Raw genomic sequence first — 54840 nt, 5'->3', positions numbered from 1 at the left:
CCGGAAGGTCCACCAGCTGCAGCGGCGTCTGCACGCCGAACAGGTTGACCATCGGCCCGAACGGCACGATCGAGAAGGCCAGGAACGCCGGCACCACCATGATGATCGGCGCCAGCAGGTAGAGCACGCGGTCCACCGTGCGCGGGAAGAGGTCCTCCTTCAGCCCCATCTTGATCGCGTCGGCGACCGACTGCAGCAGACCGAACTTACCGGCCCGGTTGGGGCCGTAGCGGTTCTGCATCCTGGAGATCAGCTTCCGCTCGAACCAGACCCCGAAGACGACGCCCAGCATCAGAAAGAGGAACAGCATCACCGCTTTGACGATGTGGACCCACAGCGGATAGGCCTTGTCGAAGTCGGCAAGGGTGGGATCGGCCGCGAGAACGCCTGTCATGACGTGGTTGCCCCTTCCTCCCCCGGCACTCGTTCGGTCCGGGAGCGGAAGGTCACGTTAGCCGGTGAGCCGATCGGTGTATTGAACGAATGCGAACAGCTGCTTCGGTGTCATCTGCGCCATCGCCCGGATCTCGCGGGAGAGGTGCGGCTGGTCGGCGTAACCACAGGCGACGGCCTCGTCCAGCGTGGCCGAGGGCCGTCTCCACGTGTCCACGGTCCGCTGGAATCGGGCAATCCTGGCTACCGTCTTGGGTGACAAGCCCACCACCCGGCGGAATCCGAGCTCGACATAGCGACGGCTGACGCCCAGCTCATCGGCGAGGGCCGCGATGGTGGGCGGGCCGTCCGGCTCCTGCAGCCGCCACCAGGCGTGCGTGATCAGGTCGTTGGGGCCGGCGTCGGGACACAGCCACGCGGTCAGCCGCTCCTCCAGCAGCCTGAAGCGGTCCGCCCAGCTCCCCGACGCGATCAGCCGATCGGTCAGCTCCGCGGCGCGGGTGCCGAGGAGGTCTTCCAGCTGCACGGTCGTGCCGGCCACCTCACGTAGGGGCGTTCCCGTCAGCGCCGACATCCCGGCCGGGGTGAGCCCGACCGCCATCCCGTGACGCCACGGCGTGTGGGCCGAGAACGTCGCGGTGGCGCGGGGACCGGTGACGATCGGGCCCATGCCGGTGAAGTCGATGATCAGAGTGGCCGCGTTGAGCGGCAGCATCCGGCTAGGGTGGGCGGGCTCTCCCGCCCGGGTGCGAAAGCCGGCCCACCCCAGCACGTACGGACGCAGGTGCGGCGGTGACACACGGGTGATCATCTCGTACGGCTGCGCCTGTTGCTGCGTGGGCAGCGAATGCATCGCCATCACACCAGCAAGACTGCCCTAGTCTCACCTGGGCCGTGGAATCGACTCCCTCCCATGGAGGGATGCTGTGTCGTGTCAGCGGCCGCGTCAGGACGGCGACGGCCCGGTATCAGGGCGGTCGCCGATCGTTGACCCCATGAACGGATCAGCGATCGCGGCCTCGGGGCTGCGAAAGGCCTACAAAGACAAGACCGTCCTCGACGGCATCGACCTGAATGTCCGGGCCGGCACGATCTTCGCCCTGCTCGGGCCCAACGGCGCCGGGAAGACCACGACCGTGAACGTGCTGACCACGCTGCTGGCCCCCGACGCCGGCAAGGTGGTCGTCGCCGGGCACGACGTGGTCACCGAGACCAAGGCGGTGCGCGCGGCGATCGGCGTCACCGGGCAGTTCGCCTCGGTGGACGACCTGCTCACCGGCGAGGAGAACCTGCTGCTGATGGCGGATCTCCTGCACATGCCCAGGCCGCAGGGCAATCGAGTCGCCGGCCGGTTGCTCGACCGGTTCGACCTGGGTGAAGCGGCGAGCAAGCCGGCGGCGTCCTACTCCGGCGGCATGCGCCGCAAGCTGGATCTCGCCATGACGCTGGTCGGCGAGCCGCAGATCATCTTCCTGGACGAGCCCACGACAGGACTCGATCCGCGCAGCCGCCGCACCATGTGGGAGATCATCCGGGAACTGGTCGCCGACGGTACGACCATCTTCCTCACCACCCAGTACCTCGAGGAGGCCGACCAGCTCGCCGACCGCATCGCCGTACTCGATCAGGGACGGCTGGTCGCCGAGGGCACGGCCGACGAGCTCAAGCGCCGGGTTCCCGGCAGCCACGTCCGGCTGCGGTTCACCGACCGGCACGCGCTCGACGTCGCGGCACAGATCCTGCACGCCTCCACCAGGGACGACGAAGAGCTGACCTTGCGGGTGCCCGGCGACGGCGGGGTGCGGTCCCTGCGCGCGCTGCTCGATCGGCTCGACGCGCACGCCATCGACGCCGATGAACTGTCGGTGCACACGCCCGACCTTGACGACGTCTTCCTTGCCCTGACCGGCCACGCGAACAAGAAGGTCAACGCACGATGAACACCATCTCAGACTCCGCGACCATGCTGCGGCGCAACTTCCGCCACACGCTGCGAAACCCCCTGGCACTGTTCAACGGCATCATCATGCCGATCGTTCTGATGTTCCTGATGGTCTACGTGCTCGGCGACGCGTTCAGCGTCGGCGTCAACTATGCCGATTACGCGACGCCGGGGTTGATCCTGACGACCATCTGCTACGGCGTCGGCCCCACCGCGGTCGCGGTGAACTCCGATATGACGACCGGATTCATCAACCGGCTTCGCGTCATGGACGTGTCCCGGGCCGCGGTGCTGAACGCGCACGTGATCGCGACCATGCTACGGAGCCTGGTGGCCATCACCCTCATCATCGGGGTCTCGTTCCTGATGGGATTCCGGCCGTCGGCGAGTTTCTCGCAGTGGCTCGGCGTGATCGGCATCGTCGTGCTGGCGGTGCTGGCGGTGCTGGCGATCGGCTGGCTGACCGTCGCGTTCGGTCTCGCGGCGAAGACGGCGGAAAGCGCGGGCATGGCCGCCGTCCCGCTGATGCTCCTTCCGTTCCTGAGCAGCGCCTTCACACCGGCCGACAAGATGGGGCCCGGTGTGCGGCAGTTCGCCGAGTATCAGCCGTTCACCCCGATCATCGAAACCCTGCGCGGGCTGCTGACCGGCGCGCCGTCGACGGGCTCGGCCGTCACGGCGATCGCCTGGTGCGTCGGCCTGGCGCTGATCGGCTACCTATGGGCGAGCGCGTCGTTCAAGAAGCGAGCGTGATTTCGGCCAGCTCGCGCCAATCCCGGCGCCGACCTTCGCGAGTCGCCTCGGTGAACACGGTTTCACCGAGGCGATTACGCGTGTCCACGGTGATCCTGGAAACCTCCGGCAGCGAGTGATCCGGCGTGCCGCGCACGCCTTCGCTCGCCGCGAGCAGCCGCGCGGCCTGCTCGTACTGTCCCTGGCGCAGCGCGAGATCCGCGATCCCGACCAACACCGCGGCGATCAGCGGTGGATACGCCGTCTTCACGGCGGCGCTGAACGCCTCGCTCCGATAGGCACGCGCCTGCTCGAGGTCCTCAGTGAGGTAGCCATGGAGGTCGCTGGTCCTGGCGTGGGTCAAGTCGGTCAGTTCCTCGTTGCCCGGCATCGCCCGCACGGTGTCCAGGTGCCGGCGTGCCTCGTCCGGCTCGCCGCGCCAGCACGCCAGCTGCGCCTTCACCAGCGCCAGGTCGGCGAGCGCGTCCGGCCAGGTCAACCCGCCCGCGCATCGCTGTGCTTCGGCCATGGCGGACGTGCTGGATCGCTCATCGCCGAGCAGCCAGTAGAGCTGAGCCTGCCGCGCGCGCAGGCTGACCACTTCCTCGTCCACGCCCAGCTCGGTGAGCGCCGTGACCGCCTCTTCGTAGTGCTCACACGCGCGTGCGAACTCGCCGCGCATGCCGAGCCGATCGGCCAGGAAGGTCAGCGCCAGCGAGATCCCCATCCGCTCGCCCAGCGTACGGAACTCGGCGAGGGCGATTTCGGCGTCGCTGTCCACGTCGGTCTCGTCGCCGCCGAGCGTGAGCCGGAAACGGCCACGCGTGAGCCTGGCCTGCGCGCGCACCCAGGGATCATCGTCGACGATCAGCGGATCCAACGCCGGCAGGAACCCCGTCGGCTCCTGCAGTATTCGCTTCCACAGCTCGACGAACCGAAGCATGGGGTGGTGGCCAGACCCGGTGCGCTGGGTGACCCGGTGCGCCTGGAGGATCCACTCCTCCGCCTGATACTGGTCGCGGCCGACCCCGGAGGTCAGGAACATCGTCACGACCGTGTACGCCAGCGCCCGCACCTCATCGGGCACCTCTCCGGGCAGGGAGGCCGCCGCGACGCTCAACTCGGCGCCCTCGGCCCTGTGCCCGCTGAGGAACCAATACCAGCCCGCGGCCCCGACCAGCCGCATCGCCTCCTCGGCCCATCCCCCGGCGATCGCTGCGCGCAGGGCCGCGCTGATGTTGTCGTGCTCGGCCTCGAGCGTGGCCAACCACTTCAGCTGCTCGGCCTGGCGCAGGTGCGGGTCGGCCGTCTCGGCCAGCTCGGTGGCGTAGGCGAGGTGCGCCCGGCGCGCGAGTTCGGTCTCCCCGGCTTCGTCGAGCCGGTGCGCCGCGTACTCCCTGATGGTGCCGAGCATCCGGTAGCGCGGCGTGTCCTCGCCGTCGGCGACCAGTAGCGATTTCTCGATCAACGCGGTCAGCAGGTCGAGCACGTGTTCGCCGGCGAACGTCTCGCCCCCGCACACCCGTTCGGCCGCTTCCAGGCTCGCCCCACCGGAGAACACCGAGAGCCGCCGCAGCACCCCACGTTCTGCCTCGGTGAGCAGGTCCCAGCTCCAGTCCACGACCGCGCGCAGCGTCTTGTGATGGGGCAGCGCCGTACGGCTGCCGCCGGTCAACAGGCGGAAGCGGTCATCGAGCCGGCGTGCCAGCTGGTCGATGGACATGGTGCGCAGCCGGGCCGCGGCCAGTTCGATCGCCAGCGGGATACCGTCGAGCGCCCGGCAGATCCGCACCATGGCCGCCAAGGTATCGGCGTCGGAGCCGATGTCCTTGCGCACCAGCTCCGCGCGGTCCCGCAGCAGCCGTACGGCGGGCGAGGACTCGGCCTCGGACGGGTCGGCACCCTTCGCGGGCAGCGCGAGTGGCTCGACCTGCCACAGCACCTCCCCGGTGATGCCGAGCGGTTCCCTGCTCGTGGCCAGAATCCGCAGCCTGCGGCACTCTCCGAGAAGCCGGTCCGCGAACGCCGCGGCCTCCTCGATCACGTGCTCGCAGTTGTCCAGGATCAGTAAGATCGTGCGCTCCCGGAGCGCGGCGATGAGCCGATCCATCGGTTCCCCACCCCGCGCATCGCCGAGCAACGGCTGGTCACGCAGGCCGATCGCGGTGAGGGCGGCCTGCGCCAGCTCACTGCCCGCGCGTACGGAGGCCAGTTCGACCAGCCACGCCCCATCCGGCAACTCGGTGAGCATCGTCCGCGCGGTCTCCGTGGCCAGCCTGGTCTTGCCGGAGCCACCCGGCCCCGTCAAGGTGACCAGCCGGTAGTTGAGGGACAGGCCACCGACCGCGGCGATGTCAGCGTCCTTGCCGACGAAGCTCGTCAGCTCGGCACGCAGGTTGATCCTGCCACTGTCCGCCCGCTCGCCCAGCTCGCCCCGGAGCAACGCGGTGTGCAGCGCGGAGAGCTCGGCCGATGGATCGGCGCCCAACTCCTCGGCGAGCAGCTCGCGCGTCCGCTGGTAGAGGGTCAACGCCTCGTTCCCACGCCCCGATTCGGCGAGCGCTCGCATCAGGGCCGCCACGAACCCCTCACGCAGCGGATACGTGGCCACCAGCTCGGTCAGCTCGGAGACCAGCTCCGAGCCGCGGCCGAGGCGAATATCTGCTTCCACCCGATCCCCGAGCGCGGCGACGTGGAGCTCGTCCAGCCGCGCGACCGCGGCGTCGAACGCCTCGCTGTCCTGCAGTGCGAGGTCCGCCATGGCCTTACCGCGCCACAGCGCCAGGCCCTCACGCAGCAGATCTGCCCGCGCCGCCGGCTCGGCGGTCCGGGCCTGACCGACCAAGTGCTCGAACCGGCTCACGTCCACGGCATCAGGAGCCACGGCCAGCCGGTAGCCGCCGGAGTCCGCCTCGATCACACCGTCCGGCAACACCCTGCGCAGCCTGGACACCAACGCCTGCAAGGCATTCACTTCGTCCGCGGGCGGCCGTTGCCCCCAGATCCAGTCCACCAGCCTGGCACGCGTGACGATCCGGCCGGGTTCGAGGGCGAGTGCGGCCAGCAATGCGCGCAGTCGAATCCCAGGAACCTCCACCACGGCCCCATCACCGTTCCGGACCTCGAACGGCCCGAGCAATCCGACTCGCACATCAGCCATTGTGCCGAACCGTGGCGAAACCGACGAACCGACGCCGAGCGCAAGCCGCAAACACCGCCGACCTTCATCGGACCGTTATCATCGCGGGCGGGGTGCCGGGCTCGGCGAGCTCGATGATGTTGCCCAGGTTGTCGGTGATGAAGGCGATGCGCTGACCGATCGCGGGCACGTCCATGGGCCCGCCGATCAGCGGCACGTCGCGGTCGCGCAACTGGGACACGGTCGCGTCGAGATCCTCGACGGCGAGGCAGAAATGGTGCAGGCGCTCCGGGTCCATGCTCGTGAGAATGTCGCGGGTCGGCGCCTCGCGGCGGTTCGAGGCGCCCGCGAGCAGCTCGATCTTGACGTCTCCGTTGACGATGAAGACGAACGTCGTGCCGTGGGATTCAAACCGCTGGTCAAGGACGAAACCGAGCTTGCTCGCGTACCACTGGAGGGTGGTGTCGAGATCCTCGGGCGTCACGCTGATGCCGACATGGTCGTGGGAGAAGGTCATGCTCATGTGAACGAGATTGGCTGTCGCCCGAGCCGGTAACCAGAGACGGTCCGGCGGGAGGACAGCTGATACCACCCTTGGAGGCCGCGTCGGAACGGGTGAAAATCCGGGGGCGGGGATCGAGGGTCGATCATGCCATCGTGTGATGAGCGTCGACATCGGGATACCCGAGGTGATCAGGATCAGCACGTAGCCCACGGGACTGTTCGTCAGGCCGAGTGAAATGAGCAGCTTGTACTGCGCGAGGAACATGGCGGGCGCAGGGATGATCATCACGGCGAGGATGACGAACGCGAACACGCCCTTGCCCGCGAAGTCGAGTCGCGCGAGCGCGTACCCGGCGAGGCTGGACACCAGCAGAATGTTCCCTGAGGCTCTGCAGCGATCCGGACAGCATCCACAGCAGGGGGAACAGCGCGATCAGTGCGGCGACGCTCAGCAGTCCGTACAGAGCGCACTTTACGTCTCGCGCACACTTGGCGGCCCGGCCCTCCCGTTCCCGCTCGGTGAGCAGGCATGCTGCACCGGCGGACAAGCCGAGCTGAACCGCGGCAGCCTCCGGGTCGACGGCGCGGCGGTCAGCGGTGTGGCAGTTTCCGCACCGCAGCGCCGGTTTGTCGGTGGGGCGATCTAGTGTCCCGGCCATGACTTCAGCGACGCAGGCGTACACGTACGCCGCGCCCTCCTCCCTTGTCGACGGTCGCCTCGGATTGGCGACCTCCGGCGGACGCGCCCTGTCCGGCCCGGCCGTGGCCCCCCGGTTCTTCAGCGGCGTGGTGACCCAGGCGGCACCCGCCGCAGCGGCCCTGCTCGGCGTCGCCGATGTGGCGCTGGCCCGCTACCACCAGCCGCAGGCGCGGCCCGGCTGGGTGCGCGACCCCGTGGTGACGTGCAACGGAGACCGGCTGCGGTTCGAATCGTTCTCGGCCTGTGGCGGCGTGTACGCCCGGCTTGATCTGCTGAACGACTCGCTCGACGGCGAGGTGTTCGACCGGGGCACCACCAACGTCGACGTGAACGCGCCGCTCCGGGAGTCGCTGGCACGCATCGGCCCGCGTGACCCCTTGCACCTGGGGGTAGGCCTCGACGAGCTGGTCGTGACCACGATGGACGGCGCGGTGGTGGAGAAGAAGGTGCCGCTGCCCGAGCGCTGGTTGCGCGGATTCGCCGAGGTGCAGGTCATCGCCTCGGGCATGGACCAGCGCGGTGAGCTGACCGGCATGGCGGCGGTGCGGTTCTTGCGCGGGCTGCCCAAGAAGGGCACGGTGTGGGTGGCGCAGGCGGGGCGTGAGCTGAAGGTCTCCGCCCGTCAGGTTCCGGGCTCGGTCCAGCTCGCCGGCCCCAACCGGCTCGGCACCCTCCTGCCGCTGCTGCGCTTCGCGAAGTCCCTCCGGGTGTACGGCCCGGCCGACGCCGCCTCCAGCGCCTGGGAGCTGGAGCTTCCGGGCATGCGTTACACGCTCACTCTCTCGCCCGAGCGCTGGCGTGGCTTCTCCGGCGAGGGCGCGGTGCTCGACGACCTGGCCAGCGACGAGGCCGAGAACGACGCCGACGTCGTGGGCATGCTGCTCAACTTCGAGCCCGAGGTCGAGATCGGCCTGCTGGCCGACCGAGCGGGCATCCCCGCCGACCGGGTGCGGGCCGCGCTGACGCAGCTCGGCGTCGCCGGCCGGGTCGGCTACGACCTGTCGGAGGCCGCCCACTTCCACCGTGAGCTGCCCTATGACAAGGACAACGTGAGCCTGCTCAACCCGCGGCTGGCCAAGGCGCGCAAGCTCGTCGACGCGGGTGCCGTGCACCTCGAAGGCGAGCTGGCCACCGTCCACACCTCGGGCGGCACGCGCCGGGTCTCGCTGGCCGACGGCTCCTGCACCTGCGAGTGGTGGTGGGACCATCGCGGTTCCCGTGGGCCGTGCAAACACGTGCTGGCCGCCAGGATCGTCGCCCGCGCCGCCGTGGAGGTCTCCCGATGACCCTCTGGACGGAGATCTGTGACCTGGTCACTCGCCACCAGATCACCCTGCTGGCCGACCGGCTGGTCACGCTCACCGAGGAGGAGCGCGCCGAGCTGGGCGGGCGGTTGCCCGGCCTCGTCAAGGAGCTGCGCCGCGCCCGCACCGAGCAGGTGCGCGCCCAGCATCCCGACGACTTCGAGGAGATGGCCTCCTGGGAGGTCGGCGACCTGCTCGACGAACTGGCCGGCGCGCTGCTGCTGACCGGCGTCGGCGTCATCACCGGCCCGGCGGCCGCCGTGCGGGTCAGAGCCACAGCCACAGGGCGAGGCCCATGGTGACGATGATGATCGACGCGCCGATGAGGACCTTCCCGAAGGCGGACACCGGTTTCAGCCTTCGGGAGGTGGGATCGAATCTCTGGAAGCGCCTGCGATGTGACGTCTTCCGGCCGTTGCCGTCATCCACGGGGCCGGTCATCCGGTCGAGGCCGGCTTTGATGTGGCCGGCGACGGGCCTTCCGGTCAGGCCCAGGCTGCGCACGGTGCCGCCCGCGAGCGTGTGGAGCAGCGTCGAGGCCGTTCCGGGTGCGGCCTCGGCCACGATGGCGAGCAGGAACGTCTGGGGAGGGCGGTCCAGGTCCCCGAGGATCTCCTCTATGTCAGCCGAGGTGAGCTGCCCGCGGTAGCTCACCCAGAGCACACTCTGGTAGTAGATGACGCTCTCCTCGGCGGCGCAGATGGAGCTGATCGCCTCGATGAGGTAGCGGTGCCGGGTCAGCGCGTATTTGACGGCCTCCATGGCCCGCGGATCGGTGGGCACGGCGCGGTGCTCGGCCTCGGCTATGGCGATGTCCAGCACCCTGCGGTTGCGGGACTGGACGGCGACGCGGAGCAACTCGTCCTCCGACATGTCGTCGAGGATCCTGCGCAGGTGCTCGCGGCCCAGCAGGCTCGCGATGAGCAGCTTGCCCGAGGGGGCGCAGGCAGGCAGGATCCGGCGCATCGCGGCGAGCAGCGCGGGCGGAAGATCGGGCTCCTCCCGGAACGGTCCACCCAGGTCGACCAGCATCTCCTCGACGTCGGCCGCATGCATCGCCGACCCGTACAACAGCCGGAGCAGGATCTCAAAGAAATGCCGCATGACGGACGAATCGGCCAGCCTTTCAGGCGGGCGGATGGGGTTCGCTCTGATGAACACCCGGTAGGTCTTACGATCGTGGTCCGCCACACGACCGCGAGCCCGCTGCGCCAGCTGCGCGTTGAGGACGGCGAGCCGCTGCCCGTCGGCGTTCGCGATGCTCTCACGGCATTGGTGCAGCAGCTGCTCGACCGAGGGCAGGGCGGCGGCGGGCTGCTCGGCCTGCGCAGGAAGCCGGGGAGAGGTACGGCCGCGGAGCAGCCTGGACGCGGCGGCGCGGTGGGAGGCGTCGTCGAAGTCGCGTGGTTCGGCCGCGGTCGTGAGCCACCTCATCAGCTCACAAAGGTCATCGCCCTGATAGCCCTCCAGTTCCCGCTTGTAGAACAGTGCCTGGGGCGGGATCGATCCCGCGGGGTCGCCAGCCTCCCAGGGCAGCTCCCAGGCCCCGTGGGTGGGGGGCACCTCGGCGAAGGAGAGGCGGATCCGATGCCGGGACGCACTGTTGGTCCAGGTGGAGACCGCCAGCGTGTGGCGGAACCCGTACGGGAGCAGCGCCGCCACCGCGTCCAGGAAGTCCAGCCGCTGGTCCAGGGTGAGATGGCCGGCCCGTACCATGCAGACGGACTGTCCGGTGAGCAGCAGCGCCGCCGCCCGCCGTGCCGTGCCGTTGACCTGGCCGGCGAGATGACGCTCGTCGTACGCCGCGAGGGAGAGCTGGAACGGCGCGTCGCCGGAGAAGTTCTCCTTCAACAGCGCCTCGTACAGGGCCCGGTACGAGAGCCTGGTCGACTCGGAGGCGACCTCCGCCCAGCGTACGCAGACGTAGTACGTCATCGCGTACGGGCGTTGGAAGCCGTCCTGGGAGTCCGGTTCGGTCTGCAGGGACAGCCCCAGCCAGGGCTCGCCGTCACGGTCGGAGAAGTAGTTGGTCGCCACCCGCGGGAGGGCCTTGGGCTCCATGGTCCCGGAGGTGAACGCCTTGAGCCACATGCCGAACTCCGCGTTGGTGATCGCCCCCGTGCTGCAGTCGATCACGCTGTAGTCGTCCAGGCTCTCCGGTGTCTTGCCGAGGATCGCCCAGTGGGCGGTCAGCCGTCCCATCGTCTGCTCCTCATCGCGCCGGGCCGGAGCATGCGGCCGAGCCAGATCACGGGCTCCATGACGTTCATGGGGCGGATGGCCCCACGGATCGTCAGTCCACCGCTTGCGTTGTCGATGACGTTCAGGAAGTCGTCCGGGTCGAAGCTGCCGAGATCCTCGTCGATGAACAGGCCCACTGACGAGGTCACGAAGTATCTGATGCGGTCCTGGTGGAAGAAGGCCTCGAGCAGGTCGAGGATCATCTCCGTGTTGTGGTCCTGGGCGTCCCGGCACAGCAGCCGGAAGAAGTCGCGGACCCGCTCCTCGGGCACATGGGGGATGCGCAACTCGTCGATGGGATCCCGCTCGGTGAACCCCGCTTCGATCGCGGTTCTCAACACCTTCGGGTCGTCGAACTTGGTGATGCAGACGGCGACGTAATGCGGGAGCTTGCCGTCCTGGTACGCGTCGTCGACGAGCATCCGCCCGGCGACCTCGTGCAGAGCGGCGTCCAGGTGTTTGAAGGCGTCACCTACCCGGGCCTCCCGGTCCGGGTCGAACATGTAGATCAGGCCGCGGCTCTTGACCAGGCTGTCGACCAGGGCCTTTTTGTCGATGTTCGACTCGGACTCCGCGTACAGGTCACCGCGCAGGTCCAAGAAGTCGAGCTTGATCTTCGGAGCCTTCCCCTCACGCGTCTCCCACGGCCACCACCAGCGTCTGCGCGGCGCCCCCGCCGGGCCGATGATCAGCCAGCTGTAGTGGGTGAGGGCCTCGGTCGGGGCCGGGAACGTACGCGTCTGCAGCAGCGTCGTTCGCAACTTCGCCAGCTCCATCCGGGACACCGGGTTCTCCCCGATGAGCCTCCAGCCCGCGTCGGGGGCCTTGTTCAGCGCGATGCTCAGCGCCGCCAGGAAGGCGGTCTTGCCGCTGCCCGAAGCACCCCACATGGCGATGTCAGGCGCGCGATCGCGCTCGGGATCGCCGGGGGCGGAGTCAGTGTCGACCACCGAGGTCCTCATTCTGGGAGTCGGAATTCTGGGAGACGAAGGGAAGGGCGAGCACGGCGGCAGGCGGTGTCACCAGGCCGAGCCGGAGCGCGAGTTCTTCCGCGTTCACCGCGTCCACCTGGAACAGCGCGGCCGAGCCGAGCCGATGCCAGGCAGACGAGGCAGTGGCGGGCGGACTGTCGCAGATGACCGCGCTCCTCAGGTCGTGGCGCTGTTCCATTTCGCGCAGCAGCGCCAGCCAGTCGTACCGCGCAGGGCAGGGGGGCACGCGGTCGAGGCCGGCCCGAGGCGGATGCGGAGGCCGCGCCCCGATGGTGAGCAGCGCCGTCCGCGTGTTGACCGGCTGCGGGAGCAATCGGGCGCTCACCTCCGCGAGCACGTCCTCGAGTTGGGCGGCGTTCGGGTAGGCCGGCGCGGTGGGCTGCAGGGACTCCAGGGCGGTCCGTGCCTGCGCCGCGGACGCGGACCAGACGGCCATGACCGGCCGGGTACGGTCCGCGTGCCGGGTGCCGAACACGTGGGTGCCATATCCCACGACGGACACCTGGAGCTGCCGGGGGTCGAGACGGCGCTCGGCGAGCAGGTCGATGACGTAGCCGGCCCAGTGGCAGCGGGCCTCGAACTCCTTCGCGGTCCCCGCCGTCTCTATGGCGCACACCAGGTGCGCGGGCCGGGGCGCGTAGTGCAGCCGCGACGGCAGCGTGGCCACCACGTCCGCCCACGGCAGGGTGTCCGGCCGGAGGCCGGGGATCCCGGGAAAGCGGACGACGCCGGGCCGCTCCAACACCGCCCGCAGCACATGCCGTCCGGGCGAAAGCGGCGCGTGGTCGACCGACACCAGCTCCGAAGGCTGGAGCGGCCCCGCCCAGGCGGAGATCGCGAGCAACATGCCGCCGGCGTCGGTGCACGTGACGGCCACCTGGGCGTCCTCCCCCGGCTTCGCACCGGGACCGAAGAGCCGTTGTCCCACCAGTTCGAGTCTGCGGTCGTCCGCCCGCTCACGCGCCATGATCAAGTCGTACACCTGGCGCAGCGCCGCGCCGGCGACCAGCTCACGGAGCAGGTCCCCGACCTTGGCCCCGGACACCTCGGCGACCTGGGCCGATGGCCGCCACTGCCGCAGTGCGCGCACGGCGGCCTCCTGCTCCGGCCCGTCGGCGCACCGCACGACCACCACCGGGTCCCCCTCGTCGGCGGAGATCAGATCCTGGGAGACCCGGAGCACCGCGTCGTGGACGTCATCGCCGGCGGCGGCCAAAGTGGACCACTTGGCGGCGGCCCTGCGTGTGTAGTACGTCGTGCCGACCTCATCGACGCGGACCTCGAAGATCCGTGTTCCGGCGGTGTCGATCTCCACGACCGCCAGCCGTTCCCTGAACGAGGCGATCAGATCGGCGAGATCCCCCCGCAACCCACCCTCTGCGAAATGGCTCAAGAATTTCCCCCACCAGTTTCGGACCCTTGCCTGGTACGAATTAATGTCCTTGGTGGAGTAAGTGATAGTAAAGGGGGATAGTCAAGCCTTTGTCCGTTTTCTGGTAGTTTGTAATCCTTCGTGACAGCACCGCATGGCGGGCGGTCAGGCCCTCTTGTTATAAATCATGATTGCCGGTTGTTTATGGTAGTCAGTGGATTACTCACGGGGTAGGGCGTGGAGCGCCCTGGTCCCTTCCTCCCGGAGCCGCGCATGGTCGGTAGATGGTTGATCGTCTTGTCGGGTGCCCGTCCGGACGTGCTGGACAGGTGCAGGGGGGAGCGTGCCAGGTTCCACGGCCTGGGTGGCGCCATCCTGACCACAGCCTGCATCGCCGCCATCTCCATGACATTCGCGTTAGCCTCGGCGCTCAAGGTGTTCCCGCCCCTCGCCGTCCTGATCGGCCTCGTCTGGGGCGTGGCGATTCTGAGCCTGGACCGCTGGCTCGTCACCTCCCTGCCGGCCCGAGGCGGAGGACGCCTGTGGCTCGCCCTGCCCCGGGTGCTGCTCGCGTTGCTGCTGGGGGCCGTCATCTCCACGCCCCTGGTGCTGCAGATCTTCAAACCCGAGATCGATGCCGAGATCGTCGACATCCAACAGGAGAAGGCCGACGCGTTCACCCGCGCACAGCAGGGCGGCGAGACCGGCCGGCGGATAGCCGCTCTGGAGAAGTCCGCGGCGGCTCTGGAAGGCGTGATCGCCTCCCGCGGGGAAAGTGCGCTCGATCCGGCGGCCGACCCCCGGATCCAGGAATTGAGCAAGTCGCGCGAGCGGGCGGTGAAGCAGCGGGACGCGTTCTACCAGGAATGGCAGTGTCAGCTGTACGTCGGGCCGCCCAAATGCGCGAAGAAGGGCTCCGGGCCGCTGGCGAAGGCGGCGGAGGAGGCGTACAAGAGCGCCCGCGATCGGGTGAATGACATCGACCGGCAGATCGAGCAGCGCAGGAAACGGCTCAGCGACACTCAGGAGGCCGGAAAGGCGAGCAGGCTGGCCCAGGCGGAGCAGGACCTGCGCAGCGTACAGACGGAGCTGGACAAACTGACAGAAGGGCAGGCACGGCTCAGATCCGGTTTCGCGGCCGAGATCCAGGGATCCGACGGCCTGCTGCTGCGGCTGGAGGCGCTCAGCAGGGTGTCGCAGAACAATCCGACCCTCACCCTGGCGAGGATCTTGCTGTTCCTGTTCATCCTGCTCATCGAGTGCCTGCCGGTCATCGTCAAGCTGATGCAGCGGCCGGGCAGTTACGACACGATCGTGGCCGCGTTGGAGAAGCGTGAGGTCAATGCGGCCATCGACCAGATCTACGAGGCGGACAGGAGGCCACGGCGCGCCGCCTGGCGGGAGGGCACGACCCGGCCGTACACCGCGGATGAGCCGCGTACCGGAGTCTTCCACGCGACCGATACGCCGTCCCCGCCCTCGCAGGAGCGCCACGAGGGCAGGAGCTTCGAGGACGAGGCGCTCCGCGGCCTCCGAGACAACCGCGCCTCCCGGCCGGCCGGGACGGGCGACGGCCCGCAGGCCGAGTACGCCGGAATGAACGATGATTGGTGAGCACGTCGCGGGCCGGTTCGTCATCGAGGCGCAACTCGGCAGCGGCGGCATGGGGCGGGTCTGGCGCGGCCGGGACAGCAAGCTCGGCCGCGTGGTGGCGCTCAAACAGGTACGCGCGGACGTCGGCCGCCTGCCCGAGCTCAGGGCGCGGGCAGAACGCGAGGCGCGGGCGCTGGCCCGGATCGACCACCCGGGCATCGTCCGCGTCCACGACGTGCTCGACGCCCCGGACGGCCCATGGATCGTGATGGACTACGTGCAGGGCGCCTTGCTCGGCGAGTTGATCGAGCGGGGACCCTTGTCCGAGCCCGCCGTGGTGCGGATCGGTGCCCAGGCGCTCGACGCGCTCGCCGCCGCGCACGCGGTAGGGGTGCTCCACCGCGACGTGAAGCCGGACAACATTCTGATCACCGCTTCTGGTGGGGTCGTCCTGGTGGACTTCGGGATCGCCGCCATCGAGGGTCACGAGCGCATCACCATGCTCGGTCACGTGATCGGCACCCCCGACTTCATCGCCCCCGAGCGGCTGCGAGGCACCCCGGCAGGCGAGGCGGCCGATCTGTGGTCGCTCGGTGCCACGCTCTACACGGCTCTGGAGGGACGTCCGCCGTTCCGCAGGGGCACCGAGGAGGCCACCAGGTTCGCGATCCTCACCTTTCCCCCGGACCCCATGACCCGGGCGGGCAGGCTCAAGCCGACGATCAACCGGCTGTTGACCAAGAGCCCGGCCACCCGGATGACGGCCGTTGAACTGGCGCGCATGCTGGAGCAGGCTGCCGGGCGCTCTCCCGGGGTGGAGCCGCGCCGGACGTCGCAAGGCCCTGTCACGAAACCGCCTGCGCCTCCCCAGGCGAACGGGGCTGGAGGGAACCGCTCCTCCGCAGGGAGCGACGGCCGAGGCGGGAACGGCTCGGGAGCGGGTGGCGGCGTGGCGGCGCAACGAGTGCGTCGGACGCTCGCCGGCGCCGGCGCCGCAGAAAGAGGTTCGATGGTCCTCACGCTGCCCGCGGCCGATGCGGCGGTGCTCCTCGCCGAGCAGGGGCAGCTGTTCTCGACCGCCGCAGTGGAGGAGATGTGCCGCCAGGCGGCGACGTGCGCGAAGATCCTGCAGATGTTGCTCCCGCGCCACGTGGGCCGGCTGCTGGACCAGGTACGCGACCCCAGCCTCGTGGCCGGGGTCGTGCTGGCGATGGACCCCCACCACCGCGGACGCGTGCTCGGTCACATGCACGATCGGCATTCCGCTGCGGCCATCGAGGCGATGGCGGCCGTCGATAGCCGGCAGACCGGCCTCGCCCTCGCCGCGATGCCGGAGGACCCGGCCGGTCAGGCGCTCAGTCGCCTTCCATCCGCCACGATCGCCGGGGTGCTCGTGCATTGCCGGCCTTCCTGCCGCGACCGCCTGCTGCCCCTGCTACCGTCCGCGACCCGCGGCGACGTCGAGCGCAGACTCGCCGCCGAGGGATAGCCGCCTGATTCGTCCTCTCGCTGGTGGCGGTTCTGGTCTGCGTGCGCCGCGTGGATCTGCCAGACGTGAATGAAGGCCGGCAAGCGGCGTTGGTAGACGTCGGTCACCAGGGCGATCAGGATGACGGGACGGGGCCCGTCGAGTCGCGGACGCTGAGGGTCGTCGCCAGTTGGAGGTGCCGGGAGGCGGGCTGGACACCGTCCGCCATGCGCAGGACGGTCTCGACGGCCATCCGGCCCATGCCGACGAGAGGTTGCCGGACGGACGTGAGCCGGGGCGTGGTCCACTCGGTCTGCGGTGTGTCGTCGAACCCCGTGACCGACAGCTCGCTCGGGACGGTGATGTGAAGCTCCTTGGCCGCGGCGAGGACCCCGACGGCGATCTCGTCGTTGCCTGCGATGATCGCGGTCGGCCGCTCGTCGAGCGCGAGGAGGTCATGGCCGTGCCGGAGTCCCGCCTCGACGGAGAACGCCTCGTGGCGGATCATGGCGCGGTCCGGCGTGATGCCGGCCGAGTCAAGCGCGGCCTGGTAGCCGTGGAAGCGTTCGAGTGAGGGGGCAGAGCCCAGGGGGCCGCCGACCCAGGCGATCCTGCGGTGGCCGAGCTTGATGACGTGCTCGGTCGCCGAGCGACCGCCCGCCCAGTTGGTGGAGCCGATGCTGACGAGACGTGATTCGGACGTATCGATGGGGTCGATCGTCACGACGGGCACCTCGAGATTCTCCGCGGCGAGGAGCATCGGGTCGGGCACGGCGACGGCGAGCGCGATGATGCCGACGACACCGGCGGCCTTCTGCTCCTCCATCCAGGCGCGCGCCGCCGTACGGCTCGTGCTGATCGGCTCGTCGGGCGGCAGGCGAAGGAGGAGCTCGGCCTGCGCCGAGGTCGCGGCCGCGAGGATGCCCTGGAGCACCGTTCCGGCGTAACGGGACTCCACGATGTCGAGCACGGTGACGAGGGTGCGCTCTCGCGGATGCTGGTGTCGCGCCGCCGTCGGCTTGTAGCCGATCTCGGCCATGGCTCCGAGCACCAGGTCGCGTGTCTTCGCCCCTACATCGCCGCGCCCGTTGAGAACCTTCGAGGCGGTCGCCGGCGAGACGCCGGCCAGTCGGGCGACATCCGCCAAGGTGGCTCGCTCGGAACGACCTCGCCGTCGCATCAGGGCTCCCTTCAGGCTTCGAAATTATTTCGAAACCTACCACGAACCCTTCTGGCCGGGCTGCCACCCGTTGACACAGGACAGGCGCGACACTTAATGTCCTCGAGATCGCCGAACAAGTTGCGAAATATTTTCGGGACCGGTTCAGGAGGAGAGGAGAGGCCATGCGGCTGCCCATTCCCCTCCCCCGTGAACGATTTCGTGAAGAGAAGTGAGGCCATGAAGAGCAACCCCCGGTTCCTGATCAACGGCGAGCTGCCTGACGAGAGCGCGCTCCCGCACGTCTGGAGCAGGTGTATCGGCGCCGGGCGGGCGAACGAGGCGCTGCGCGCGGACTGGCGACAGCAGTTCGCCGAGGTCGTCGCCGCGGCGGGAATCGAGTACATCCGCTTTCACGGCGTCTTCCACGACGACATGTTCGTCTACCGGGAGAGTTACGGCGGCGGTTTCGGCCCGGACGCGCCCCTCCCCTCGCCCGTGTACACCTTCAGCTACGTCGACAAGGTCTTCGACTTCCTCCTGGACTGCGGCGTCCGGCCCTTCGTCGAGCTGGGCTTCATGCCGCGCGAGCTGGCGACGCAGACCGAGACCGTGTTCTGGTGGGGCGCTCACTGCAGCCCGCCCAAGGACATGGCGCGCTGGGTCGAGCTGGTCACGAGGTCGGTCGAGCACTGGATCGACCGGTACGGCCTCACCGAGGTGCGGGAGTGGCGCTTCGAGGTGTGGAACGAGCCGAACTTGGTCCCGCACTTCTGGACCGGCACGAAGACCGAGTACTTCGAGCTCTACGAGCAGACCGTGCGGGCGATCAAGAAGATCGATCCGGCTTTGAAGGTGGGCGGGCCCTCGACGAGCGTCTTCGTGCCCGACGACCGCTACAAGGGCGAGAGCGAGGATCGCTCCGCGGCGCTCGAGACGGCCGGCGCGGCCGACGTGGACGCGCTCGACTGGCGCCCGGTCTGGATCGAGGACTTCATTACCTGGTGCGCGGAGCGCGAGCTCCCGATCGACTTCATCTCGACCCACCTGTACCCCGCCGACTTCGCGTACGGCGCCGACGGCGAGGCCGTGCACATCACCCGGTACGCCGATGCCACATTCGACGACCTGACCCTGCTGCGCAAGCTCGTGCAGAACAGCGCGTATCCCGAGGCGGAGATCCACATCAGCGAGTGGTCGACGTCGCCGTCGGCCCGCGACTTCATCCACGACACGCTGCTCGCGGCGACCTACATCACGCGGGCGTACCTGAAATGCGCGACCCTCGCCGACTCCATCGCCTACTGGACCTTCACGGACGTGTTCGAGGAGGGAGGCGCCGGCATCGGACCGTTTCACGGCGGATTCGGCCTCGTGAACGAGGCGGGCATTCACAAGCCCACCTTCCACGCGTTCACCATGCTGGAACGGCTCGGCGACCGGCTGCTCCTCGCAACGTCCGACGGGGTCGTGACCCGTGACAGCCGGACGTCGGCCGTGTCGGCGGTGTTCTTCAACTATCCCGAGGACATGGCCATGAGGGGTCTCAGCTCGCAGAACGCGTACCCGGCGACACGCACGCTGGCCGAGATGGGGCCGAGCCGCAGGATCCACCACTCGATCGGCGGCCTGGAGCCTGGCACGACGTTCCTCGTCGAGGTCCTGGACTGGGAGCACGGGAACGTCGCCGAGGCCTGGTATCAGCTCGGGTCCCCTCTCAACCCGTCCCCGGCCGAGAGCGAGTACCTGAGCAAAGTCGCCGACTCGCTCGTCAGATTCACACTGACCGTGCCCGACAACGGTGTGCTGAACCTCGATGTCGAACTGACGCCCTGGGCGGTGATGTCGTTGAGTCAGTCGGCATGACCGCGCCACGGCCTTCAGGGGTGCAGGGCGCGCGCACGCCCACTCCCCCGACCGGCGCCTGCCAGGTAACCTACACACCCAGCACCTGGAACAACGGGTTCACCGCCGCCAACACCGGCACGGCCGCCGTCAACGGCTGGACGCTGACCTGGGCCTGGCCGGGCAACCAGCAGATCACCAACGCCTGGAACGCCACCGTCACCCAGCAAGGCGCCCAGGTGACCGCGCGCAACGCCCCTACAACGCCACCGTCGCCGCCGGAGCCGCCGTCACCTTCGGCTTCCAGGCCACCTACAGCGGCACGAACACGGCACCCGCGCAGTTCGCCCTCAACGGCACAGCCTGCTCCCCCGCCGCCTAAATGCCGCTGGAACCCCACACCCGGACCGTGGCCTTCACCGACGTGGTCCAGTCATGGCCGCCCGCCTTGCCGGTCAGGACCGCGGTACCCATGGGCTCGTCCGCGCCCGGGGTGACCGTGAACTCGGCAGTGCGTTCCGAGCCGGGGCTCAGGGGCCCCAGCACGACCTGGGCGGGCGTGACGCTCCACCCGTCCGGAGCCTCGACGGACACCGTGGACGAAGGGGCCAGCGGCATCTCGATCGCCCGGACGGTGACGGTGACCTTGGCCTCCTGACCCGGGATCACCTCGGCCGGTGCGCCGAGCCGGACCTTCTGCAAGCTGTACGCGCGATAGGTGTGGCCGGCCTTCCCGGTGAGCGCGATCAGGTCGGGGCCGACCTTCCTGGTGCGAGCCTGGCCGCCGCTGATGGCGTCGACCACCTTGAAGCGCCCGGTGAACATCTCGGCGCGTACTCTCACGGTGCCGTCGCGATCGGGCGTGACCAGGAACTCGTCGGCCTGCCCTTCGCTCCATGCCGCGCCGACGGTGTGACCGCCACGACCCCGAAGGCCCTTCACCCGTCCCTTCGGCCAGGCCGCCGGCAGCGCCGGCAGCAGGTGCAGCTCACTGTTGTGGCTGTGCAGCAGCATCTCGGCGATGCCGGACGTGGCGCCGAAGTTGCCGTCGATCTGGAACGGAGGGTGCAGGTCGAACATGTTCGGCGCGAGCCTGGCCGGTGTGACGAGGGCGCGGACCAGGTCGTGCGCCCGCGTACCCTCCTCCAGCCTGGCCCAGTAGTTGATCTTCCAGGCCAGCGACCAGCCCGTCCCGTCGTCGCCGCGCAACTCCAGCGTCCGGCGCGCGGCCTCGAACAGCTCGGGTGTGTCGCGCTTGGTGATCTGATGGCTGGGATGCAGGCCGTACAGGTGTGAGACGTGCCGGTGGTTGCGCTCGGTCTCCACCCAGTCGTAGAGCCATTCCTGGATGTTGCCGCGGGAGCCGATCTTCATCGGCGCCAGCCGCTCGCGGGCGGTCTCGACCTTGGCCCGGAAGTCCGCGTCCACGCCGAGCACCTTGCCGGCCTCGGCGCAGCCGTCGAACAGGTCACGCAGGATCTGCATGTCCATGGTGGGGCCGGCGGCCACGCTGGCATTCGGGTGGTGGCTGAGCTCGGGTGAGTTGGACGGGTTCGTGACCAGCCAGCCGAGTGACGGCTCCGGTATCAGGGTGTCGAGGAAGAACTGGGCGGCGCCCTTCATGGCCGGGTAGTTCGCGCGCAGGAAGCCGGCGTCGCCGGTGAACAGGTAGTGATCCCAGATCAAGCCGGCCAGCCAGGCGCCGCCGGTCTGCCACATGCCCCAGAACGCGGCGTCGACGACCGAGGTGGCCCGCCATGCGTCGGTGTTGTGATGGGTGACCCAGCCGCCCGCCCCGTACTGTGCCTCGGCGGTGCGGGCGCCGGTCACGGTGAGGTCCTTGATCATGTCGAACACCGGCGCGTAACACTCGGACAGGTTCGTCGAGTCGGCGGGCCAGTAGTTCATCGGGAGGTTGGCGTTGATGGTGTACTTCGAGTCCCACGGCGGGCGCATCTGGTCGTTCCAGATGCCCTGCAGGTTGGCCGGCTGGGTGCCGGGCCGTGAGGAGGAGATCAGCAGGTATCGGCCGAACTGGAACAGCAGCGCGGCGAACTGCGGGTCGTCGGTGTCCGCATGCTGCGCGATGCGGACGTCGGTCGGCTGGTCGGCCGCCGCGGTGCGGCCGAGGTCGAGCGTCGTGCGCCCGAACAGGCGCTGGTAGTCGGCCACATGCCGGCCGCGCAGCTTGTCGTAGGGCCGCTTGAGGGCGGCGTCGAGGTGCTTCCTCGCGATGCCCTGGTAGTCGCCGCCGACATCCTGGTAGTTCACGTAGCTGGAGCCGATGGAGATCAGCAGTGTCACACTGTCGGCGGCGGACACCTGCAGAGTGCCGCCGGAGCTGGTGACGCTGCCGCCTTCGGCGACGGCCCGGGCCAGTGCCAGGAACCGGACCGAGCCGGTCACCCCTTCCATGTCGCCCGAGACGCCGTCGAGTGCCACGGTGGTCGCGTCCGGGCTGGAGCGGGTCGTCCGCTGCGGGCTGTCGAACGTCGCCGAGAACGTGAGGGAGCCGGGCCGGTCGGCGGTCAGGCGGATGGCGATCACCTGGTCCGGCGCGCTCGCGAACACCTCGCGCCGGTACCGCACGCCGTTCAGGACGTAGGTCACGGACGTCGTGGCGGTGGTGAGATCCAGCTGGCGGTTGTACTCCGACGCCCCGGCGGCGCTGCCGAAGCCGAGCTGGAGATTGCCGACGGGCTGGTAGGCCAGCTGGCCTGCGGGCTTGCCGAGCATCGTCTGGTTGATCAGGTCCTGGGCCTGGATCCACTGGTTCTCGAAGACCAGCCGCCGGATCTCCGGCAGCGCCTGCGCGCCCTTCGGGTTGCTCTGGTCGTACGGTCCGCCGGCCCAGACGGTGTCCTCGTTGAGCTGCAGGCGCTCGGTGTCGACGTTGCCGAACACCATGGCGCCCAGACGGCCGTTGCCGATCGGCAGCGCGCGGAGCCAGTCGGTGCCGGCGGCTTCGTCGTACCAGAGGGCCAGGTCGTTGGCGGCGCGCACCTCTGGGGGCGGTGCCGAGGCGGCCCGGGCGACCGCCGTCCATTGCACCGGCAGCAGGAGCGCACCGGCTCCGGCTGTACCGAGCTTCATCAGCTGCCTTCGCGTCGGGTGGTTTCCGGGCATGGCTGTTCCCATCGTGAGGGGTGCTGGGACGGGCTATTCCTGGACCTTGCCGCCGGTCAGGCGGGACAGGACGAGGGCGACGATGATGATCGCGCCGTTGAGTGCCTGGATCCACTGGGCGGGCACGCCGGCCAGGGTGAGGACGTTCTGGATCATGTAGAGGAGGAGGATGCCGGTGAACGCGCCGAACATCGTGCCCTTGCCGCCGTTGAGGCCGACACCACCGATCACGGCCGCGGCGAACACGGTGAAGATGGCGCCGTCGCCCTGCGCGGCCGCCACGGAGGCGAGGTGCCCCGACATCAGCAGGCCGCCGAGCGCGGCCAGCACACTGGCGCCCACCAGGGCGGTCCACAACACCCGGTCGGTACGGATGCCGGCCGCCTTGGCCGCGTCCACGTTGCCGCCGATGGCGTACAGGGCGCGGCCGTACTTGGTGAAGCCCAGCAGCACGATTCCGGCGGCGAACAGCAGCAGGCAGAGCCAGATCGAGGCGGGCACGCCGAGCCACAGGGCCGAGCCGAGATAGAGCATCGACGCCGGCAGGTTGAAGAAGGTCTGGCCGCCGGAGATGCCGGTGAGCAGGCCGCGCAGCACGATGAGCATGCCGAGGGTGACGATGAAGCCGTTGAGCCCGAACCGTACGATCAGCAGCGCGTTGATCGCGCCGATGAGCACGCCGACGGCCAGGGTGACGGGGATCGACCAGAAGCCCGGCAGCAGGCCGAGCCCGGCGCCCGAACCGGCGGCCACGGTCAGCCACGCCGCCACGCCCGGCGCGAGACCGAACGTCGACTCCAGTGACAGGTCCATCTTTCCGGCGACCAGCACGATGGTCTGGGCCAGGACCAGCAGTGAGATCTCCGACATGGTCTGCAGGATGTTGATCAGGTTGTCGCCCTGCAGGAAGATCGGGTTGACGATCTGGCCGACGACGGCGATCGCGATGATCGCGGGAATCAGGGCGAAGTCGCGCAGCCGGGCCAGTCGTACCCGTGGCCGGTCCCGCTCGGGGGCGGCGTTCTCGGTGGCGGGCGTGAGAGTTTTCTCAGGCATCGAGCCGGACTCCTTCCATGGCCGCCACCACGTCGTGGTCGTGCCACCCGGCGGCCATCTCGGCGACGACACGGCCCTGGAACATCACCAGCAGCCGGTCGCACAGCCGCAGGTCGTCGAGTTCGTCGGAGGCGATCAGCACGCCGGTTCCTCTGGCGGCCGTTTCCTCCACCTTGCCGAGCAAGAACTCCTTGGACTTGACGTCCACCCCGGCGGTGGGGGTGATCAGCACGAGCAGCCGGGGATCGGAGGCCAGCGCCCTGGCCATGACGACCTTCTGCTGGTTGCCGCCGGACAGGCCCATCACGGGCAGGCCGGGACCGGGGGTCTTGATCGCCAGGTTGGCGATCAGGGTCCTGGCCAGCCGGTCGCGCCGCCGGCCGCTGATCAGGCCGGCCTCGCCGAGCTGGTCGGGGACGGTCATGGTGGCGTTGTCGGCGATCGACATCATCGGGACAAACCCCTGGTGGTGCCGGTCGCGGGGGACGAAGCCGACACCTGCGGCGAGCGCGTCGGGCACGCTGCCGGGACGGGGAGCGCGCCCGGCGACCTCGATCGCGCCCGAATCGGCCGCGCGCAACCCGACGACGGTCTCGGCCAGCTCGGTCCTGCCGCTGCCGGCCGCGCCGGCCAGGCCGACGATCTCGCCGGACCGGATCCGGAAGTCGATCTCCCGGTAGGCGTCGCCGTACGTCAGGCCGCGCACGCCGAGCACCACACCGGCGCCGCCGGGCACGGCCGTCCGGGAGGACGCCTCTACCAGGCCGGCGGCCTCTCCCGCCATCGCCGCCACCAGCTCCGCGTGCGGCAGATCGGCCACCGTGGTGGTCAGGATGTGCCGGGCGTCGCGGAAGACCGTGACCGTGTCGCAGATCTCGTAGATCTCCTGCAGGTGGTGGCTGATGAACAGGAAGGTCACTCCCTGTTCCTGCAGGGTGCGGATACGGGTGAACAGCCGGGCGATGGCGGCCGCGTCGAGCTGGGCGGTCGGCTCGTCGAGGATGATGAACCGGGCGCCGAACGACAGCGCACGGGCGATCTCCACGAACTGCCGCTGCTCGACGTCCAGTTCGCCGGCCGGCAGGCGCACGTCGACGTCCACCGACCAGGTGGCGAGCAACTCGGCCGCCTTGCGCCGCAGGGCGGCCCAGCGGACCAGCCCGAGCCGGTTCAGGTCGTGGCGGTGCAGGTAGAGGTTCTCCGCCACGGTCAGCTCGGGGATGATCGTGGACTTCTGGTAGACGCAGGCCACCCGTTGCCGCCAGGCATCACGGTCGGCCAGGCGCGGGGCAGGCTCGCCGCCGAAGCGCACCTCGCCCTCGTCGGGCGCCTGGAGCCCGGTGAGGATCGATACCAGGGTGGACTTCCCGGCTCCGTTGCGGCCGACGAGCGCGTGGGTCTGGCCGGGCATGATGCGGATTCCGGCGCGGTCCAGCGCGACGGTCTCCCCGTATCTCTTGGTGACACCCACCGCCTCGACGACAGGCGTGGCCGCCTGGTCACCCGCCAAGGTTGTTGCCCCACAGAGAGGAGTCGGCCGGCTTGACGCTCGCCACGCCTGCGTAGGTGCCGCCGTCGGCGGTGACCAGGGGCGCGGAGAGCTGGTCCTCCAGCAGGCCGGGGCGTACCTGGATGATGGTGCTGTCGTGGTCGGTCGGGCCGGGCTGGAACGTCTTGCCGTCGATGGCGGCCTTGGTGTACTGCAACGCGTACTTGGCGTATTGGTCGGCCGGCTGGGAGACGGTGGCGTCGATGTTGCCGGCGGCGATCTCCTTGAGCTCCTGAGGGATGCCGTCGTTGGAGATGACGAAGACGTGCTTGGGATCGTCCGGCGGAACCAGGAGGCCGCGCTGCTGGAGCACCTGGAGGGTGCCCGACAGGGCGAAGCTCGACTGCATGTAGACGCCCTTGATGTCGGGATTGGCGGTGAGCTGGGTCTGGAGCTTCTGCGAGGCGACCGCGCCGTCCCAGTTGGTGGCCTCGCCGAACACCGTGATGCCGGGGTAGCTCGCCTTCATGCAGGCGTTGAACGCCTCGGTGCGGTCGCGGCCGTTGATGGAGGCCAGGTCGCCCTGGAGCATCACGACCTTGCCCTTGCCGGACAGCTTCTCGCCGAGGAACTTGCACGCCTTCTCGCCGTACGCCCGGTTGTCGGCGCGTACCACCATGAAGGCGTCGCCCTGCTCGGGACGGGTGTCGACCATGACGACGGGGATCTTCTTGGTGTTGAGCTGCTGGAGGGTGGGGGCCACGGCGGCGGTGTCCTGCGGCGCCAGCACGACGCCCTTGACGCCCTGGCTGATGAAGCTCTGCACGTTGGCGGTGAGCTTGGAGATGTCGTTCTGCGAGTTGGAGGTCTTCAGCTCCAGGCCGTTCTCGGCACCGAACTGGGGGACGTACTTGATGAAGGAGTTCCAGAAGTCGGTGTCGGAGCGGGGATAGTCCACCCCGACGACCGGCTTGCCGCCTCCTGAGGCGGCCGTGCCGTCGCCTCCGCCGCCCCCGCAGGCGGTGGCCAGGCCGGCCGACAGAGCGACGGCCGTCCCTAAGGCGAGTCCTCTTCTCATGGGTGTTCCTTCCCTGTGCTGGGTGGGGGCTGGGGAGCGGGGCGCGTGGGCGTCCTCCATGGGATGTTTCGGGGAGGTGAAGCAGCCTTCACCACACCGACATGGGATGTCTTTGTAATCCTCACGAGGGCGGTGTGTCTAGACCTCCAGGGAAATACCTGTGATATCGCGGAAACCTCCCCCGGCAGCACACACTGCGATGAGTAGACAACCCATGTCTGCTCATCCATAAGTCCAAATCTTCCTCGGACATAGGATGTCTGTTATGTTTCCCAGCGTGACCCGCGTGTCGATCGAGCGACTCTGTGCCTGGAGGCCGCCCGCATGTCCCTGACCGACGAGGCGATCTCCCGCATCCGGGCCCTCATCCAGTCGGGCGAGCTGCCACCGGGAGCGCGCCTACCGCCGGAGCACCAGCTCGCCGCCCAGCTCGGCGTCTCCCGCAACCCGCTGCGCGAGGCGGTCAAGGCGCTGGTCGTGGCCCGGGTCCTTGACGTACGGCGGGGCGACGGCACCTTCGTGACCAGCCTGGAGCCGCGGCTGTTGCTGGAAGGGCTGGGACTGGCCGTCGAGCTGCTGCGCGACGACACCCTGCTGGAGATCGTCCAGGTACGGCGGATGCTCGAGCCCGCGGCGACCGCCCTCGCCGCGTCCCGGATCTCCGCCGAGCAACTCGACGAGATCGGCGAGCACCTGAACGCGATGCGCGCCGCCTGCGATGACGTGGAGAAGCTGAACCACCACGACGCCGCCTTCCACCGCGCCGTCGTGCGGGCGACCGGCAACGAAACGTTGTCCACCCTGCTCGACGGAATCTCCGGCCGCACGCTGCGGATGCGGGTGTGGCGCGGCACGGTGGAGGCCGGCAGCTCGCACAAGACCGTCGCCGAGCACGAGGCGATCTACCACGCCCTGGCCGCCGGCGACGCGACGCTCGCCCAGGCCGCGGCGCTCGTGCACATCGGCACGACCGAGACCTGGCTGCGCTCGGTGTTGGGAGACGTCGAGGACGCCCGGTGGTCACCCCCGTCCACCACGCTGCCGCTCACAACCAGGCGGGCGCCGTAGAGCCCGGCGGGCGCGCTAACGTTGCAGGCGCACGGGGGCGCTGGGTGCGTTGCGCCGGACGAGCCAGGCCTCGGTGATGTGCGTGAACATCGCTTCGCTGGCGCCATCGGGGTCATGGGCGGCGATGCGTTCATAGATGCGGCGATGGCCCTGGTTGGACGCCACGCACAGGACGCGTTCCGGCTTGCCCATGTATCGGGCGGTGTTGATCACCTGGCTCTCCAGCGCTCGCACCACGCCCCGGGCGATGCGGTTGCCGGACGCCAGCATGATCGTGTCGTGGAAGGCGCGGTCGTGATCGGCGTAGGTGACATGGTCGTCCACGAGCTCGTCCATCCGGTCCACCAGAGCACGCAGCCGCTCGATGCTCTCCTCGTCCGCCACCCGGGCGGCGAGGTAGGCCATGTCGGACTCGAGCAGGCGGCGGGTGACGACGAGGTCGTCGAGGATCCCCAGACTCTCGTCCATGTCGATGGTCGCCGCCAGAACGAGCTCGTCGAGCATGTCCCACATCGTGGGCGGGTTCACCATGGTGCCCGCGCCCTGGCGAACCTGGACGAGCCCCTTCTCCTGGAGGATCTTCACGGCCTCACGGACGACGGTCCGGCTCACCGAGAAGGTCTCGCACAGCACGGGTTCTGGGGGAAGGGGCGTGCCGGGCGGGTGCACGCCGCGGACGATGCGCTCCACGAGTTCCGCTGTCACCGCCTTGCCCAGGCTGGCCGGTCGTCGGACCCATGCGGGCGGCGGCACGGGGACGCTGCCGGGCGATTCCTGCGATGCCGTCATATCTTCCTCCGGTGACCTGCTAGGCCAGCGCCACCGCGGCAGTATATGTCATCCGTATTGACAGCATACGTCATACGAATTACGTTTCCGGGCAGACGGCCGAGGACACCGGCCGCGTTCTGGAGAGTGATCAGCCATGAGGCAGCGAACACTATGGTCGGTCGTCCTCGTCATGGGACTGGCCGTGACCGGCTGCGGAAGCGCCGCACCGACGCAGTCCTCCCCTGGGGAGTCCAAGGGCAGGATCGTGGTCTGGGACTGGAAATCCGGCGAACCGGCCGTGGCCTCCTACGTCGAGAAGGCCAAGGCCGACTTCGCCAAGAAACATCCGGATGTCACCGTCGAGTTCGTGGCCCAGCCGTTCGATCAGTACTACACGCTCTTGGGCGCGGCCACCCAGTCGGGAAAGGGCCCCGACGTCATGCTCTTCAACGGCGGCGGCCAGCTCCGCGACCGGGTGGACACGCTCCTGCCGCTGGACCAGTACGTTGCCGAGGACAAGCAGCGGCTGGCGGGCTGGGACGCCTTCAGCAAGGACGGCAAGATCTACGCCGCCCCGGTGACGCTGCAAGGCCACCCGATCTACTACAACAAGACGATCTATCAGAAGGCGGGCCTGGATCCGGCGAACCCGCCGAAGATGTGGAACGAGTTCGTCAGTGGCTGCGCCGCCATCAAGAAGACGGCCGGCGCCAGGTGCTTCGCCCTCGGCAACAAGGAAGGCTTCGGGATCCAGTTCTTCATGTCGGGACTCGGGCCGGGCATCCTGACGCCCAAGGAGTACGACGACTGGATCTCCGGGAAACGCGACTGGACCTCTCCCCACGTGAAGGAGATCTTCGCCCTGTGGAAGAAGGTCAACGACGACGGCCTGAACAACGACGGGGCCAACTCCACCGCGCTGTTCAACGACGCCTTCGCCGTCTTCAACACCGGTAAGTCCGCCCACATCATCGGGCTGATGTCGGATATCGGGCACTGGAAGGACTTCGGCGAATTCCTGGGCGCCGACCAGGTCGGCGTCATGACCGCCCCCGTGGTCACCGAGGGAGCCACGCCCGTGCTCCCCTACGACGGCGGCATCGGTTACGGGGTCGCCAAATCGACCAAGAATCCTCAGCTGGCCGCCGACCTGGTGCGATCGCTGACCTCGACCGGCGCGCTGACCGCCTTCTACACCGGCGCCGGCGCGATCACCTCAGACACCACGATTGACGTGTCGCAGGGCGCTCCCGCCGTGGCCGCGATCGTGCCCCAGATCAAGGGCGGCAAGCCCGCACTGCACGTCGCGCTGTCCAGCAAGACCCTGGACCTGATGGGCCGGCTGTCCCAGCAGCTCCTGAGCGGGTCGGCGAGCGTGGATGACGTGGTGAAGCAAATGGCCGCTTCGGACAAGGCGAGTTGATCGTGCCGCTCGGGGGTTCGTCACCGATGGTCCGCTCGGCGCAGGCGGAGCGGACCACCGGGGCAAAGTTCGAGCGGCCAGGACGCCACGGCGGCACCGGAAGGACCCCCCGTGGGGCGCGGGCCGAGCGTCTTGCGCCCTTCGTCCTGGTGGCTCCGGCCGTACTGATCATCGTGGCGCTGCGGTTGTGGCCGCTGCTGCTGGGCGTCAACTTCTCCTTCACCGGCGACGGCGAGCGCAACGGGACCTTCGTCGGCTTCGACAACTACGCGGAACTGCTGAACGATCCGTTGTTCCGCACCGCGCTGGGCAATGTCGGCTTGCTGGTGATCCTGCTTCCCGTCGCGGTGGCGATCCCCGGCCTGCTGGCGACGTTCATCTACCTGCGGGTGCCCGGGCATCGGCTCTTCCGCGGCGTCTACTTCTTCCCGGCCGTGCTCTCACCGGTGATCGTCGGTGCGATCTTCAATCTGATGCTCGGCTTCGACGGCCCGCTGAACGCCGCCCTGTCACACATCGGCCTCGGCCCCGTCGACTGGCTCGGCGACCCGGACATCGCCATGTTCACGGTCGTCGGCGTGCACATCTGGGCGACGTTCGGGATGGCCCTGGTGGTGTTCCTCGCCGGATTCTCCACGCTGGACGCCGCACTCCTGGACGCCGCCCGGATGGACGGCGCGTCACTGCCCCAGATCATCTGGCATGTCATCGTCCCGGGCCTGTCCCGCACCATCCAGTTCGTCTTCGTGACCACCATGATCGGAATGCTGACGTCCATGTTCGGCCTGCTGTACGTCATGACCAGCGGCGGCCCTGAAGGTTCGACGTACCTGCCGGAGTTCTACGTCTGGATCCAGCAGGGACGGATGAACCGCCCGGCACTCGCCTCGGCCGCATCGACGGTGCTGTTCCTCATCATGCTCGTGGTCGGAATCCTGCAGGTGATCGTGCTCCGCCGCGCAGGGAGGGAAGACTGATGCCCGGCAAGAGCTTGGGCAGGTGGGTGGCCGCCGTCCCGATGGCACTCCTCGCGATGGCGACCGTCTATCCCCTCCTGTTCACCACCAACGCCGCGATGAAGACCCGGCGGGAGTACATCCTCGACCGCTTCTCCCCTACGAGCTCGCTGCACCTGGAGAACGTCGCCGCGGCGTGGAACAGCGTCGGCATGGCGCGCTACTTCGCCAACTCGCTCATCGTGGTGACGGTAGCGGTGATCCTGCTGCTGCTCTTCGGGTCGATGGCCGGCTTCGCACTGGCTCAGTTGCGCTTCCGCGGCTCCTCGGCGCTGTTCCTCGGCTGCCTCGCGGCGTTGTTCGTCCCGTTCCAGGTGATCATGGTGCCGATGGCCCGGGTCATGGCGGACAGTGGCCTCATCGACACCTATCCCGGGCTGATCCTGGCCTACGTCGCGCAGTTCCTCCCCTTCACCATCTTCCTGATGACCAGCCACTACAGGACCATCCCGGTGGAGATCATCCACGCGGCAAGGATCGACGGGAACTCCACCTACGGAGTCTACCGGCGGATCATGATTCCGCTCGGCGCTCCGGCCCTGTTGTCGGTCGGCATCCTCGATGCCCTGTTCTGCTGGAACGACGTGCTCATCTCCCTGCTGATGATGCCCTCGCCAGAGCATCGCACCCTCATGGTCGGGGTCACCTCGCTGCGCGGGCAGTACTCGGACAACATCCCCCAGTTCGCCTCAGGAGTGCTGATCGCCGCGATCCCCGTCCTGTTGCTCTATCTCTTCCTTCAGCGTCAGATCGCCGACGGTGTCACCGCCGGCTCCACGAAGGGCTGACATGCGCATTTCGGGGTATCGCACATTGACAACGGTGCATGAATGGGGCCGCTCCGTCGGTGACGCCAACGGCGTCTACGCCGACGGGAACGTACCCGTGCCGATCATCATGGTGGACACCGACGAGGGGTTCACCGGCGTCGGCCTCGGGCCGCACGCACACCTCGACACCATCTTCGCCGCCATCGAAGGCGAGGATCCGCGCGGCGTGACGGCGCTCTACGACCGCATGCTGCGACAGACCTTCAAGGCCGGCCACGCGGGCGCCGTGTTCGGCACGATCGGCGCGCTCGACACCGCTCTGTGGGACATCAAGGCGCAGGCCGCCGGCGAACCGCTCTGGCGCCTGCTGGGCGGTCGCGACCGGCGGGTCCCCGCCTACGCCTCCGGCCTGGACATCGACCTGACAGATGAGGAACTCGTCTCCCTCTACCAGGTCTACGCCCGGCACGGGCTGCGGGCGGCCAAGCTCAAGGGCGGCCTCGACATCGACCGCGACCGGCACCGCCTGACACTGGTACGAGACGTCCTGACCGAGGCCGGGCACGGATCGCGACCGGGCCTGATGCTCGACGTGAACGAGGCCTGGGCCCGCAAGCAGGCGGTCCGGCACGTCCACGAGCTCGAACGCACCCTGGATCTCACGTGGATCGAAGAGCCGGTCCGGCGGTGGGACGCCGAAGGCCTGGCCGTCGTCGGCCGCGGGATCCGGGCCTCGGTCGCCACGGGCGAGAATCTCACCGGGCTCGAGCAGTATCGACCGCTGCTGGCCGCGGGAGCCGCCGACATCGTCCAGACGGCCGCCGTCTGGGGGATCACCCATTTCCTGCGCGTATCCGCGCTGGCACACGCCCATGACCTGCCGGTCAGTCCGATCGGCACCACCCCGATCGCCCTGCTGCACGCCGCGACGTCGGTACCGAACCACCTGATCAGCGAGCTGCAGGACCTGCGGCCACCTCTCGGGGTGTCTCTAGACCTGACCGTCGAGGACGGCGCGTTCATCCTCGGAGACTCCGCCGGCCTGGGCATATCGATCGACGAGGACGCGGTCACCTCGCTCGCCTGCCGCCCGGCCGTCGCGATGGCGGCCGCCGGCACCCCCAACGTCCGGCCCGAGCACGCCGGACGGCGACTGCTGGCGGTGGCCGATCAGGGCGCCGCATCGCAGCGCCTGCTCACCCCCTAGTCGTAGACCCTCACGACCGGACGGCGAGGTGGACTGGCACCGTTCGCCGCCTCCCGTCCTTGCCACCTAGGTGCCGGAAGAAAGGGAACACGCGTGCGTCCGTTACTCGTGCTGCACAGACGAACATCAGCTGCGGCGTCCGCCGCCTTACTGATCGCGGCCGGACTCCTCGTCGGCCCGGTCCCCGCCCGGGCGGAGACCACGGCCCCGGGAAACCAGACGATCGTGGTCGCGCCCCCCGGGACCACGAACGCCGACGACAAGGGCCCGGGCAGCGCCGGACGGCCGCTGGCGACCCTGGAGGAGGCACAACGGCGGGCGCGCCAGGCGGCCGCGGAGGGCAACCGCGACGTCACCGTCGAACTCCTCGACGGCACCTATCGGCTGACCGCGCCGCTGCGGTTCGGCGCCGCCGACTCCGGCCGGAACGGGCACACCGTGACCTGGAAGGCCAGGCGCGGCGCCAAGCCCGTGCTGAGCGGCGCCAAGCCTGTCACCGGCTGGGTGCTCGACGACGCCGCGACGGGCGTCTACAAGGCCCAGGTCGGCACCGGATCCGACAGCCGGCAGCTCTACGTCGACGGCGTCCTGGCGCAGCGGGCACGCACCAAGCTGGCCCGCGGCGACATCACGCTCAACGCGACCGGCTTCACCGTCAACAACCCGAGCCTCGCCTACCTGGCCACGCTGCCCGACCAGAAGCGCATCGACTTCCAGGCGATGCTGTCGTTCACCAACCGCTTCGCGCCCGTGCAGAGCATCTCCGGCTCCACGGTCGTCATGCAGCAACCGGCCTGGGACAACAACACCTACGGTTACGACACCATCCAGTCTCCGTTCCGCACGCCGGCCTTCTTCCTGCTGAACTCCAGGAGGTTCCTCGACGAGCCCGGCGAGTGGTACCTGGACCCGAGTGCCGGCACGCTCTACTACAAACCGCTCGCCGGGCAGGATCTCTCACGTACGCGCGTCGAGCTGCCGCGGCTGGAGTCGCTGCTGCAGGTCGGCGGGACGTACGACGAGCCCGCCCGCAACCTGCGGTTCGAGGGCCTGACCTTCACCGGCACCACATGGCTGCACCCCGGAACTGCCGACGGATACGCCAACCAGCAGACCGGCACGTTCATCAGCGGCGTTCAGCCGCACCGGCCGGCCGACGCGTTCACCTCGTGCGCGGTCGGCTGCAAGGGATTCGAAGGAGCGCGCAACGGCTGGGCTCAGGCACCCGGTGCGGTGCAGGTGTCAGCCGCGGAGAATGTCAGCTTCGTCGGCGACACCTTCGTGAACCTCGGTTCCGTCGGGCTCGGCATCGGCAACGACGCCAACGCTCATGCCAGCGGCGTGGGACTGGGCGCGCACCACGTGACGGTCACGGGAAGCACGTTCACCGCGAGTGCCGGCGGCGGCATCGTGGTCGGCGGCGTACGGCCCGACGCCCACCACCCCTCCGACCCGCGCATGATCAACAGCGACATCAAGCTCAGCGACAACCGGGTCTACGCGACCGCGCTCGAATACCAGGACCAGGACGCGATCTTCGCCAGCTACGTCACGCGGCTGACCATCGAGCACAACTACGTCTCGGACATGCCCTACTCCGGCATCGGCGTCGGTTTCGGCTGGGGCGCCAACGACCCGGGCGGCAGCCCCGAGTACATCAACCGCGGGCTCTACGACTTCCAGCCGATCTACGACACCCCGACGACCTCGAGCGATGTCCGCATCGTGGGTAACCACGTGCGCAACGTCATCCAGACGATGAACGACGCCGGCTGCATCTACACCCTCTCCGCGATGCCCCGCAGCACGATCGACGAGAACTACTGCGAGAACAGCGGGCAGCTCGGCCTGTACTTCGACGAGGGCTCGCGGTACCTGTCCGCGAACCGCAACGTGTTTGTCAACACCGCGGGGCAGTGGGCGCATGCCAACAACCAGAACGGCAACCACACCGGCAACCTCACCCTGACCGGGAACTTCGCGACCAACCCGGCCATCACCGGCATCGTCAACGGGCAGCGCGGCAACGTCACACGCGACAACACCGCCATCACCTCCGGCAACCTCCCGATCGCGGCCAGCGAAGTGATCCACAAGGCGGGACCGACCGGCCAGTACCGCGGCCCCGCCGACCCGCAGCGCCCGCCGGTCGGCGCCTACCTCGTGGCCGAACCGGTCAGCGTGAGCGCCGGTGGTACGAGCACGGTCACCGCCACGGTGGCGAACATCGGTGACAGCCCGGCTTCCGGCCTGCGTGCCCGGATCACCGTCCCCGAGAAGTGGCAGGCCGTGCCCATCGGCGAGCCGCTGAAGCCGGACCTCCCCGCGGGCGCCTCGGCCACCGTGTCGTGGAAGGTCACGGCGCCCGGGTCGGTCACGACCCCGGTCGACCGCGCGCCGGTCACGATGTCACTGACGTTCCAGGCAGGCAGGACCCAGTACGCGCTGAAGAGGTCGCTGACACTGACCGCGCTCAACCCGTTGACGTCCCTGAAGGGGTACGGCTCGGTGCCGAGCCGGTTCGCCGAAGCCGGATCCGCGTACGCCATCCTGACCTCCGGCACCGACATCTGGCAGGACGGCGGCGGGTCGTTCGACGAGTACGGCGCCATCTACCAGGACGACGCGGCCGGAGCCACTGCCACGGTGACGGCCCGGGTCACCGAGATGGACAACACCAACTCCTGGGCCAAGGCGGGTGTCGTCATCCGCAACGATCTCACCGCCGCCGCGTCGTCGCCCGGGTACGCCGTCATGGTCGTCACCCCCGGCAACGGGGTCGCCTTCCAGTGGGACTCCAACGGCAACGGTTACCTCGACTCGTTCGGCACAGCCTCTGGGATCAAGGCGCCGGCCTGGGTCCGCCTCGTCCGCTCCGGCAACGAGGTCAGCGGCTACTACTCCACGAACGGCACCGATTGGATCAAGGTCGGCCCGACCGCCACCCTGCCCGGCATCGCCGGTACGCAGGACGCGGGGTTGATCGCGACCTCTCACGCGGCCGGCGTGACAGGCCAGTTCAGCTTCAGCGACTTCTCCGTGAGCACGTAAGGAGTGCACCTGGTGGGTGGAGACACCTTTCGCCGGAAGCGGAGGGCCGCCTCCGGCGAAAGGTGTCTCTCGCCATGTTCCTCAGGTCCGGGTCCAGCGCTGGTTGACGCCGCCGTTGCAGGACCAGATGACCAGCTTGGTGCCGTTGGCGGTGGCGTTGTTCGGCACGTCCAGGCACAGACCCGACTGCACGCCGGTGATGGTGCCGTCGGTGTTGAGTCGCCACTGCTGGTTGGACTGTCCGTTGCAGTCCCAGATGATCACCTGGGTGCCGTTGGCAGTGCCCTGATTGTAGGCGTCCAGGCACTTGTTGCCGTAGACCCGTAGCTCACCGCTCGCGGTGGGCGTCCACTGCTGGTTGGCCTGGCCGTTGCAGTCCCAGATCTGCGCCTGCGCACCGTTGGTCTGCGAGGCGCCGGTGACGTCCAGGCACCGGCCTGAGCCGACCCCCTTGATCTCCCCCGTGGGTGTAGGGACGATGCCTCCTCCGGTCACGATGTACATGGCCGCCCCGTGCCCGGGCACCGACGCGCTGATCGCCCCGGAGGAGGAGGACGTCGTGTGCGCCCACAGGTCGCGCACCGAGTAGGAGGACGCCGAGCCCAGCCCCAGGGCGGAGGCGGTGGTGGAGACCGTCGAGGTCGAGGTGCCCCGGTTGAGCAGGACGACCGCGACCGAGCCGTTGGACATGGGCTTGCGCCAGACCTCCAGATTCCCGTTGTCGCTGATCTTGTGGCCCTGCCTGCCGCCCCAGTCCTGGTTGACCGCGATGACCTCGGTGTTCGTCAGGATGGACCGGGTCTCCGCGCTCATCGACCGGATGTCGTTGCCCGCGATGAGCGGCGCGTTCAGCAGCGACCACAGGCTGAAGTGCGCCCGTCCCTCCGTCGCCGTCAGCGCGCCGACGCCCACCTCCAGCATGTCGGGGTCGTTCCAGCCGCCCGGCCCCGAGTACGCCTCGAGCCCGACCTGCTGGTCCAGGATGCCCATGATGGAGTTCCAGTTCGACGCGATGTCGCCCGTCGTGCGCCAGGAGTTGCCCACCGGCATCCCCCAGGTCCACACGTTCTCCTGGCCCCAGTTGCACAGGCTGTAGAGGATCGGGCGTCCGGTGGCGGCCAGCGCGTCACGCATGGCGGTGTAGCGCTGCTGCCCGCTCCTGCCCTGGTGATCGCCGCAGTTGTCGTACTTCAGATAGTCGATCCCCCAGGACGCCCACAGGGCGGCGTCGCGCAGCTCGTAACCCAGGCTGGCCGGGTAGCCCGCGCACGTGGTCGTGCCCGCCGAGGAGTAGATGCCGAGCTTCAGCCCTTTGGCATGGACGTAGTCCGCCAGGGCCTTCATGCCGCTGGGGAACTTCTGCGGGTCAGGTACCAAGTTCCCGTTGGCGTCGCGGCTCTTGGTGGACCAGCAGTCGTCGATGTTGACGTACTCGTAGCCCGCCGCCGCCATGCCGCTGGAGACCATGATGTCCGCGGTCTGCCGGATGAGGCTCTCGTTGACGTTACAGAAGAAGGTGTTCCAGTCGTTCCATCCCATCTGCGGCGTACGGGCGAGCCCGTTGTCCAGCGCGATGGCCGGCGACGACGTACCGCCGATCGCGACCAGGGAGCCGGCGGCCAGTAACGCCGCCAGCATCCATCGAATGACCTTACGCATCTGACTCCTCTCAACACGGGATCGGTGAGCGCGCCCTCACCTGATCAGGAGGCGTCGCAGGTAAGGGTGGGTGTGGCCGCGGCGCCGTTGGCGGTGAAGCCGAACGTGGTGGTGCCGTCGGGGGCGATGGAGCCGTTGTAGGCCTCGTTGCGTACGGTCACGCCGGCTCCGGAGCCGGAGCGGACGCCGTTCCACAGGTTGCTGATCGTCTGCCCGCCCGGCCAGGTCCACTCGACCGTCCAGCCGTTGACGGCGCGGGCGCCGGCGCGGACGGTGACGGTGGACTGGAAGCCGCCGGACCAGGAGTTCACGGTCTGCATCGTGGCCGTGCATTCACCGGTTCCCGGGGTGGGGGTGATGGTGGGCGTCGGACTGGGCGACGGGGAGCTTCCGAACTGGGAGAAGAACTTCCACACCTCTCCCTTGGTCCAGGTCGTGACGCCACTCTCGGCGTAGGTCCCATCCACCGGACCGGGCATGTGACCGTTGTCGAACGCGGCCCAGACGACCGGATAACCGTCCCGGCACCCCGAGTAGGTGGTGACGATGTGGCTCCGGCTGCCCGAACTCGGCTCGGGCGGGTTCTGCGCGGTACAGCCGTTGTTGCGGACGAACCTGTCACGCAGCGACCGTCCCTGCGAGATGTTGAGCACCGTGTCCCCGATGCCGTGCAGCCCCATGTACGCGACGGGCTGAGTCCCGCCGCTGCACCCGCTGAGCTGCGCGCCGGAGAAGACCGCGACCGCCCGGAAGACCGTCGGCCGCGAGCACGCGAGTGAGAAGCTCATCCCGCCGCCGTAGCTGAAACCGGTGGCGAAGCGCTGCGAGGTGTCGACACAGAGATCCGCCTCGATGAGCCGGATCATGTCGTCGACGAAGGTGACGTCCTCACCGTTGGTGTTCGCCCAGCCGTTGTTGAAGCCCTGGGGCGCGACGAAGATCGCGCCGTTGTTGGACAGCTGCCTGAGCCCGTAGAAGGACCAGGGGTACCCGCTGGTTCCGCCCGAGTCGACGTCGGCGGCGGTGCCGCCCCGCCAGTGGAAGCCGAAGATCAACCGGTAGGGCGTGTTGTTCTGGTAGTTGTCGGGAAGCCGGAGGATGAAGGAGCGGTTCTTGCCGCTGGTCTGGATCGACTGCGTACCGCTCCTCAGCGTCGGGGTCTTGCCACATCCTGCGGTCGTCGCGAGGGCGCCGGCGGGCGCCGCGGCTGTGCCGGAGTCGCTGCTCATCGCCGCACCGCCCGTGGCCAGTACGAGAAGTGCCGCGACAGCGACCGCGATCGTGGTGAATAGGGAGCCGCGTCCTGACATCAGGTAACTCCGATCTTGGTGCGAATTCCGATGCGTCTGGATGGAGGGCCATTTGCTGCTCCCTTGTTCGGCGAGAGCATCGGCCGGCTGGGGACTACTGGAATGAGGCGTCGTCGATGGAGAAGCCGTCGGTGCCCGCCGCCTTCGCGCCGGGCGTGCCGCTCTGCGACCGCACCCAGACGCTCGTGGTGTAGCTCTTGCCGTTGGTGAGCTTGGTGGTCACGTCCTGGGTGGTGCCGTTCCATGACGCCGTGCGCCCGGTGATGGACTCGGCGGTGTAGATCGTCTGGACGATCGGGTTGTCCGCCCTGGCCGTGCCCGGAATCACCGTCACGGCGCAGAGCAGCGCCACGATCGCCAGCACGCCGAGCCTCGCCATGACGCCGAACTGAAGGGAGGATGCGACTTTCATGGTCACCTTCCGAAGTCGGGCGGGCATGGGTGCGAGCCGCGGTGTGTCAGGTCCAGGTCCAGCGCTGATTGGCGCCGCCGTGGCAGGAGTAGAGCTGGAGCCGGGTGCCGTTGGCGGTGCCCTGGCCCACGGCGTCCAGGCACAGCCCGGACTGCACCCCGGTGATGGTGCCGTCGGCGTTCAGGCGCCATTTCTGGTTGGCGCCGCCGTGGCAGGAGTAGATCTGGATGCCGGCGCCGTTGCCGGTGCCGGCCGCGTCGAGGCACTTGTTGCCATAGACCCTGAGCTCGCCGGCCGAGGTGGCGGCCCACTGCTGGTTGCCGCGCCCGTTGCAGTCCCACAACTGCACCGCGGTGCCGTCGGCGGTGGCGGCGCCGGGCACGTCCAGGCAACGCCCGGAGCCGACGCCCTTGATCTGCCCGGCGGGTGGCGGAGTCGGCGTCATGGTGGACGAGCCGCCGTCCAGGCCGAAGAAGCGGATGGCGTACGCGGCCATCCCCGGTCGCGGCAGGTCGTGGCCGGCTCCGGTGATGGTGTACGCCTCGACCTGCCCGGAGCCGAAGACCCGCCGGGTCCAGCCGGATTGCGGGCTGTCAGTGGAAGCGGGGGTCTGGCTCAGTCCGTGCGCGTTGGTCCACTGGTCGACCTCTTCCTGCAACATCGTGTACGGCAGCACCGAGTCGGCGGTGCCGTGCCAGGCCATCACGCGTGGGCGGGGCCCGGTGTAGCCGGGGTAGGCGTTCCTGACCAGGTCACCCCACTGCTGCGGCGTCTTGTCCCCGCACCCGGCGGGCCCGAGGCAACCGTAGGGAACACCCGCGAACGGCGCGCCGGCCTTGAACACGTCCGGATATGTGGCGAGCAGGTTGAGGGTCTCCATCGCGCCGGAGGAGAAGCCGGTGGCGAACACCCGCTCCGGGTCACCGTTGTAGCGTTGCAGCGCATAGGTCGCCATGGAGACGATCGACACCGGGTCACTGCCGCCACCGTGCCGCAGGGCCTCGTCCGACCACACGTCGAAGCAGTTCGACAAGCCGTTGGCGCTCTTGTTCGCCTGCGGGTAGATGACGATGAAACCGTGCCGGTCGGCTAATGAGGCGAACTCGGTGCCCTGGTGGAAGCCCGGGGCCCAGCCGTTGCAGCCGTGCATCGCCACCAGGACTCCTGGGCGGGATGCCACCGTGTCGGGGACGTAGAGGTACATCCGCAGACCGCCGGGGTTGGCGCCGAAGCTCGTCACTTCGGTCAGGACCGCCGCCGACGCTCCCGGCGCAACCGTGAGGAACACGGACAGAGCGGTGGCTAACGCCGTGATCAGAGCCGCCAGAGCGGCTCCGATGCCCGCGCACCTTCTCGTACGGGGTTCGCTTCGCTTCATGGGTTCGCCTCTCCGCTGTTAGCGCTAACAAGCCGCTGGCCTGGTCGGGCTCCCCTAGGGCCGATGGAGGTGGTGGCGGGACGGAGCAAACACGAGTCAGAAAGGTACTGTCAAGAGCGCCTTAACGTGCAGGGGCCGACGGTGGCAGCGCCCGAGCGCGCTCACCTCGAATTACCGAACCTGGTCGCGGTCGACCTGCGAGAGCGTCACCATGAAACTTTCATGCGAACCGCACCCGAAGAGCCCAGTCCGAAACTTTTAAGGGCAACCATTCCCCCTTGGCCAGCACAAGCAGCGCAGCCGGGGGCAGGCTACGCCGAAAACTTTCATGACATCCTTGACAATTTTCGGCGAGCTTCACACACTGAGTGCCCGAGGTGATCTCCCCTACCGGCTCGGTGGTGCTCAACAGGGACTGCCGTCCCCGACACCTGTGGTGTGCGTCCCTACCGGGGCGCGGCGTCGGTCCCGCGGGTGTGTCCCGCACGAACCCTTCCCCATGATTCGCATACGGAGGCTCAAGCATGCGTGTCAACGCCATGTCCCCACCTACCGCCCGACGGCCGCTCGGCGCGCGTCGGGTGCTGATTGCCGGCGCGCTCGGCGCTCTCGGCCTGATCACGGCACTGGCGACGGCGATCCCGGCCGATGCCGCGGAGAGCACGCTCGGCGCGGCCGCCGCGCAGAGCGGCCGCTACTTCGGCACCGCCATCGCCTCGGGCAGGCTCGGCGACTCCGCCTACACGACGATCGCCAATCGCGAGTTCAACATGGTGACGGCCGAGAACGAGATGAAGATCGACGCCACCGAGCCCAACCGGGGGCAGTTCAACTTCACCGCCGGGGACCGGGTCTACAACTGGGCCGTGCAGAACGGCAAGCGGGTGCGCGGGCACACCCTGGCCTGGCACTCCCAGCAGCCCGGCTGGATGCAGTCACTGTCCGGCAGCACCCTACGCCAGGCGATGATCAACCACATCAACGGCGTCATGGGCCACTACAAGGGCAAGATCTACGCCTGGGACGTGGTCAACGAGGCCTTCGCCGACGGCAACTCCGGCGGCCGGCGTGACTCCAACCTCCAGCGCACCGGCAACGACTGGATCGAGGTGGCCTTCCGCACCGCGCGCGCCGCCGACCCGGCTGCCAAGCTGTGCTACAACGACTACAACATCGACAACTGGAGCTGGGCCAAGACGCAGGGCGTCTACAACATGGTCAGGGACTTCAAGGCCCGCGGCGTGCCGATCGACTGCGTCGGCCTGCAGTCGCACTTCAACAGCAACAGCCCCTACAACAGCAACTACCGCACGACCATCCAGAGCTTCGCCGCGCTGGGGGTCGACGTGCAGATCACCGAGCTGGACATCCAGGGCGGCTCGGCCACCACGTACGCCAACGTCGTCAACGACTGCCTGGCGGTGCCGCGTTGTACCGGCATCACGGTCTGGGGGGTTCGCGACAGCGACTCCTGGCTCGGCGCCGGTGCTGCCCCGCTGCTCTTCGACGGCAACGGCAACAAGAAGCCCGCCTACACCGCGGTGCTCAACGCGCTCAACGGCGGCACCACGACGCCGACGCCGGGCCCGGGCGACGCCGGGCAGATCAAGAGCACAGCCTCAGGCCGCTGCGTGGACGTGCCCAACGCCAGCACCACCGACGGCACCGCGGTGCACCTGTGGGACTGCAACGGTCAGAGCAACCAGCAGTGGACGCAGACCTCAGCAGGGGAATTGAAGGTGTACGGCAACAAGTGCCTCGATGCCGGGGGCACGGGCAACGGCGCCAAGATCCAGATCTACTCCTGCTGGGGTGGCGACAACCAGAAATGGCGCGTCAACTCCGACGGCACGATCGTGGGCGTACAGTCCGGGCTGTGCCTTGACGCCGTCGGCGCCGGCACCGCCAACGGCACGGGCCTGCAGCTGTACAGCTGCTGGGGTGGCAGCAACCAGAAGTGGACCTACAACCCGAGCACCGCGTGAGCTCCACCTGCTGACCGCACCTCGGTGCGACCTTCCCTCGGCCCCGGTGAGGAGGCCGAGGGAAGGTGAGCCAGGCCCGTTCGGAGCGGGGACAGCAAGTTAACCCGCCTCGTGTCGCAAATTACCGTGTTGGCCAGCTCATAACTTCTGTGAAACTTTCACAGGCACGAGCGGTGCGGCGCGATCTCCTTCGCCGCAAAACTCCAGGCAGGAAGACGTTCCGGCGGCAACGCCCAAGTCGGCGAGGGTGCCCCTCGTTGACGCCGGCCGGACCGTCGGATGTACTCCGCGACAACGCGCTCAACAAAGCAGGCCACACAGCTCTAGGCAGGAAAATGTTAGCGCTAACAATGGCCCCGAGCCCAAGGAACAACCTCTGGAGGTTCTTGTGAGGCGCGTGCTCGCGGTTCTCTCATCACTGCTTCTCGTGGGCGTGTTCCTCATGCCCCAGGCGTCGGCCGCGACAGTCGACACCAACGCGTGGTACGTGCTGGTCAACCGCAACAGCGGCAAGGCGCTCGACGTCTACAACCTGTCCACCGCCGACGGCGGCCGGATCACCCAGTGGACCCGCAACAACGGCAACCAGCAGCAGTGGCAGTTCGTCGACTCCGGCGGCGGCTACTACCGGCTGAAGTCCCGGCACTCCGGCAAGGTCCTGGACGTTACCAACTTCTCCACCGCCAACGGCGCGAACATCGTCCAATGGGCCGACCACAACGGCGCCAACCAGCAATGGAGACTCGCCGACTCCGCCGGCGGCTACATCCGGTTGATCAACCGCAACAGCAGCAAGGCCCTGGAAGTCCAGGGCGCCTCCACCGCCGACGGCGCCAACATCGTCCAATACGACGACTGGGGCGGCAACAACCAGCAATGGCAACTCGTCCAGGTCGGCAGCAACCCTGATCCGGGCAGCACCTACACCAACCCGGTCGTCTGGCAGGACTTCGCCGACGGCGACATCATCCGGGTCGGCGACGCCTACTACTACTCGGCCTCGACGATGCACTACTCGCCGGGAGCGCCGATCCTGCGCTCCTACAACCTGGTCGACTGGGAGTACGCCGGGCATTCGGTCCCGAGGCTCGATTTCGACTCGGGCGCCTACGACCTCAACGGCGGCCGGGCGTACGTGAAGGGCATCTGGGCCTCGACCCTGAACTACCGGCCCAGCAACAGCACCTACTACTGGATCGGCTGCGTCGAGTTCAACCGGACCTACGTCTACACCGCCTCCGCCGTCGACGGCACGTGGACCAAACGCTCGCGGATCAACAACTGCTACTACGACGCCGGCCTCCTGATCGACACCAACGACACCATGTACGTCGCCTACGGCAACGGCACCATCAGCGTCGCCCAACTCTCGGCCGACGGGCTCAGCCAGGTGCGCGCCCAGCAGGTGTTCCAGACCCCGAGCAGCGTCGGCACCCTGGAGGGCGCCCGCTTCTACAAGCGCAACGGCTACTACTACATCTGGCTGACCCGCCCCGCCAACGGCCAGTACGTGCTCCGCTCCACCTCGCCATGGGGCCCGTACGAGATGCGCCAGGTCCTGCTCGACATGCCCGGCCCCATCTCCGGCGGCGGCGTCCCCCACCAGGGCGGGCTCGTCCAGACCCAGAACGGCGACTGGTACTACATGTCGTTCGTCGACGCCTACCCCGGCGGCCGGGTCCCGTCGCTCGCACCGATCACCTGGACCGGCGACTGGCCGACCGTGCAGACCGTCAACGGCGGCTGGGGCGTCAACTACCCCAAGCCGAACATCCAGACCAGCCGGACCGTGGCGTCCATGATCGGTCCCGACACCTTCTCCTCGGGCAGCCTCGGGCACCGCTGGGAATGGAACCACAACCCCGACACCAGCCGCTTCTCCACCGGCAACGGCCTGCGCCTGCAGACCGCGACCGTCACAGGCGACCTCTACAACGCCCGTAACACGCTGACCCACCGCATCCAGGGCCCGTCGTCGACGGCGACGATCGAGCTCAACTACTCGCAGATGGCGGGCGGCGACCGCGCCGGGCTGGCCATGCTGCGCGACCAGTCGGCCTGGATCGGCGTCAAGCGCGACAACGGCGTCAACCGGGTCGTGATGACCAACGGGCTGACCATGAACAGTTCGTGGCAGACCACCGGCACCGGCACCGAGGCGGCGAGCGCGAACATCTCGGGCGGCCGGATCTGGTTGCGGGTCAGCGCCGACATCCGGCCGGGTTCCGGCAGGCAGGCCCGCTTCTCCTACAGCACCGACGGCAGCGCCTTCGTGAGCCTCGGCCCGGCCTTCACCTTGAACAACGCCTGGCAGTTCTTCATGGGCTACCGCTTCGGAATCTTCAACTACGCCACCCAGTCCCTCGGCGGGGCAGTGACCGTGCGCCGCTTCGACCTCACCACCCCCTGACAGAAAGGTACAGACGTGAAAGTCAGATCCCTGGCCGTCCTCGCGACGCTGGCCACCTTACTGGCGAGCCTGTTCGTCGCCCTTCAGACTCAGACCGCCAGCGCGGCCACCGTCGACACCACCGCCTGGTACGTCCTGGTCAACCGCAACAGCGGCAAGGCCCTGGACGTCTATAACCTCGCCACCAACGACGGCGCCCGCATCACCCAATGGGCGCGCAACAACGGCAACCAGCAGCAATGGCAGTTCGTCGACTCCGGCGGCGGCTACTACCGCATCAAGTCCCGCCACTCCGGCAAGATGCTCGACGTCTATAACTGGTCCACCGCCAACGGCGGCGCGATCGTGCAATGGGCCGACACCAACGGCACCAACCAGCAGTGGCGGCTGGCCGACAGCTCGGACGGCCATGTGAGGTTCATCTCGCGTCACAGCAACAAGGCCCTGGAGGTCCAGGGCGCCTCCACCGCCGACGGCGCCAACATCGTCCAGTACGACGACTGGGGTGGCGCCAACCAGCAGTGGCAGCTCGTCAAGGTCGATGGCGGCGGCAACCCGGGTCAATGTGATCTTCCGTCGACGTACCGCTGGACCTCGACCGGCGCGTTGGCGCAGCCGAAGTCGGGCTGGGTCTCGCTCAAGGACTTCACCGTCGCCCCCTACAACGGCAGGCACCTCGTCTACGCCACGACGCACGACACGGGCACGAGGTGGGGCTCGATGAACTTCAGCCTCTTCACCAACTGGTCCGAGATGGCCTCGGCCAGCCAGAACACGATGAACTCCTCGACTGTCGCGCCCACACTCCTCTACTTCGCCCCCAAGAACATCTGGGTGCTCGCCTACCAGTGGGGCGGGACCGCCTTCTCGTACAGGACCTCCAGCGACCCCACCAACCCGAATGGCTGGTCAGCGCAGCAGGTGCTCTCCACCGCGAGCATCTCAGGCTCCGGAACCGGCCCCATCGACCAGACGCTCATCGGTGACAGCACGAACATGTACCTGTTCTTCGCCGGGGACAACGGCAAGATCTACCGGGCCAGCATGCCCATCGGGAACTTCCCGGGCAGTTTCGGCACCACAGCGACGGTGATCATGAGCGACACGACGAACAACCTGTTCGAAGCCGTCCAGGTCTACAAGCTCCAGGGCCAGAACAAGTACCTCATGATCGTCGAAGCGATCGGCTCCCAGGGCCGCTACTTCCGCTCGTTCACCGCCACCAGTCTGAACGGTTCGTGGACGCCCCAGGCCGCCACCGAGAGCAACCCCTTCGCCGGCAAGGCCAACAGCGGCGCCACCTGGACCAACGACATCAGCCACGGCGAACTGATCCGCACCAGCGCCGATCAGACCATGACCGTTGACCCCTGCAACCTGCAGCTGCTCTACCAGGGACGCAGCCCCAACTCCGGCGGCGACTACGGTCTCCTGCCGTACCGGCCGGGTCTGTTGACACTGCAGCGCTAATGGCGTGACAGGTCCGGCTGGAGCCGGCGTGGCGGGCTCGGTGCAAGGCCGAGCCCGCCCGCGTCATGCGGCACCGGCGGCAGCCCGCCTCCCCCACACTCCGTGACTAGACTGCCGCCATGACCTCGGAGTCGTCCCCTCTCACCATCGCTCAGCTCGCCGAGCTGGCCGGAGTCTCCACCGCGACGGTCTCCAAGGTCGTGAACGGCCGTTCCGAGGTGTCGTCAGAAACCCGCGCCGCCGTGGAGGAGCTCATCCGCCGGCACGGCTACCGGCGACAGCGCCGCCGTTCCACGCCGACGGCCCTGGTGGAGCTCGTCTTCCACGCGCTGGAGGGCGACTATCCCGTCGAGATCACCAAAGGGGTCGCGGAGGCCGCCCGTAAGCACGACCTCACGGTGGCGATATCGGACCTGCACGGTGACCACACCGCCGCAGACGCCTGGCTGGAGAGTGTGCTGCGGCGCCGCCCGAGCGGCGTGATCGCAGTGTTCTCGGGCCTGACCGAGACCCACCATGAACAGCTCGCCCGCCGCGAGATCCCGCTGGTCCTGCTGGATCCGGCCGACGCTCCCGCGCGGAACATCCCCTCGGTCGGCGCCGGCAACTGGAACGGCGGGCTCACGGCCACCCGCCACCTCCTGGAGCTCGGGCATCGCCGCATCGCCATCATCACCGGACCCGACTCCGCGCTGCCCAGCCGGGCCCGTCTCGACGGCTACCGAACCGCCCTCGACATGGCCGGCGTGCCCGTCGACCTTGAGCTGATCGGCCGGGGAGACTTCCTCATCGAGGGCGGTCTGGCCGAAGCGCACCGCATGTTGCGCCTGCCCGACCGGCCAACCGCGATCTTCGCCACGAACGACGGCCAGGCCATCGGCGTCTACCACGCGGCCCGTCAGCTCGGCCTGCGTATCCCGGACGATCTCAGCGTCATCGGCTTCGACGACATGCCGTCGGTGCGGTGGGCCATTCCACCGCTGACCACCATCCGCCAGCCCCTCGCCAAGATGGCCGCCGCGGCAACCTCGATGCTGCTGACGCTGGCCCGTGGCGAGCAACTGCCCCAGAGCCGCGTCGAGCTGGCCACCGAACTCGTCGTACGCGAGAGCACCGGGCCTCCCCTACTCCCAACCGCCTGAGCCGAAACGCGGCCGCCGGAGCCGGTCTGCACAGGGCAGGCCGGCTCCGGGGTTCGGGCGTCAGATGAAGATCAGACGCGGGTCCACTTCTGGTTGTTCTGGCCGTTGCACGTCCAGATCTGCACCTTGGTGCCGTTGGCGGTGCCGGCGCCACTGACGTGCAGGCACTTGTTCGCCCCGATGGCGGTGATGGTGCCGTCGGCGTTGAGGCGCCATTTCTGGTTGTTCTGGCCGTTGCAGTCCCAGATGATCACCGCGGTGCCGTCCGCCGTCCCTGCGCCGTTCACGTCCAGGCACTTGGTGCCGTACACCCGCAGCTCGCCCGCGCTGGTCGACGTCCACTGCTGGTTGGCCTGCCCGTTGCAGTCCCAGATCTGCACCTGCGCGCCGTTCGCCTGCGAGGCGCCGTTGACGTCCAGGCACCGGTTCGACCCCACACCCCGCAGCGCGCTCGTGCTGTCCGAGGGAGGGCCACCCTGCCCGACGCCCTTGCCGCTGAAGGTGAACGAGTCCACGTCGAACGAGTTCGCCGACGGCGCCTTGAACACGACATGGACATTACGGGTGCCACCTGGGTCGGTGATCCGCACCGCGGGCAGGGACACGTAGGTGTTCCATCCCCCGGTTGCCGGCACGGGGCTGGAGGCGATGAGCGCCCCGGTCGGTGAGTCGGCGCGCAGCTCGATGGACGCCCCGGTGCTGGACGGCGCCGAGACCCGGAAGGACACCGTGTCGATCCCGGACAGGTTGAGCGGCCTGAAGGAGATCCAGTCGTTGTTGGAGATGTCGCCGATGCGCCTGCCGCCCTCGGCTCCGGGCTCATCGATGATCCGGATTCCGGCCGAGCCGGTGAAGTGCTCGGCCTGCTTGTGCTTGGGCTGCAGCGTGATGCCGGTGCTGCCCTTCAGGCCGCCCTTGTCGGTGTAGTCGGCGGACAGGGCGTAGTAGACGTTGGAGGCCTCGTCATGGCCGGAGGCGGTGGTCGTGACCGTTCCGGAGCAACCGGTGTACTGACCGGTGTCGTGGGCGTGCTGGTCATGGCCGAGCGCGGTGATCACGTTGACCTTGGTGCAGTCGACGGCGCCGTCCTCGGGGTCGGTGACGTTCACCGTGTAGGCCACCTGGTCGCCGAAGTCGATGAACCCGCCGTCGGGCGGAGCCGAGAAGACGACGTTGGGACGGGTGTTGCCGACAGCGATGGTCAACGTGACGCTGCCCGTCTTCCCACCGGAGTCCCGTACGGTCAGCTTGACCGTGTAGGTGCCGTTGGTGGTGTAGGTGTGGGACGGGTTGGCGCTGGTGGAGGTCCCACCGTCTCCGAAGTCCCACGCGTAGGTGATCACGTCGCCGTCGGGATCGGACGAGCCGGCCGAGGAGAACGCCACCGCCAGCGGTGCCGCGCCCGAGTCGGGGTTGGCGCTCGCCTTGGCCAGGGGCGCGCGGTTTCCGGCCACGTAGTCGACGCGGTAGATGCTGTCATCGGTGTTCGCGTGGCCGAAGCCGTTGCCCCAGTCGGCCATGTACAGGGCGCCGTCCGGACCGAACTTCATGTCGATCGGCGCATGCGGGGCGAGCTGCGCCACGAAGGGGTTGATCTTCAGGAGGTTACCCGAGGAGTCCAGGCGGAATTCCTTGACGAAGTTGCGGCTCCATTCATAGAGGAACGGCGTGCCGTCGAAGTACTGGGGGAACCTGCGGTCAGAGCTGCCGGCCGGGTCGTAGCGGTAGAACGGTCCCCCCATCGGGCCCGCACCACCGCAGCAGTCGATCTCGGGGAACTCGGCCGAGGCGTGGTAGTTGTACCACACGGTCGCCGGCTTGGCCGCGGGCAGGTTGGTCAGGCCGGTGTTGTTGGGCGAGTTGTTGACCGGCGCCGAGCAGTTGAACTTCGCGCCGGAGGTGTTGGTGGCGAAGTTGAAGTCGTTGTACGCGATGTTGTTTGCGACGCAGTACGGCCAGCCGTAGAAGCCCGGCTGCTTGATCAGGTTCCACTCGACGGTGCCCTCGGGACCGCGGCTGGAGTTGGCGGCGCCCGCGTCGGGGCCGTAGTCACCCAGTGAGATCCAGCCGGTTACCTTGTCTACCGAGAAACGGAACGGGTTGCGGAAGCCCATCGCGTAGATCTCCGGCCGCGTCTGGGCGGTGCCGGGCGCGAACAGGTTGCCGGACGGAATCGTGTAGGTGCCGTCGGGCTCGGGGTGGATGCGTAGGATCTTGCCGCGCAGGTCGTTGGTGTTGGCCGAGGACCGCTGGGCGTCGTAATGCTCCCGGCCCGGCCGCTCGTCGATCGGGGCGTAGCCGCTGGAGGCGTGGGGATTGGTGTCGTCACCCGGACCGACGTAGAGATTGCCGCCCGGGCCGAACGCGAGGTAGCCGCCGGTGTGGCCGGGCTCGTCGACGTTACGGTACGCCGGAACCTCGATGATCTTCTTCTCGCTCGCCAAGTCGAGGCTGGTGCCGTTGAAGGTGAACCTCGACACCCGGTTCACCTCACCGCCATTGGACGGCGAATAGTTGACGTAGATCCAGCCGTTGGTGGTGAAGTTCGGATCCAGCGCCAGCCCGATGCCGCCATCCTCGCCGCCGTCGTACACCGGCAGGGTGGCGATGACACGCGTTCCGCCGCCATTGGCGGGGATCATGTTCACCTTGCCCGAGCGCGAGATGTAGAAGACCCTGCCGTCGGCGGCCACGTCCAGTTCCATCGGCTGGTCCGGTGCGCCGTCCAGGATCACCTTCTGGAACCGGGCCGCGACCGTGCCGCCGCAGTCACCCGGCTCCGCGCCCGCCGCCCACTTCACCGCACCCAGCAGATGCTGCTTGAACAGCGGCTCCGCATAGGAGGACGCCTGGTGGCCCATCGCGGTGGCCCACACCCGGCCGCCCTCGGGGTTGTGACACCAGGAGATCGGGTGGTCGGCGCCCATCTTGCTCGGCCCCGCGTCATAGGTGGTCTCATCCGCGGTCACCAGCACGTGCACCGAGCCGCGCATGTTCTTGTCGAAGTTGTACCACTCCTCCGGACGCACCCACCGATCCGGCAGCCCCTTCGTGGAGGGGTGAACCTTGTCGGCCACCTTGGCGGTGCCCTGCAGGGTCGCCGAATGCGCGGTCATGTGCGCGCCGGCCAGCACGACCTGATCCCACCAGGGGAACTGCGCCTCGATGTTCATGTCGGTGGCGTTGTGGACCGCGACGATGCCGCGGCCGCTGCGGACATACGCCTGGAATGCCTGCCGCTGGGCGTCGTTGTCCCACACCATGCCGTTGGTCTGGAACATGATCACCGCGTCGTAGGTGTTCAAGGTCGCGGCCGTGAAGACGGCGGAGTTCTCGCTGTGATCGAGCTGGAAGTTGTTGTCGGTCGCCATCTGCTGGAACATCGCGACACCGGCGGGGATGGAGTCGTGCCGGTAGGCGCCGCTCGCGGTCTCGGTGAACAGCAGCACCTTGAACTGCGGAGCGGCCGCGTACGCCACCAGCGGCACCGCGGACAGCAGCAGCCCTAAGAGGGCTGCGGTCAGGACGGGAAGTAAGCGTGATATTCGCATGAGGGGTCTCCTGGGGGTACCGGCAACGGTCGGAGTCGAAGGGGAGGTCCACTCGCCGGGGTGTGGACGGATGGCCTCAGACGCGGGTCCAGCGCTGGTTGGTTCCTCCGGTGCAGGTCCAGATCCGTGCTTTGGTGCCGTTGGCGGTGCCGCTGACGTCCAGGCACTTGTTGGCCCCGACGGCGGTGATGGTGCCGTCGGCGTTGAGGCGCCACTTCTGGTTGTTCTGGCCGTTGCAGTCCCAGATGATCACCGCGGTGCCGTCCGCCGTCCCGGCCCCGTTCACGTCCAGGCACTTGGTGCCGTAGACCCGCAGCTCACCGGCGCTGGTGGAGCTCCACAGCTGGTTGGCCTGCCCGTTGCAGTCCCAGATCTGCGCCTGCGCGCCGTTGGCCTGCGAGGCGCCGCTGACGTCCAGGCACCGGTTCGACCCCACGCCCCGCAGCGCGCTCGTACTGCCCGGTGTGCTGGTCAGTTCCTTGATACGGATGTTGCGGAATGACACCACGTCGCCGGACCCGTGGTTCTGGATGCCGATGTAGCCCTGCTGGAGCGAGCGGACCGGATCGGTGTTGGTGAAATCGTTGATTTTGCTGCCGTTCAGGAACACCTGCAGCCGCTCACCCTCCACCAGCAGCTCATACGTGTTCCACTGCCCCGGCGGGTTCAGCGCCGCGTCGCGGGCGGCGATGTCGGCGGCCTTGAACCCGTAGATCGCCCCGGTCGTCTTGTCCGTAGTGTCGGTTGCGTCGATTTGCACCTCGTATCCGGTGTTGAGCGCCGCGTTGGGGTCACTGGTGGCCGGGAACCCGACGATCACGCCGGAGTTGGAGTCGCCGGTCAGCCTCCAGTCGAGCTTGAGCGAGTAGGAGCGGAACTCCTTGGCGCCGTGCCACAGCATGCCCATGCCGCCCTGGGAGGTCAGCGTGGCGTCGCTGTTGGCGAACGACCCCGGGCCGGCCTGCGACCAGCCCGTCGTCGACCCGTTGTACAACGTCGCGTACCCGGTCTCCGGGCGGCAGTCTGCGTTGGTGGCCTTGGCCGCGTACCGGATTCCGCCGAGCAGCAACGTGCGGAAGCTCGGGTCGGCGTACGACTCGCGGGTGTGCCCCAGACCGGTGTAGAACGCGCGGCCGGAGGACTGGGGGCGGCACCAGGTGATCGGATGATCGCCCATGCCGCCGCCGCTGTAGCTGCTCTCGTCCAGGCTCTGCAGCACCCGGACGTTCGGGCGGGGGTTGGAGCGGTAGTTGTACCACTCGTCGGTACGCGACCAGGTCGCCCCCAGGTGAGCGGTCGCGGCGTGCGCCCGATCCTCGTTCCGTACGGTGGCCCGCTGGATCGCCGGGTGGTTGTTGAACCAGGCCCCCATCAGCTGCCCGTAGTACGGCCAGCTGTACTCGGTGTCCGCGGCCGAATGCACCCCCACGTAACCGCCCCCGCCGTCCACATACGTCTGGAAAGCGGCCTGCTGGTTGTCGTTCAGCACATCACCGGTGGTGTTGAGGAACACCACCGCCTTGTACTGGGCCAGGTTGGCCGTGCTGAAGGCGTTCGAGTCCTCGGTGGCGTCGACGGCGAAGTCGTTGGCGGCTCCCAGGTCCCGGATGGCCTGGATCCCATCGGGGATCGAGTCGTGCCGGAACCCGGCCGTCTTGGAGAACACCAGCACCTTGAAGGCGGCGGCCTGGGCGGGGATGGCGGGGATCACCGTCGCGGCGGCGGCAGCGGCGATCGCCACCACGGTCACCGACAGGCGTCGCAGCACAGATGTCTTTCGGCCGCTCCCCGCGATGCGCCCGAGCGCGGCGGGGGTCAGATGTCGCAGCATGGGTGGCCTTTCAGGTCGGGTGGTGTGATGGGTGGCCTCAGACGCGGGTCCATTTCTGGTTGGTTCCTCCGGTGCAGGTCCAGATGTTCACCTTGGTGCCGTTGGCGGTGCCGGACCCGGACACGTCCAGGCACTTGTTCGCTCCGACGGCGGTGATGGTGCCGTCGGCGTTGAGGCGCCATTTCTGGTTGTTCTGTCCGTTGCAGTCCCAGATGATCACCGCGGTGCCGTCCGCCGTCCCGGCCCCGTTCACGTCCAGGCACTTGGTGCCGTAGACCCGCAGCTCACCGGCACTGGTGGAGCTCCACAGCTGATTGGCCTGCCCGTTGCAGTCCCAGATCTGCACCTGCGCGCCGTTGGCCTGCGAGGCGCCGCTGACGTCCAGGCACCGGTTCGACCCCACACCCTTGAAGGCGCTCGTGCTCCCTGAGGGCGAGGTGCCGGTGTCGAGGGTGAAGGCGTCGACGTCGAACAGGTAGCCCTGTCCGGCCGGGCCGCGGAAGACCAGGTACAGCGTCGTCGTGGCGGCCGGCGGGCCGCTGAGGTTCGCCGAGACGTCGGTGAAGACGTCCCAGCTGCCGGTGCTCGCGACGTTCACCGTTCCCAGCAGGGTGCCCGTCGCCGAACCCGCCCGCACCTCGATCCGGCCGCCCGCGCCGGCCGAGGACACCCGAGCGGTGATCCTCGTCGCGTTGCCCAGGTTGTACGGCTGGAAGGAGATCCAGTCGCCGTCGTCGGTGAAGCCGACCGTCTTGCCGCCTTCCGCGGTGGCGTGGTCGGTCGTCTGGATGCCCTGCTGGGCGCCGAAGTGTTCGGCCTGCCGGTGCCGCGGCTGGAGCGTACGGGCGCTGGTGGAGGTCAGACCGCCCTTGTCGGTGTAGGAGGCCTCGAAGACCCCGTAGATATTGGCCGCGGTGTCATGCTCACCATCGGCCGGCAGCGAGATGGAGCCCGAGCAGCCGGTCTTGGAGGTGATCTTGTGGCGGTGGCTGTCGTGGCCGAGGAAGTAGGCGACGGTGACCTCGGCGCAGTCGATCGTGCCGTCCTCCGGGTCGCTGACGGTGACCTGGAAGGGCACGGTGTCGCCGAAGGAGAACAGCTGCCCGTCGGCAGGGCTGGTGAGGCTGACCGTCGGCGCGGTGTTGCCGACGGTCACGATCACGTTCGCCGTGCCGGTGAGACCCTGCGGGTCCCGGACCGTCAGCGTCGCCGTGTAGGCGCCGTTCGTGGCGTAGGTCTTGCTCGGATTCGCCGCCGTGGAGGTGGTGCCGTCGCCGAAGTTCCACGAGTACGTCAGCGCGCCGCCCTCCGGGTCGGAGCTCCCCGCCGAGGAGAAGGTCACCGTCAGCGGGGCCGGTCCCGACGTCTTGTCGGCGGACGCCTTGGCGATCGGATTGCGGTTGGCGTTGCCGATGTGCTCGATGCGATACAGCGCCTGGTTGTTGTTCCCGGTCCCGTAGTCGAGGACGTATAAGGCCCCGTCAGGACCGAAGGCCATGTCCATCACCTGCGTGCCCGACCAGGGGAACGCCGAGATCTCCCCGTAGGCGCCATCCGGCTTGACCTCGATCGCCTTGATCCAGCGCCGGCCGTACTCACCGGCGAAATACCGCCCGTCGAGCGCCTGGGGGAACTTGATGGCCGAGTTCAGGTCCGGGTCGTAACGGTAGACCGGACCACCCATCGGCGACTCCGATCCGGAGCCGAACTCCGGCGGACTTCCGGCGTCCCCCGCGTACCTGATCCACGCCGGCTTCGCCGCAGGCAGGGTGGTCAGGCCGGTGTTACGGAAGGAGTTGTTGGTGGGGCCGCCCGCGCAGTTGTACTTCGGGCCGGTGCTGTTGGTGGCGAAGTTCCATTCGTTGTAGGTCTCGCTGGTGGTGTTCGTGCCCGTGCAGTACGGCCAGCCGTAGTTGCCCGGGCCGGTGATGCGGTCGAACTCCACCTGCCCGCTCGGCCCGCGGCTGGGGTTGGTCACACCCGCGTCCGGCCCGTAGTCGCCGAGGTAGACGATGCCGGTCGCCTTGTCCACGCTCATCCGGAACGGGTTGCGGAGGCCCATCGCGTAGATCTCCGGCCGGGTCTTCGCCGTACCCGGTGGGAACAGGTTGCCGCTGGGAATCGTGTAGGTGCCGTCGGGCTGCGGCTTGATGCGCAGGAGCTTGCCGCGCAGGTCGTTGGTGTTGGCGGCCGAGCGCTGGGCGTCGAACTGCGGGTTGCGGTTGGTCCGCTCGTCCAGCGGCGAGTAGCCGC

At 68.5% G+C, this 54840-nt stretch carries 37 protein-coding genes and 1 pseudogene (1 of these 38 cut by a window edge); 18 read left to right on the top strand and 20 right to left on the bottom strand.

Features of this window, described 5'->3' with window-relative positions:
* On the bottom strand, positions 1-394 hold a 394-nt coding region (locus tag ACTWQA_RS27925), incomplete at its 3' end, for an NADH-quinone oxidoreductase subunit H (protein ID WP_443162031.1).
* A 57-nt stretch (positions 395-451) separates the two neighbouring features.
* Complete coding sequence (locus ACTWQA_RS27920) at positions 452-1252, bottom strand: helix-turn-helix transcriptional regulator (protein ID WP_443162030.1); 801 nt, start codon at positions 1250-1252, stop codon at positions 452-454.
* A gap of 136 nt (positions 1253-1388) precedes the next feature.
* Between ACTWQA_RS27920 and ACTWQA_RS27915 the strand changes: the two genes are divergently transcribed.
* Both ACTWQA_RS27915 and ACTWQA_RS27910 read left to right on the top strand, forming a co-directional pair.
* Positions 1389-2333 (top strand): ATP-binding cassette domain-containing protein, encoded by a 945-nt coding sequence (locus ACTWQA_RS27915; RefSeq protein ID WP_443162029.1) that lies wholly within the window; start codon positions 1389-1391, stop codon positions 2331-2333.
* Positions 2330-3088 (top strand): ABC transporter permease, encoded by a 759-nt coding sequence (locus ACTWQA_RS27910; protein WP_443162028.1) that lies wholly within the window; start codon positions 2330-2332, stop codon positions 3086-3088. The genes ACTWQA_RS27915 and ACTWQA_RS27910 overlap by 4 nt, the downstream gene beginning before the upstream one ends.
* Here ACTWQA_RS27910 and ACTWQA_RS27905 read toward each other — a convergent pair.
* Positions 3072-6227 carry a BTAD domain-containing putative transcriptional regulator gene (locus ACTWQA_RS27905; protein ID WP_443162027.1) on the bottom strand — a complete coding sequence of 1052 codons (3156 nt, stop codon included), beginning with the start codon at positions 6225-6227 and terminating at the stop codon, positions 3072-3074. The two genes, ACTWQA_RS27910 and ACTWQA_RS27905, sit on opposite strands and share 17 nt — an antisense overlap.
* A 64-nt stretch (positions 6228-6291) precedes the next feature.
* The gene (locus ACTWQA_RS27900) at positions 6292-7077 is read right to left on the bottom strand and encodes a VOC family protein (protein WP_443162026.1); all 786 of its coding nucleotides are present in this window, start codon (positions 7075-7077) and stop codon (positions 6292-6294) included.
* Between the two features lie 290 nt (positions 7078-7367).
* Between ACTWQA_RS27900 and ACTWQA_RS27895 the strand changes: the two genes are divergently transcribed.
* Positions 7368-8696 (top strand): SWIM zinc finger family protein, encoded by a 1329-nt coding sequence (locus tag ACTWQA_RS27895; RefSeq protein WP_443162025.1) that lies wholly within the window; start codon positions 7368-7370, stop codon positions 8694-8696.
* Positions 8693-9016 carry a hypothetical protein gene (locus ACTWQA_RS27890; RefSeq protein ID WP_443162024.1) on the top strand — a complete coding sequence of 108 codons (324 nt, stop codon included), beginning with the start codon at positions 8693-8695 and terminating at the stop codon, positions 9014-9016. The genes ACTWQA_RS27895 and ACTWQA_RS27890 overlap by 4 nt, the downstream gene beginning before the upstream one ends.
* Here the strand turns inward: ACTWQA_RS27890 and ACTWQA_RS27885 are convergent.
* Genes ACTWQA_RS27885 through ACTWQA_RS27875 form a run of 3 tightly spaced genes read right to left on the bottom strand, consistent with a single transcriptional unit; the run spans position 8982 to position 13340 of the window.
* Complete coding sequence (locus tag ACTWQA_RS27885) at positions 8982-10916, bottom strand: hypothetical protein (RefSeq protein ID WP_443162023.1); 1935 nt, start codon at positions 10914-10916, stop codon at positions 8982-8984. The two genes, ACTWQA_RS27890 and ACTWQA_RS27885, sit on opposite strands and share 35 nt — an antisense overlap.
* Positions 10904-11905 carry a hypothetical protein gene (locus ACTWQA_RS27880; RefSeq protein WP_443162022.1) on the bottom strand — a complete coding sequence of 334 codons (1002 nt, stop codon included), beginning with the start codon at positions 11903-11905 and terminating at the stop codon, positions 10904-10906. Before ACTWQA_RS27880 ends, ACTWQA_RS27885 begins: the two co-directional genes overlap by 13 nt.
* The gene (locus ACTWQA_RS27875) at positions 11892-13340 is read right to left on the bottom strand and encodes a hypothetical protein (RefSeq protein ID WP_443162021.1); all 1449 of its coding nucleotides are present in this window, start codon (positions 13338-13340) and stop codon (positions 11892-11894) included. Before ACTWQA_RS27875 ends, ACTWQA_RS27880 begins: the two co-directional genes overlap by 14 nt.
* Before the next feature lie 252 nt (positions 13341-13592).
* Between ACTWQA_RS27875 and ACTWQA_RS27870 the strand changes: the two genes are divergently transcribed.
* Together ACTWQA_RS27870 and ACTWQA_RS27865 are read left to right on the top strand one after the other, a co-directional pair.
* Positions 13593-14933 (top strand): DUF4407 domain-containing protein, encoded by a 1341-nt coding sequence (locus tag ACTWQA_RS27870; protein ID WP_443162020.1) that lies wholly within the window; start codon positions 13593-13595, stop codon positions 14931-14933.
* A complete protein-coding gene (locus ACTWQA_RS27865) occupies positions 14923-16401 on the top strand; it encodes a serine/threonine-protein kinase (RefSeq protein ID WP_443162019.1) in 1479 nt (492 codons plus the stop codon). The genes ACTWQA_RS27870 and ACTWQA_RS27865 overlap by 11 nt, the downstream gene beginning before the upstream one ends.
* 115 nt (positions 16402-16516) lie before the next feature.
* Here ACTWQA_RS27865 and ACTWQA_RS27860 read toward each other — a convergent pair whose 3' ends face one another.
* Positions 16517-17560 carry a LacI family DNA-binding transcriptional regulator gene (locus ACTWQA_RS27860; protein WP_443162018.1) on the bottom strand — a complete coding sequence of 348 codons (1044 nt, stop codon included), beginning with the start codon at positions 17558-17560 and terminating at the stop codon, positions 16517-16519.
* 219 nt (positions 17561-17779) lie between these two features.
* Here ACTWQA_RS27860 and ACTWQA_RS27855 point away from each other — a divergent pair, with 219 nt between their 5' ends.
* Positions 17780-19405: a GH39 family glycosyl hydrolase gene (locus tag ACTWQA_RS27855; protein ID WP_443162017.1), complete on the top strand. Its 1626-nt coding sequence runs from the start codon at positions 17780-17782 to the stop codon at positions 19403-19405.
* Positions 19402-19766: pseudogene (locus tag ACTWQA_RS27850) on the top strand (cellulose binding domain-containing protein). The gene ACTWQA_RS27855 and the pseudogene ACTWQA_RS27850 overlap by 4 nt, the downstream one beginning before the upstream one ends.
* Here the strand turns inward: ACTWQA_RS27850 and ACTWQA_RS27845 are convergent.
* From ACTWQA_RS27845 to ACTWQA_RS27830, 4 genes are all read right to left on the bottom strand, one after another.
* A complete protein-coding gene (locus ACTWQA_RS27845) occupies positions 19763-22477 on the bottom strand; it encodes a glycosyl hydrolase family 95 catalytic domain-containing protein (protein WP_443162016.1) in 2715 nt (904 codons plus the stop codon). The pseudogene ACTWQA_RS27850 and the gene ACTWQA_RS27845 overlap by 4 nt on opposite strands.
* A 66-nt stretch (positions 22478-22543) precedes the next feature.
* Positions 22544-23566 carry an ABC transporter permease gene (locus ACTWQA_RS27840; protein WP_443162015.1) on the bottom strand — a complete coding sequence of 341 codons (1023 nt, stop codon included), beginning with the start codon at positions 23564-23566 and terminating at the stop codon, positions 22544-22546.
* Positions 23559-25076 (bottom strand): sugar ABC transporter ATP-binding protein, encoded by a 1518-nt coding sequence (locus ACTWQA_RS27835; protein ID WP_443162014.1) that lies wholly within the window; start codon positions 25074-25076, stop codon positions 23559-23561. The genes ACTWQA_RS27840 and ACTWQA_RS27835 overlap by 8 nt, the downstream gene beginning before the upstream one ends.
* On the bottom strand, positions 25066-26133 hold the full coding sequence (locus tag ACTWQA_RS27830; protein ID WP_443162013.1) for a sugar ABC transporter substrate-binding protein: 1068 nt from the start codon (positions 26131-26133) through the stop codon (positions 25066-25068). Before ACTWQA_RS27830 ends, ACTWQA_RS27835 begins: the two co-directional genes overlap by 11 nt.
* A gap of 324 nt (positions 26134-26457) precedes the next feature.
* Between ACTWQA_RS27830 and ACTWQA_RS27825 the strand changes: the two genes are divergently transcribed.
* Positions 26458-27201, top strand: coding sequence for a FadR/GntR family transcriptional regulator (locus tag ACTWQA_RS27825; RefSeq protein ID WP_443162012.1), 744 nt, complete (start codon positions 26458-26460; stop codon positions 27199-27201).
* Positions 27202-27216: 15 nt separating this feature from the next.
* Here the strand turns inward: ACTWQA_RS27825 and ACTWQA_RS27820 are convergent, their stop codons facing one another.
* On the bottom strand, positions 27217-27990 hold the full coding sequence (locus ACTWQA_RS27820; protein ID WP_443162011.1) for a FadR/GntR family transcriptional regulator: 774 nt from the start codon (positions 27988-27990) through the stop codon (positions 27217-27219).
* A 136-nt stretch (positions 27991-28126) separates the two neighbouring features.
* On the opposite strand from ACTWQA_RS27820, the gene ACTWQA_RS27815 reads away from it, so the two are divergent.
* From ACTWQA_RS27815 to ACTWQA_RS27795, 5 genes are all read left to right on the top strand, one after another.
* Complete coding sequence (locus tag ACTWQA_RS27815; RefSeq protein ID WP_443162010.1) at positions 28127-29395, top strand: ABC transporter substrate-binding protein; 1269 nt, start codon at positions 28127-28129, stop codon at positions 29393-29395.
* Positions 29396-29421: 26 nt separating this feature from the next.
* A complete protein-coding gene (locus ACTWQA_RS27810) occupies positions 29422-30372 on the top strand; it encodes a carbohydrate ABC transporter permease (RefSeq protein WP_443162009.1) in 951 nt (316 codons plus the stop codon).
* The gene (locus ACTWQA_RS27805) at positions 30372-31199 is read left to right on the top strand and encodes a carbohydrate ABC transporter permease (RefSeq protein WP_443162008.1); all 828 of its coding nucleotides are present in this window, start codon (positions 30372-30374) and stop codon (positions 31197-31199) included. Before ACTWQA_RS27810 ends, ACTWQA_RS27805 begins: the two co-directional genes overlap by 1 nt.
* 34 nt (positions 31200-31233) lie before the next feature.
* The gene (locus ACTWQA_RS27800) at positions 31234-32388 is read left to right on the top strand and encodes a mandelate racemase/muconate lactonizing enzyme family protein (protein ID WP_443162007.1); all 1155 of its coding nucleotides are present in this window, start codon (positions 31234-31236) and stop codon (positions 32386-32388) included.
* Positions 32389-32481: 93 nt separating this feature from the next.
* A complete protein-coding gene (locus ACTWQA_RS27795; RefSeq protein ID WP_443162006.1) occupies positions 32482-35439 on the top strand; it encodes an NEW3 domain-containing protein in 2958 nt (985 codons plus the stop codon).
* A gap of 81 nt (positions 35440-35520) precedes the next feature.
* On the opposite strand, the gene ACTWQA_RS27790 is transcribed toward ACTWQA_RS27795, so the two are convergent.
* The 4 genes from ACTWQA_RS27790 to ACTWQA_RS27775 form a co-directional block, all read right to left on the bottom strand.
* Positions 35521-37098 carry a lectin gene (locus ACTWQA_RS27790; protein ID WP_443162005.1) on the bottom strand — a complete coding sequence of 526 codons (1578 nt, stop codon included), beginning with the start codon at positions 37096-37098 and terminating at the stop codon, positions 35521-35523.
* A 44-nt stretch (positions 37099-37142) separates the two neighbouring features.
* Complete coding sequence (locus tag ACTWQA_RS27785) at positions 37143-38408, bottom strand: cellulose binding domain-containing protein (protein WP_443162004.1); 1266 nt, start codon at positions 38406-38408, stop codon at positions 37143-37145.
* 94 nt (positions 38409-38502) lie between these two features.
* A complete protein-coding gene (locus tag ACTWQA_RS27780) occupies positions 38503-38820 on the bottom strand; it encodes a carbohydrate binding domain-containing protein (protein WP_443162003.1) in 318 nt (105 codons plus the stop codon).
* Positions 38821-38866: 46 nt separating this feature from the next.
* Positions 38867-40198, bottom strand: coding sequence for an extracellular catalytic domain type 1 short-chain-length polyhydroxyalkanoate depolymerase (locus tag ACTWQA_RS27775; RefSeq protein WP_443162002.1), 1332 nt, complete (start codon positions 40196-40198; stop codon positions 38867-38869).
* 524 nt (positions 40199-40722) lie between these two features.
* Between ACTWQA_RS27775 and ACTWQA_RS27770 the strand changes: the two genes are divergently transcribed.
* The 4 genes from ACTWQA_RS27770 to ACTWQA_RS27755 all read left to right on the top strand — a co-directional run bounded on the left by ACTWQA_RS27770 (position 40723) and on the right by ACTWQA_RS27755 (position 47205).
* Positions 40723-42183, top strand: a complete 1461-nt coding sequence (locus ACTWQA_RS27770) for an endo-1,4-beta-xylanase (protein ID WP_443162001.1) — start codon at positions 40723-40725, stop codon at positions 42181-42183.
* Between the two features lie 397 nt (positions 42184-42580).
* Entirely contained in the window at positions 42581-44593 is a 2013-nt protein-coding gene (locus tag ACTWQA_RS27765) for an RICIN domain-containing protein (RefSeq protein ID WP_443162000.1), read from the top strand.
* A gap of 15 nt (positions 44594-44608) precedes the next feature.
* Entirely contained in the window at positions 44609-46063 is a 1455-nt protein-coding gene (locus ACTWQA_RS27760; RefSeq protein WP_443161999.1) for a non-reducing end alpha-L-arabinofuranosidase family hydrolase, read from the top strand.
* A gap of 119 nt (positions 46064-46182) precedes the next feature.
* A complete protein-coding gene (locus ACTWQA_RS27755) occupies positions 46183-47205 on the top strand; it encodes a LacI family DNA-binding transcriptional regulator (protein ID WP_443161998.1) in 1023 nt (340 codons plus the stop codon).
* A gap of 71 nt (positions 47206-47276) precedes the next feature.
* Here ACTWQA_RS27755 and ACTWQA_RS27750 read toward each other — a convergent pair whose 3' ends face one another.
* The 3 genes from ACTWQA_RS27750 to ACTWQA_RS27740 all read right to left on the bottom strand — a co-directional run.
* The gene (locus tag ACTWQA_RS27750) at positions 47277-50756 is read right to left on the bottom strand and encodes a ThuA domain-containing protein (RefSeq protein ID WP_443161997.1); all 3480 of its coding nucleotides are present in this window, start codon (positions 50754-50756) and stop codon (positions 47277-47279) included.
* Between the two features lie 76 nt (positions 50757-50832).
* Complete coding sequence (locus ACTWQA_RS27745; protein WP_443161996.1) at positions 50833-52587, bottom strand: ThuA domain-containing protein; 1755 nt, start codon at positions 52585-52587, stop codon at positions 50833-50835.
* Positions 52588-52624: 37 nt separating this feature from the next.
* Positions 52625-54840 carry the 3' portion of a PQQ-dependent sugar dehydrogenase gene (locus ACTWQA_RS27740; protein WP_443161995.1) on the bottom strand. The gene runs 610 nt beyond the window's last position, so only the last 2216 of its 2826 coding nucleotides appear in the window; the start codon falls outside the window, past its right edge; it ends in the stop codon at positions 52625-52627.

Origin of the sequence: Nonomuraea sp. 10N515B, assembly GCF_052245915.1 — a bacterium.
In the GTDB taxonomy this organism is placed as follows: Bacteria; Actinomycetota; Actinomycetes; order Streptosporangiales; family Streptosporangiaceae; genus Nonomuraea.
This window is presented reverse-complemented; position numbering and strand designations above follow the sequence as displayed.

Bases quoted from the DNA above. Each gene is read 5' to 3' on its own strand.
- ACTWQA_RS27775 (WP_443162002.1), bottom strand. From the start codon at position 40,198: ATGAAGCGAAGCGAACCCCGTACGAGAAGGTGCGCGGGCATCGGAGCC.
- ACTWQA_RS27785 (WP_443162004.1), bottom strand. From the start codon at position 38,408: ATGTCAGGACGCGGCTCCCTATTCACCACGATCGCGGTCGCTGTCGCG.
- ACTWQA_RS27895 (WP_443162025.1), top strand. From the start codon at position 7,368: ATGACTTCAGCGACGCAGGCGTACACGTACGCCGCGCCCTCCTCCCTT.
- ACTWQA_RS27805 (WP_443162008.1), top strand. From the start codon at position 30,372: ATGCCCGGCAAGAGCTTGGGCAGGTGGGTGGCCGCCGTCCCGATGGCA.
- ACTWQA_RS27825 (WP_443162012.1), top strand. From the start codon at position 26,458: ATGTCCCTGACCGACGAGGCGATCTCCCGCATCCGGGCCCTCATCCAG.
- ACTWQA_RS27890 (WP_443162024.1), top strand. From the start codon at position 8,693: ATGACCCTCTGGACGGAGATCTGTGACCTGGTCACTCGCCACCAGATC.
- ACTWQA_RS27905 (WP_443162027.1), bottom strand. From the start codon at position 6,227: ATGGCTGATGTGCGAGTCGGATTGCTCGGGCCGTTCGAGGTCCGGAAC.
- ACTWQA_RS27855 (WP_443162017.1), top strand. From the start codon at position 17,780: ATGAAGAGCAACCCCCGGTTCCTGATCAACGGCGAGCTGCCTGACGAG.
- ACTWQA_RS27860 (WP_443162018.1), bottom strand. From the start codon at position 17,560: ATGCGACGGCGAGGTCGTTCCGAGCGAGCCACCTTGGCGGATGTCGCC.
- ACTWQA_RS27830 (WP_443162013.1), bottom strand. From the start codon at position 26,133: ATGAGAAGAGGACTCGCCTTAGGGACGGCCGTCGCTCTGTCGGCCGGC.
- ACTWQA_RS27750 (WP_443161997.1), bottom strand. From the start codon at position 50,756: ATGCGAATATCACGCTTACTTCCCGTCCTGACCGCAGCCCTCTTAGGG.
- ACTWQA_RS27920 (WP_443162030.1), bottom strand. From the start codon at position 1,252: ATGGCGATGCATTCGCTGCCCACGCAGCAACAGGCGCAGCCGTACGAG.
- ACTWQA_RS27865 (WP_443162019.1), top strand. From the start codon at position 14,923: ATGATTGGTGAGCACGTCGCGGGCCGGTTCGTCATCGAGGCGCAACTC.
- ACTWQA_RS27820 (WP_443162011.1), bottom strand. From the start codon at position 27,990: ATGACGGCATCGCAGGAATCGCCCGGCAGCGTCCCCGTGCCGCCGCCC.
- ACTWQA_RS27770 (WP_443162001.1), top strand. From the start codon at position 40,723: ATGCGTGTCAACGCCATGTCCCCACCTACCGCCCGACGGCCGCTCGGC.
- ACTWQA_RS27910 (WP_443162028.1), top strand. From the start codon at position 2,330: ATGAACACCATCTCAGACTCCGCGACCATGCTGCGGCGCAACTTCCGC.
- ACTWQA_RS27745 (WP_443161996.1), bottom strand. From the start codon at position 52,587: ATGCTGCGACATCTGACCCCCGCCGCGCTCGGGCGCATCGCGGGGAGC.
- ACTWQA_RS27790 (WP_443162005.1), bottom strand. From the start codon at position 37,098: ATGCGTAAGGTCATTCGATGGATGCTGGCGGCGTTACTGGCCGCCGGC.
- ACTWQA_RS27915 (WP_443162029.1), top strand. From the start codon at position 1,389: ATGAACGGATCAGCGATCGCGGCCTCGGGGCTGCGAAAGGCCTACAAA.
- ACTWQA_RS27845 (WP_443162016.1), bottom strand. From the start codon at position 22,477: ATGAAGCTCGGTACAGCCGGAGCCGGTGCGCTCCTGCTGCCGGTGCAA.
- ACTWQA_RS27780 (WP_443162003.1), bottom strand. From the start codon at position 38,820: ATGAAAGTCGCATCCTCCCTTCAGTTCGGCGTCATGGCGAGGCTCGGC.
- ACTWQA_RS27755 (WP_443161998.1), top strand. From the start codon at position 46,183: ATGACCTCGGAGTCGTCCCCTCTCACCATCGCTCAGCTCGCCGAGCTG.
- ACTWQA_RS27885 (WP_443162023.1), bottom strand. From the start codon at position 10,916: ATGGGACGGCTGACCGCCCACTGGGCGATCCTCGGCAAGACACCGGAG.
- ACTWQA_RS27810 (WP_443162009.1), top strand. From the start codon at position 29,422: ATGGTCCGCTCGGCGCAGGCGGAGCGGACCACCGGGGCAAAGTTCGAG.
- ACTWQA_RS27840 (WP_443162015.1), bottom strand. From the start codon at position 23,566: ATGCCTGAGAAAACTCTCACGCCCGCCACCGAGAACGCCGCCCCCGAG.
- ACTWQA_RS27815 (WP_443162010.1), top strand. From the start codon at position 28,127: ATGAGGCAGCGAACACTATGGTCGGTCGTCCTCGTCATGGGACTGGCC.
- ACTWQA_RS27870 (WP_443162020.1), top strand. From the start codon at position 13,593: ATGGTCGGTAGATGGTTGATCGTCTTGTCGGGTGCCCGTCCGGACGTG.